Source organism: Pseudomonas sp. NPDC087690 (assembly GCF_044743175.1).
Classification (GTDB): domain Bacteria; phylum Pseudomonadota; class Gammaproteobacteria; order Pseudomonadales; family Pseudomonadaceae; genus Aquipseudomonas.
In genome coordinates this window covers 1-43,098 of the sequence record NZ_JBIUVX010000011.1, presented here as the reverse complement: position 1 = coordinate 43,098, position 43,098 = coordinate 1, and the positions used below count along the sequence as shown (strand labels likewise).

At 60.4% G+C, this 43,098-nt stretch carries 40 protein-coding genes, 1 other RNA gene and 1 pseudogene (1 of these 42 only partly in view); 29 read left to right on the top strand and 13 right to left on the bottom strand.

What is annotated here, in order from left to right; all coding sequences use genetic code 11:
• The 5 genes and pseudogenes from rho to ACIPIZ_RS14085 form a co-directional block, all read left to right on the top strand.
• A pseudogene (gene rho, locus ACIPIZ_RS14105) lies at positions 1 to 1,159 on the top strand (transcription termination factor Rho); it begins 66 nt to the left of the window's first position.
• A 196-nt stretch (positions 1,160 to 1,355) separates the two neighbouring features.
• A complete protein-coding gene (locus ACIPIZ_RS14100) occupies positions 1,356 to 3,353 on the top strand; it encodes an acyltransferase family protein (protein ID WP_401165774.1) in 1,998 nt (665 codons plus the stop codon).
• Positions 3,354 to 3,422: 69 nt separating this feature from the next.
• On the top strand, positions 3,423 to 4,889 hold the full coding sequence (ubiD, locus tag ACIPIZ_RS14095) for a 4-hydroxy-3-polyprenylbenzoate decarboxylase (protein WP_034151998.1): 1,467 nt from the start codon (positions 3,423 to 3,425) through the stop codon (positions 4,887 to 4,889).
• The gene (locus ACIPIZ_RS14090; RefSeq protein ID WP_253481429.1) at positions 4,889 to 5,857 is read left to right on the top strand and encodes a CDP-6-deoxy-delta-3,4-glucoseen reductase; all 969 of its coding nucleotides are present in this window, start codon (positions 4,889 to 4,891) and stop codon (positions 5,855 to 5,857) included. Before ubiD ends, ACIPIZ_RS14090 begins: the two co-directional genes overlap by 1 nt.
• Before the next feature lie 235 nt (positions 5,858 to 6,092).
• Positions 6,093 to 6,761: a gamma-glutamylcyclotransferase gene (locus tag ACIPIZ_RS14085; RefSeq protein WP_105704630.1), complete on the top strand. Its 669-nt coding sequence runs from the start codon at positions 6,093 to 6,095 to the stop codon at positions 6,759 to 6,761.
• Here ACIPIZ_RS14085 and glpT read toward each other — a convergent pair.
• Positions 6,737 to 8,086: a glycerol-3-phosphate transporter gene (gene glpT, locus ACIPIZ_RS14080; protein WP_105704629.1), complete on the bottom strand. Its 1,350-nt coding sequence runs from the start codon at positions 8,084 to 8,086 to the stop codon at positions 6,737 to 6,739. The genes ACIPIZ_RS14085 and glpT overlap by 25 nt on opposite strands.
• Before the next feature lie 225 nt (positions 8,087 to 8,311).
• Between glpT and ACIPIZ_RS14075 the strand changes: the two genes are divergently transcribed.
• The gene (locus ACIPIZ_RS14075) at positions 8,312 to 8,941 is read left to right on the top strand and encodes a flagellar basal body-associated protein FliL (protein ID WP_401165771.1); all 630 of its coding nucleotides are present in this window, start codon (positions 8,312 to 8,314) and stop codon (positions 8,939 to 8,941) included.
• Positions 8,942 to 8,959: 18 nt separating this feature from the next.
• Here ACIPIZ_RS14075 and ACIPIZ_RS14070 read toward each other — a convergent pair whose 3' ends face one another.
• Positions 8,960 to 9,937: an NADPH:quinone oxidoreductase family protein gene (locus ACIPIZ_RS14070; RefSeq protein ID WP_105704627.1), complete on the bottom strand. Its 978-nt coding sequence runs from the start codon at positions 9,935 to 9,937 to the stop codon at positions 8,960 to 8,962.
• 149 nt (positions 9,938 to 10,086) lie between these two features.
• On the opposite strand from ACIPIZ_RS14070, the gene ACIPIZ_RS14065 reads away from it, so the two are divergent.
• Complete coding sequence (locus ACIPIZ_RS14065) at positions 10,087 to 10,494, top strand: flagellar basal body-associated protein FliL (RefSeq protein ID WP_034151993.1); 408 nt, start codon at positions 10,087 to 10,089, stop codon at positions 10,492 to 10,494.
• 115 nt (positions 10,495 to 10,609) lie between these two features.
• On the opposite strand, the gene ACIPIZ_RS14060 is transcribed toward ACIPIZ_RS14065, so the two are convergent.
• The gene (locus ACIPIZ_RS14060; RefSeq protein WP_401165768.1) at positions 10,610 to 11,062 is read right to left on the bottom strand and encodes an EVE domain-containing protein; all 453 of its coding nucleotides are present in this window, start codon (positions 11,060 to 11,062) and stop codon (positions 10,610 to 10,612) included.
• A gap of 197 nt (positions 11,063 to 11,259) precedes the next feature.
• Between ACIPIZ_RS14060 and ACIPIZ_RS14055 the strand changes: the two genes are divergently transcribed.
• Entirely contained in the window at positions 11,260 to 11,415 is a 156-nt protein-coding gene (locus tag ACIPIZ_RS14055) for a hypothetical protein (protein WP_163005287.1), read from the top strand.
• A gap of 36 nt (positions 11,416 to 11,451) precedes the next feature.
• On the opposite strand, the gene ACIPIZ_RS14050 is transcribed toward ACIPIZ_RS14055, so the two are convergent.
• From ACIPIZ_RS14050 to ACIPIZ_RS14035, 4 genes are all read right to left on the bottom strand, one after another.
• Positions 11,452 to 12,057: a 5-formyltetrahydrofolate cyclo-ligase gene (locus ACIPIZ_RS14050; protein WP_064389485.1), complete on the bottom strand. Its 606-nt coding sequence runs from the start codon at positions 12,055 to 12,057 to the stop codon at positions 11,452 to 11,454.
• Between the two features lie 79 nt (positions 12,058 to 12,136).
• Positions 12,137 to 12,315: non-coding RNA, 6S RNA (ssrS, locus tag ACIPIZ_RS14045), on the bottom strand.
• A 30-nt stretch (positions 12,316 to 12,345) separates the two neighbouring features.
• Positions 12,346 to 12,663, bottom strand: a complete 318-nt coding sequence (locus ACIPIZ_RS14040; protein WP_034151990.1) for a cell division protein ZapA — start codon at positions 12,661 to 12,663, stop codon at positions 12,346 to 12,348.
• Positions 12,660 to 12,869 (bottom strand): TIGR02449 family protein, encoded by a 210-nt coding sequence (locus tag ACIPIZ_RS14035; protein ID WP_007911197.1) that lies wholly within the window; start codon positions 12,867 to 12,869, stop codon positions 12,660 to 12,662. Before ACIPIZ_RS14035 ends, ACIPIZ_RS14040 begins: the two co-directional genes overlap by 4 nt.
• Before the next feature lie 130 nt (positions 12,870 to 12,999).
• Between ACIPIZ_RS14035 and ACIPIZ_RS14030 the strand changes: the two genes are divergently transcribed.
• From ACIPIZ_RS14030 to gcvP, 10 genes are all read left to right on the top strand, one after another.
• A complete protein-coding gene (locus ACIPIZ_RS14030) occupies positions 13,000 to 13,560 on the top strand; it encodes a YecA family protein (RefSeq protein WP_007911199.1) in 561 nt (186 codons plus the stop codon).
• A gap of 27 nt (positions 13,561 to 13,587) precedes the next feature.
• Positions 13,588 to 14,922, top strand: a complete 1,335-nt coding sequence (gene pepP / locus ACIPIZ_RS14025) for a Xaa-Pro aminopeptidase (RefSeq protein WP_064389484.1) — start codon at positions 13,588 to 13,590, stop codon at positions 14,920 to 14,922.
• Complete coding sequence (gene ubiH / locus ACIPIZ_RS14020; RefSeq protein ID WP_122855275.1) at positions 14,919 to 16,106, top strand: 2-octaprenyl-6-methoxyphenyl hydroxylase; 1,188 nt, start codon at positions 14,919 to 14,921, stop codon at positions 16,104 to 16,106. Before pepP ends, ubiH begins: the two co-directional genes overlap by 4 nt.
• Positions 16,099 to 16,584: a DUF4442 domain-containing protein gene (locus tag ACIPIZ_RS14015; RefSeq protein WP_122660211.1), complete on the top strand. Its 486-nt coding sequence runs from the start codon at positions 16,099 to 16,101 to the stop codon at positions 16,582 to 16,584. Before ubiH ends, ACIPIZ_RS14015 begins: the two co-directional genes overlap by 8 nt.
• A gap of 9 nt (positions 16,585 to 16,593) precedes the next feature.
• On the top strand, positions 16,594 to 17,811 hold the full coding sequence (locus tag ACIPIZ_RS14010) for a 2-octaprenyl-3-methyl-6-methoxy-1,4-benzoquinol hydroxylase (protein ID WP_177430973.1): 1,218 nt from the start codon (positions 16,594 to 16,596) through the stop codon (positions 17,809 to 17,811).
• 221 nt (positions 17,812 to 18,032) lie between these two features.
• Positions 18,033 to 19,037 carry an extracellular solute-binding protein gene (locus tag ACIPIZ_RS14005; RefSeq protein ID WP_401165764.1) on the top strand — a complete coding sequence of 335 codons (1,005 nt, stop codon included), beginning with the start codon at positions 18,033 to 18,035 and terminating at the stop codon, positions 19,035 to 19,037.
• A 164-nt stretch (positions 19,038 to 19,201) separates the two neighbouring features.
• On the top strand, positions 19,202 to 20,818 hold the full coding sequence (locus ACIPIZ_RS14000) for an ABC transporter permease (RefSeq protein ID WP_401165762.1): 1,617 nt from the start codon (positions 19,202 to 19,204) through the stop codon (positions 20,816 to 20,818).
• 156 nt (positions 20,819 to 20,974) lie between these two features.
• On the top strand, positions 20,975 to 22,057 hold the full coding sequence (gcvT, locus tag ACIPIZ_RS13995; protein WP_122660208.1) for a glycine cleavage system aminomethyltransferase GcvT: 1,083 nt from the start codon (positions 20,975 to 20,977) through the stop codon (positions 22,055 to 22,057).
• A gap of 50 nt (positions 22,058 to 22,107) precedes the next feature.
• Positions 22,108 to 22,491 carry a glycine cleavage system protein GcvH gene (gene gcvH / locus ACIPIZ_RS13990; RefSeq protein ID WP_064389477.1) on the top strand — a complete coding sequence of 128 codons (384 nt, stop codon included), beginning with the start codon at positions 22,108 to 22,110 and terminating at the stop codon, positions 22,489 to 22,491.
• Positions 22,492 to 22,741: 250 nt separating this feature from the next.
• Positions 22,742 to 25,615 carry an aminomethyl-transferring glycine dehydrogenase gene (gene gcvP / locus ACIPIZ_RS13985; RefSeq protein ID WP_401165759.1) on the top strand — a complete coding sequence of 958 codons (2,874 nt, stop codon included), beginning with the start codon at positions 22,742 to 22,744 and terminating at the stop codon, positions 25,613 to 25,615.
• Between the two features lie 187 nt (positions 25,616 to 25,802).
• Here gcvP and ACIPIZ_RS13980 read toward each other — a convergent pair whose 3' ends face one another.
• The 3 genes from ACIPIZ_RS13980 to ACIPIZ_RS13970 form a co-directional block, all read right to left on the bottom strand.
• Positions 25,803 to 26,123, bottom strand: coding sequence for a DUF2388 domain-containing protein (locus ACIPIZ_RS13980; protein WP_171057234.1), 321 nt, complete (start codon positions 26,121 to 26,123; stop codon positions 25,803 to 25,805).
• 66 nt (positions 26,124 to 26,189) lie between these two features.
• Positions 26,190 to 27,974 carry a GspE/PulE family protein gene (locus ACIPIZ_RS13975; RefSeq protein WP_064389475.1) on the bottom strand — a complete coding sequence of 595 codons (1,785 nt, stop codon included), beginning with the start codon at positions 27,972 to 27,974 and terminating at the stop codon, positions 26,190 to 26,192.
• A 92-nt stretch (positions 27,975 to 28,066) separates the two neighbouring features.
• The gene (locus ACIPIZ_RS13970) at positions 28,067 to 28,405 is read right to left on the bottom strand and encodes a hypothetical protein (protein WP_401165756.1); all 339 of its coding nucleotides are present in this window, start codon (positions 28,403 to 28,405) and stop codon (positions 28,067 to 28,069) included.
• A 126-nt stretch (positions 28,406 to 28,531) separates the two neighbouring features.
• Here ACIPIZ_RS13970 and ACIPIZ_RS13965 point away from each other — a divergent pair, with 126 nt between their 5' ends.
• The gene (locus ACIPIZ_RS13965; RefSeq protein WP_016983809.1) at positions 28,532 to 28,996 is read left to right on the top strand and encodes an Lrp/AsnC family transcriptional regulator; all 465 of its coding nucleotides are present in this window, start codon (positions 28,532 to 28,534) and stop codon (positions 28,994 to 28,996) included.
• A gap of 137 nt (positions 28,997 to 29,133) precedes the next feature.
• Here ACIPIZ_RS13965 and ACIPIZ_RS13960 read toward each other — a convergent pair whose 3' ends face one another.
• On the bottom strand, positions 29,134 to 30,504 hold the full coding sequence (locus ACIPIZ_RS13960; RefSeq protein WP_064389472.1) for an inorganic triphosphatase: 1,371 nt from the start codon (positions 30,502 to 30,504) through the stop codon (positions 29,134 to 29,136).
• A gap of 156 nt (positions 30,505 to 30,660) precedes the next feature.
• Here ACIPIZ_RS13960 and argE point away from each other — a divergent pair, with 156 nt between their 5' ends.
• Together argE and argA are read left to right on the top strand one after the other, a co-directional pair.
• Entirely contained in the window at positions 30,661 to 31,806 is a 1,146-nt protein-coding gene (gene argE / locus ACIPIZ_RS13955) for an acetylornithine deacetylase (RefSeq protein WP_105704617.1), read from the top strand.
• Between the two features lie 253 nt (positions 31,807 to 32,059).
• Complete coding sequence (gene argA / locus ACIPIZ_RS13950; protein ID WP_064389470.1) at positions 32,060 to 33,358, top strand: amino-acid N-acetyltransferase; 1,299 nt, start codon at positions 32,060 to 32,062, stop codon at positions 33,356 to 33,358.
• Positions 33,359 to 33,487: 129 nt separating this feature from the next.
• On the opposite strand, the gene tauA is transcribed toward argA, so the two are convergent.
• The gene (gene tauA, locus ACIPIZ_RS13945; RefSeq protein ID WP_401165753.1) at positions 33,488 to 34,474 is read right to left on the bottom strand and encodes a taurine ABC transporter substrate-binding protein; all 987 of its coding nucleotides are present in this window, start codon (positions 34,472 to 34,474) and stop codon (positions 33,488 to 33,490) included.
• A 367-nt stretch (positions 34,475 to 34,841) separates the two neighbouring features.
• Between tauA and ACIPIZ_RS13940 the strand changes: the two genes are divergently transcribed.
• The 8 genes from ACIPIZ_RS13940 to ACIPIZ_RS13905 all read left to right on the top strand — a co-directional run bounded on the left by ACIPIZ_RS13940 (position 34,842) and on the right by ACIPIZ_RS13905 (position 42,106).
• Complete coding sequence (locus ACIPIZ_RS13940; protein WP_064389468.1) at positions 34,842 to 36,185, top strand: OprD family porin; 1,344 nt, start codon at positions 34,842 to 34,844, stop codon at positions 36,183 to 36,185.
• A gap of 297 nt (positions 36,186 to 36,482) precedes the next feature.
• Complete coding sequence (locus ACIPIZ_RS13935) at positions 36,483 to 37,121, top strand: peroxiredoxin (RefSeq protein WP_064389467.1); 639 nt, start codon at positions 36,483 to 36,485, stop codon at positions 37,119 to 37,121.
• A gap of 309 nt (positions 37,122 to 37,430) precedes the next feature.
• The gene (gene ssuE, locus ACIPIZ_RS13930) at positions 37,431 to 38,024 is read left to right on the top strand and encodes an NADPH-dependent FMN reductase (protein WP_064389466.1); all 594 of its coding nucleotides are present in this window, start codon (positions 37,431 to 37,433) and stop codon (positions 38,022 to 38,024) included.
• A gap of 90 nt (positions 38,025 to 38,114) precedes the next feature.
• A complete protein-coding gene (locus ACIPIZ_RS13925; protein ID WP_401165750.1) occupies positions 38,115 to 39,095 on the top strand; it encodes a sulfonate ABC transporter substrate-binding protein in 981 nt (326 codons plus the stop codon).
• 25 nt (positions 39,096 to 39,120) lie between these two features.
• Positions 39,121 to 40,269, top strand: coding sequence for an FMNH2-dependent alkanesulfonate monooxygenase (gene ssuD / locus ACIPIZ_RS13920; protein WP_018928626.1), 1,149 nt, complete (start codon positions 39,121 to 39,123; stop codon positions 40,267 to 40,269).
• An 8-nt stretch (positions 40,270 to 40,277) separates the two neighbouring features.
• Complete coding sequence (gene ssuC, locus ACIPIZ_RS13915; RefSeq protein ID WP_003229260.1) at positions 40,278 to 41,060, top strand: aliphatic sulfonate ABC transporter permease SsuC; 783 nt, start codon at positions 40,278 to 40,280, stop codon at positions 41,058 to 41,060.
• Positions 41,057 to 41,863 (top strand): aliphatic sulfonates ABC transporter ATP-binding protein, encoded by an 807-nt coding sequence (gene ssuB / locus ACIPIZ_RS13910; protein ID WP_007913838.1) that lies wholly within the window; start codon positions 41,057 to 41,059, stop codon positions 41,861 to 41,863. The genes ssuC and ssuB overlap by 4 nt, the downstream gene beginning before the upstream one ends.
• Positions 41,864 to 41,890: 27 nt before the next feature.
• The gene (locus tag ACIPIZ_RS13905) at positions 41,891 to 42,106 is read left to right on the top strand and encodes a molybdopterin-binding protein (RefSeq protein ID WP_003229256.1); all 216 of its coding nucleotides are present in this window, start codon (positions 41,891 to 41,893) and stop codon (positions 42,104 to 42,106) included.
• A 160-nt stretch (positions 42,107 to 42,266) separates the two neighbouring features.
• Here ACIPIZ_RS13905 and ACIPIZ_RS13900 read toward each other — a convergent pair whose 3' ends face one another.
• A complete protein-coding gene (locus ACIPIZ_RS13900; protein WP_034151970.1) occupies positions 42,267 to 42,893 on the bottom strand; it encodes a TetR/AcrR family transcriptional regulator in 627 nt (208 codons plus the stop codon).
• Positions 42,894 to 43,098: the final 205 nt, after the last annotated feature.

Below are 43,098 nucleotides of genomic sequence, written 5' to 3'. Positions count from 1 at the left end.
GATTTTCTACCTGCTGAAAAAGCACGCGAACAGCGGCGAGGAAATCTCCGGTGATGGCGTGCTGGAGATTCTCCAGGACGGCTTCGGCTTCCTGCGCTCCGCTGACGCTTCCTACCTGGCTGGCCCGGACGACATCTACGTCTCGCCAAGCCAGATCCGCCGCTTCAACTTGCGTACCGGTGACACCATCGTTGGCAAGATCCGCCCTCCGAAGGAAGGCGAGCGGTATTTCGCCCTGCTCAAGGTCGACACGATCAACTTCGATCGTCCCGAGAACGCGAAAAACAAGATTCTCTTCGAGAACCTGACCCCGCTGTTCCCGACCGTACGCATGAAGATGGAAGCCGGTAACGGTTCCACCGAAGACTTGACCGGTCGTGTGATCGACCTGTGCGCTCCGATCGGCAAAGGTCAGCGCGGCCTTATCGTTGCACCGCCGAAAGCCGGTAAGACGATCATGCTGCAGAACATCGCGGCGAACATCGCACGTAACAATCCTGAAGTTCACCTGATCGTGCTGCTGATCGACGAGCGTCCGGAAGAAGTGACCGAAATGCAGCGCACCGTGCGCGGCGAAGTGGTTGCCTCGACTTTCGACGAGCCGCCGACCCGTCACGTGCAAGTGGCCGAAATGGTGATCGAGAAGGCCAAACGCCTGGTCGAACACAAGAAAGACGTGGTGATCCTGCTCGACTCCATCACCCGTCTGGCCCGTGCCTACAACACCGTGATCCCGAGCTCCGGCAAGGTACTGACCGGTGGTGTCGATGCTCACGCTCTCGAGAAGCCAAAGCGTTTCTTCGGTGCGGCACGTAACATCGAAGAAGGCGGTTCGCTGACCATTATCGCCACCGCGCTGGTTGAAACCGGCTCGAAGATGGACGAAGTGATCTACGAAGAGTTCAAGGGCACCGGCAACATGGAACTGCCTCTGGATCGCAAGATCGCCGAGAAGCGCGTGTTCCCGGCCATCAACATCAACCGCTCCGGCACCCGCCGCGAAGAGTTGCTGACGGCTGACGACGAGCTGCAGCGCATGTGGATTCTGCGCAAGCTGCTGCACCCGATGGACGAAGTCGCTGCCATCGAGTTCCTGGTCGACAAGCTGAAAACGACCAAGACCAACGACGAGTTCTTCCTGTCGATGAAGCGCAAGTAACATCGCAGGCTGAGCCGGTAAAAATGGCGTCCCCACGGGGGCGCCATTTTTTTGCGCGGATTTTGTCCGGGCAATGGGACGTTAGCGATCTGGTAAGGTCTGTGCCTTGCAGAATGGGCAACAGCGTACGTGACCGTTTCCAGACAAGAGAATCAGGCTGTACAAATAATAACCAATTGATTGGCATTAAAGATTTATGAGCACACTCGCTTATCGAAGGGATATCGACGGCTTGCGGGCAGTCGCGGTCATCGCCGTGGTGCTGTTCCACTTTGGCGTCCCGGGGTTTACCGGCGGTTTTGTCGGCGTGGACGTATTCTTCGTGATTTCCGGCTACCTCATCACCTCGATCATCTGGAACCAGCGTCAGGCTGGGCGTTTCAGCTTTGTCGAGTTCTGGGCACGCCGTGCGCGGCGGATTCTGCCAGCGCTGTTTGCGATGATCATTGCGGTGCTGGCGGTGGGCTGGTTCCTGATGGCGCCCAAGGATTACGAAGAGCTGGGGCGCTCGGTGCGCTATCAAGTGCTGTTCGTCTCGAACATCCTGTTCATGCGTCAGGACGGCTATTTCGACGTTGCCTCTGATCTCAAACCGATGTTGCACACTTGGTCGCTGGCGGTTGAAGAGCAGTTCTACATTATCTTCCCGCTGTTGCTGACGTTGCTGTCGAGCCGCCTGAAGCACTGGCGGCTGGCGCTGTTTGGCGTACTGCTGGTGTCCTTCGGCCTGAGCGTCTGGGCGGTCAGTCACCATCCTGAGAAAGCTTTCTTTCTGCTGCCGATGCGCGCTTGGGAACTGTTGGCCGGGGCCATGCTGGCGGTCGCGCCGAAGCACGCCTGGCGCCTGAAACCAATGGCCGCGCAATGGCTGAGCCTGCTCGGCATGGGCCTGATCCTGCTGGCGGTGTTCGGCTACGACAATGCCACGCCATTCCCGGGTGCGGCGGCGCTGTTGCCAGTGCTCGGTGTGGTGCTGCTGATTTTTGCCAACGGTCATCGCGAGACGGTGGTTGGTCAATTTCTGAGCAGCAAAGTGATGGTCGGTTTCGGCCTGATCTCCTATTCCTGGTACTTGTGGCACTGGCCGGTGTTCGTATTCTCCAGCTACGCCAGTGTCGAAGAGACCAGTGCGCTGGACAGCGCCGGCCTGATCCTGCTGACGCTGGTGCTGGGTTACCTGTCGTGGAAATTCATCGAAACGCCGTTCCGCGAGCGTCGGTTGCTCGCCGGTCGTCGGCCGATTCTGCTCGCCGGTGCTCTGGGTGTGCTGGTGCTGGCGCTGGCCGGACAAACCCTGCGCTGGACCGATGGCTTGCCGTGGCGCCTGTCCGACCAGGCCCTGCAATACGCCCGAGGCCACGATTGGCGGCCGGAGTTGATGGCCTGTCTGGCGGACGACAAGACGCCCGACGACAAGTTGTTCTGTCATTTTGGCGTTGCCAATCTGCCTGCGCAGGCGATGGTCTGGGGCGACAGTCATGCGACGGCGCTGATTCCGGTGTTCGACGACGGTGCGAAGGCTCACGATGTCAGCGTGATTCTCGCCAGTTCCCCCGGCTGCATTCCGGTGGAAGGTCTGGAGCATGGTCCGGTGTGTGCGCATTTCAACCGCCGCATCGAGCAGGCGCTGAAAGAGAAAACCGTCAGCGATGTGGTGCTGGTCGCGCGCTGGAGTCTGTACATCTATGGTGACGCCAATGGCGACCTGGGCCACGTCCTGAGAACTCCCGACGGTCGTTACGATCGTGCGGCGGCCGAGCAGCGTCTGGCCGATGGCCTGCGTGCGCGGGTTGCACAATTACGTGCCAGCGGACATCGCGTCTGGCTGGTCAAAGAGGCGCCGTTACAGCCGTTCAGCCCGCCGTATCGCCTGACGCGACTGGCGATGCTGGATCGCTCGGTCGAGGGCGTTGGCCAACAGGTTGCCGTCCACCACGAACGTCAGGTGTTCATCAGTCAGTTGTTCGCTGAGTTGGGCAAAGACCCGGCGGTGCATGTGGTCGACCCGGCACCACGGCTGTGTGATGAGCGCGGTCTGTGTCACGCCGAACTCGAGGGCTACTCGCTGTACACCGACGACAATCACCTCTCGGAGGTTGGCGCGCGGCTGGTAGCACCGATCATGGAACCGTTGTTCATCAACCTGCAGAGCCGGGAAAACCCCGGCAAGGCCTGGACGAATGCAGCCAAGTAAGCAGCGACAGGCTGCCACAGGGCTGCAGAGCAGGTAGGATGTACGCCTATTTTGAGGGTGCCATCGTCAATGAAATTCAAGGATCTTCGGGATTTCGTGCAGCAGCTTGAGCAGCGCGGAGAGTTGAAACGCATCCAGATTCCCGTCTCGCCGGTGCTGGAGATGACTGAGGTGTGTGACCGCACGCTGCGGGCCAAGGGCCCGGCGCTGCTGTTCGAGAAGCCAACCGGCTACGACATTCCGGTGCTCGGCAACCTGTTCGGCACGCCTGAACGGGTGGCCATGGGCATGGGCGCCGAGTCGGTCAGCGAGTTGCGCGAAATCGGCAAGCTGCTGGCGTTCCTCAAGGAGCCCGAGCCGCCGAAGGGCTTGAAAGATGCGTGGTCGAAGCTACCGATCTTCCGCAAGATCATCTCGATGGCGCCGAAAGTCGTTAAAGACGCGGTGTGCCAGGAAGTGGTCATCGAGGGCGACGACGTCGACCTGGCGATGCTGCCGGTACAGACCTGCTGGCCTGGCGACGTCGGTCCGCTGATCACTTGGGGCCTGACCGTCACCAAGGGCCCGAACAAGGAACGTCAGAACCTCGGTATCTACCGTCAGCAAGTGATCGGCCGCAACAAGGTGATCATGCGCTGGCTCAGCCACCGTGGCGGCGCGCTGGACTATCGCGAATGGTGCGAGAAGCATCCGGGGCAGCCGTTCCCGGTGTCCGTGGCCCTCGGCGCGGATCCGGCGACCATTCTCGGCGCCGTGACGCCGGTGCCTGACAGCCTCTCCGAATACGCTTTCGCCGGTCTGTTGCGCGGTAATCGCACCGAACTGGTCAAGTGCCGTGGCAACGATTTGCAAGTGCCGGCCACTGCCGAGATCATCCTCGAAGGCGTGATCCATCCCGGCGAAATGGCTGACGAAGGCCCGTACGGCGACCACACTGGCTACTACAACGAAGTCGACAGCTTCCCGGTGTTCACCGTCGAACGCATCACCCACCGGATCAAGCCGATCTACCACAGCACCTACACCGGCCGTCCGCCAGATGAACCGGCGATTCTCGGTGTAGCGCTGAACGAAGTGTTCGTGCCGATCCTGCAGAAGCAGTTCCCGGAGATCACCGACTTCTACCTGCCGCCGGAAGGCTGCTCGTACCGCATGGCCATCGTGACCATGAAGAAGTCGTATCCGGGGCATGCCAAGCGCGTGATGCTCGGTGTCTGGTCGTTTTTGCGACAGTTCATGTACACCAAGTTCGTTATCGTCACCGACGACGATATCAACGCCCGCGACTGGAACGACGTGATCTGGGCCATCACCACGCGCATGGACCCCAAGCGCGACACGGTGATGATCGATAACACGCCGATCGACTACCTCGACTTCGCCTCGCCGATTTCCGGCCTGGGTTCGAAAATGGGCCTCGATGCTACCCACAAGTGGCCGGGTGAAACCACTCGCGAGTGGGGTCGCGTGATCGTCAAGGACGACGCCGTCACCCAACGGATCGATGCCATCTGGAATCAGTTAGGAATAGATTGATGCGTGTAACCCTGCAGCCCTCCGGAGCAGTGCTTGAGATACAGCCCGGTGAGCGGATTCTCGATGGTGCGCGGCGCCTGGGCTACGAATGCCCGCAAAGCTGCCGCAACGGCAATTGTCACGTGTGTGCGGCGCTGCTGGTTGAAGGCAGCGTCGCCCAGGACGGCAAGGTGCACGACCACGGCGAGTTCTACACTTGCATAGCCGAGCCGCTGGAAGACTGCATCCTGCTGTGGGATGGCGTGCTCGCGCTGGGAGAACTGCCAGTGCGCAGCCTGTCGTGTCAGGTCATTGAATGCCGGGACGTCGGTGGCGATACCTGGCGCGTGCGCCTGCGTGCGCCGGCGGGCAAGCCACCGCGTTATCACGCTGGACAATACTTGATGATCGAACGCGAGAGCGGCGAAAAGTCGGCGTTCTCCATGGCCTCGGCACCGCACGGCGGGCGTGATCTGGAAATTCACGTGTTGGCGCGCGAAGCCAGTGCACTGAGCCTGATCGAACAGCTGCAGCGCAACGCCATGGTGCGTGTCGAGCTGCCGTTCGGCGACACCCATCTGGCCGAGTTGCCTGACGGGCCGCTGGTACTGGTTGCCGCTGGCACCGGGATGGGCCAGATTCACGCGCTGATCGAACACTGCCGCGCCAATGGCTTCAAGCATCCCGTACATCTGTACTGGGGCGTGCGCCGTCCGGAAGATTTCTATGAAATCGAACATTGGGGCGAATGGCTGAAGTTGCCCAACCTGTTCCTGCACAAGGTCGTCAGCGATCAATGCGGCTGGGAAGGGCGCTGCGGTATGTTGCACGAGGCGGTCTGTGAAGACTTCCCCGATCTGAAACCCTTGCACGTCTACGCCAGCGGCTCGCCGGCGATGGTCTACGGCACGCTGGACGCATTGGTTGAGGCGGGGATGGACGCTCATCAAATGCGCGCCGATGTATTTGCCTACGCGCCGCGCTCTTGAGCCGCGCTCTTGAGCCGCGCTCTTGAGCCGCGCTCTTGAGTCGTTATAACTCTCTATATAGCCGATCGGTATTTATGTAATTGCATAAATACCGCTAGGTTATATATCAATCAGGCAATCAATTAAGAACTGTGCCATGGCACTTAAATTGCCTTAAAACATATGTGCCTTATTGTTACAGCGGTGCGTTCTATTAAGTAATTCTTTACCCGCGGGGAGCTGAACGCTATTCGCCATGAGCGCCATTGAAAACGCTTTTCTGAATTTGAATTACCCTCCGCGGCTCGATCTTGGGCCGCAGTTGACGCACGAACAACTTCTCGCTTCCATGCAATCGACCATGGCGCGCCACAAGGGCGGGCCGGTGTGGCTGTTCGCCTATGGTTCGTTGATCTGGCGGCCTGAGTGTTCGGCGGTGGAGCGCGTGCGCGGACGTGTGCACGGCTACCATCGCGGCTTGTATCTGTGGTCGCACGAGCACCGGGGTACCCCGGAAATGCCGGGGCTGGTGTTTGGTCTGGATCGCGGCGGTTCGTGCAGTGGCTTCGCTTATCGCTTGCCGGAAGACAATCTCGACGCTGCGCTGTACGCGCTGTGGAAACGCGAGATGCCGGTGCCATCCTATCGGCCACACTGGCTCAACTGCCGTCTCGCCGACGGTAGCCAGGTGCAGGCCTTGGGATTTGTGTTGGAGCGACACCTGCCCAGCTATGCCGGCAACTTGCCGGATCATGTGCTGAGCCAGGTGTTCGAGAGCGCCAGCGGGCGTTACGGCACCACTCGCGATTATGTCGAGCAGACCGCACACGCCCTGCGCAGCCACGCCATGCCAGACCGCAATCTGGAGGCGCGGCTCAAGCGCTGTAAATCACCAAGCGATCAAGCGACCGCTTCACGACTCTGACTCGCGACATTCTTGTGTCGCAGGGTCGGGGCCAGGAAGGCCATCGCCAACAGGCAAGCGCCCACCAGCAGGACAAAACCACCGTCCCAGCCGAAATGGTCAACGGTGTAGCCCATCGCCGCACTGGCCGCGACCGAACCCCCCAGATAACCAAACAGACCGGTGAAACCCGCAGCGGTGCCGGCGGCTTTCTTCGGCGCCAGCTCCAGTGCCTGCAAGCCGATCAACATCACCGGGCCGTAGATCAGGAAGCCGATCGACAGCAGGGCGATCATGTCGACCATCGGGTTGCCGGCCGGATTCAGCCAGTAAACCAGTGTCGCAACGGTCACCAGCGCCATGAACACCATGCCGGTCAGGCCACGGTTGCCACGGAAGATCTTGTCCGACATCCAGCCGCACAGCAGCGTGCCCGGAATACCCGCCCACTCGTAGAAGAAATAGGCCCACGAGGTTTTATCCACGGTGAAACCCTTGGCTTCCTTCAGGTAGGTCGGCGCCCAGTCCAGCACGCCGTAGCGCAGCAGATAAACGAAAACGTTGGCCAGCGCGATGTACCAGAGCATTTTGTTGCGCAGCACGTATTTGACGAAGATTTCCTTGGCGCTGAATTCGTCTTCGTGGCTGGAATCGTAGCCTTCCGGGTAATCGTTCTTGTATTTCTCAATCGGCGGCAAGCCGACCGATTGTGGGGTGTCGCGCATGGTGATGAAGGCGAACACCGCCACGCCCAGCGCCACGGCTGCCGGTACGTAGAACGCCGCGTGCCAGTCGTTGAACAGGCCCATGCCGAGCAGGAACAACGGGCCGATCAGGCCGCCGCCGACGTTGTGCGCCACGTTCCACACGGACACCACGCCGCCCCGTTCCTTCTGCGACCACCAGTGCACCATGGTCCGCCCACTTGGCGGCCAACCCATGCCTTGGGCCCAGCCGTTGATGAACAGCAGGATGAACATCATGGTCACGCTGGACGTCGCCCAAGGCGCGAAACCGAACACGAACATTACCCCCGCCGAGACCAGCAGGCCGAACGGCAGAAAGAAGCGCGGGTTGGAACGGTCGGACACCAGGCCCATGAGGAATTTCGACAAGCCATACGCGATGGCGATGGCCGACATCGCCAGGCCCAGATCACCGCGGCTGTAGCCTTCGTCGATCAGGTACGGCATGGCCAGGGAGAAGTTTTTGCGCAGCAGGTAATAACCCGCGTAACCGATGAAAATACCGGCGAAGATCTGCCAGCGCAGGCGTCGGTACGTGCTGTCTATTTTTTCTTCAGGCAATGGAGCCTGATGTGCGGCAGGACGAAAGAAAGCAAACATTCAAGAGCTCCAGATTTCTTGTTTTGACTGCGGATGCGAATGTTACAGTTTCGTTACCGAAAATAGCACCGGTTCGCATCGAGCAAATAGCGGAAAATGTTGGAAGTCGCGCGTTCTTTTACGAACCTGTCGCTCAGCTGTAAGAACGGGGCGTTTTTGTAGTGGTCGAGGCGTTGTGTCTTAGACTCGCGATCAATCCACCGACTGATCGCGCAGAGATAAATGATGGCCCCGAAGATTCGCAGGTTATTGCCCCGATTGCTGATGGTGGTCGCCGTTACCGTTTCGGTTCTGGCGCTGAGTTTTGCTCAGGGATCTGGCGGATCGGGGCTGCGCAATGTCACCGTGCTGATCGTCCGTCATGCGGAAAAACCGGACGTGGGCCGAGAGCTCAATGCCCAAGGTCAACAGCGCGCTGCCGCCTACGCCGACTATTTCACTGCGCTGAAACTGCGCGACGAAACACTGACCCCGCAACGCCTGATCGCCACCGCTGACAGCGCGCAAAGCATCCGTCCCCGTCAGACGCTGATGCCGCTGGCGCAACGCCTGCAACTGCCCATCGAACAGCCATTCGCCAATAACGACGTCGACAAACTGGTCAGCCTGCTACGCAAGGACAATCAGGCGAAAACCGTGCTGATCGCCTGGCACCATGGCCACATCAACAAACTCATAGCCGCATTCGGCGGCAACGGCCCGGCACTGATCGGCCAGCCGAAATGGCCGGTGGATGTTTATGACTGGCTGATTGTTTTGCACTTCGACGACAAGGGGCAGTTGATTGAGTCGCGTAGTGAGAAGGTGCAGGAGCAACTGATGCCGGGCGATGTTGCGGGGTCGCCCGGCAATTGAAGCGTTTTGGTCTTTTGATTAGCGAACCTGAACCACAACCTTCCCGACAGCCTTGCGCTGCCCAAGATCATTGATCGCCTGCGCCGCCTCGCTCAATGGATAGACCTGCGACACCAGCGGTTTCAACTTGCCCTCGGCGAACCAGCCGAACAACTGCTGGAAGTTCGCCGCGTTGTCCTGCGGCTGGCGCTGGGCGAAGGAGCCCCAGAACACGCCGAGCACTGCCGCGCCCTTGAGCAGAGCAAGGTTGACCGGCAGTTCCGGGATGCGCCCGCTGGCGAAGCCGACCACCAGCAGGCGACCATTCCAGGCAATGGCGCGGATGGCCTGGTCGAACAGATCACCGCCGACCGGATCGTAAATCACGTCGGCACCCTGGCCGTCGGTGAGGCGTTTGATTTCGTCCTTGAGGTTCGATTCGCTGTAGTTGATCAGCTCATCGGCGCCGGCAGCTTTGGCTATGGCGAGTTTTTCCGCGCTGCTGGCGGCGGCAATCACGCGGGCGCCCATGGCTTTGCCGATCTCCACCGCCGCCAAGCCGACGCCGCCGGATGCGCCGAGCACCAGCAAGGTTTCGCCCGGTTGCAGGTTGGCGCGCTGCTTGAGCGCGTGCATCGAAGTGCCGTAGGTCATGCTGAAGGCGGCGGCAGTGTTGAAGTCCATCGACGGCGGAATCGGCAGCACGTTGTAGCCCGGCACCGCGACCTGTTCGGCAAAGCTGCCCCAACCGGTCAGGGCCATGACGCGGTCGCCGACCTTGAGGTGGCTGACCTTTTCCCCGACTTCGCGCACCACGCCAGCCGCTTCGCCACCTGGCGAGAACGGGAAGGGCGGTTTGAACTGGTACTTGCCCTCGATGATCAGCGTGTCCGGGAAGTTGACCCCGGCGGCGTGCACGTCCAGCAGGATTTCGTTCTTCTTCGGGGCGGGGCTGGCGACCTCTTCCAGCACCAGCGATTCGGCAGGGCCGAAGGCTTTGCACAGCACGGCTTTCATCAGGGCTATTCCTTTGGGAGTGATGGCCGATAAGTGTAGGTGTGTCAGTCAACGGGTCAACGAGCATGCCCGACCCTGATAGTCAGCCATAGCTTGTGCTTGCGCGGCGGGTCGTTATGCTAGGCCGCAAACCGGAAAAGGAGCGAATTGTGAAAGCGTGGATCATGTTGTTGCTGGCCCTGTCTCTGCCTGTGGCAGCGCTGGCCGAAGAAGCCAAAGAAGGTGAAGCGCCAAAGGTGAGCTATATCACCCTGAGCCCGCCGTTCGTGGGTAATTACGGGCTCGATGGCACGCCGAAGCTCAAGGTCTACAAGGCTGACGTGGCGCTGCGTGTGACCGGCGAGGAGTCGGCCAAACTGGTCAAGGCCAACGAACCGTTGATCCGCAATCAACTGGTGGCGCTGTTCACGCAGCAGACCACCGAGGCGATGGGCAGCATCGAAGGTAAAGAGAAGCTGCGTCAGGAAGCGTTGAAGCAGACCCAGCAAGTGATGAATGACGAGACCGGCAAGCCGGTGGTTGAAGATCTGTTGTTCAACAACCTGATCATTCAATAAGCCATTCGTTGTCCGGGCTGGCCCCATCGCGAGCAGGCTCACTCCTACAGTTGGAATGCGTTCCCCTGTAGGAGTGAGCCTGCTCGCGATGGCGATGTTTCAGGCAACATATTCTTCAAGGCTTGAGCGCAATCACCGCCGCCCACTGCTCTGGCGTCACCGGCATCACCGACAACCTTGACCCCTTCTGCACTAACGGCATCTCCGCCAGCGCCGTCTGCTGCTTCAGATAATCCAGTTTCAACACCCGCGCAAACGTCTCGACGTGTTCAACGTCAATCGCACTCCAGGCATTTTTCTCCGGGGTAGCCTTGGGATCGAAGTAATGACTCTCCGGCTCCAGTGCGGTGGGATCCGGGTACGCCGCTTCGACTATTTTGCCAATCCCGGCAATTCCCGGCTCCGGGCAGCTGGAATGGTAGAAAAAGAACTCATCGCCCACCGCCATCGCCCGCAGGAAATTGCGCGCCTGATAGTTGCGAACCCCGTCCCAGCGCGCTTTGCCGAGCTTTTCCAGACCTTTGATCGAAAGTTCGTCGGGTTCGGATTTCATCAGCCAATAGGCCATGTCGTGTGCTCCTGAAACGGTCATTGGGCAGGTTGTCGGGCAATTTTATGACAAACCGACGGTCGGTTGACGTCAGCGTTTGCGCAGAGGTTCACGTTGTCGCAAAATGCCGGCCTTTAAAGCTTGACGCTGCTGCACGGCCTACGAACGGAAACCGCTGCTGTCATCGTGATGATGTGCCTTGAGGGGGGCAATCGATGAAACGCAAACCGGATCTACTATGGACTTTGGTAATTTTGTTTGGCCTGGGCGTCGTGACTACCGGTTACGCGCAGAGCCTTTGGTCGAACAAGGCCGACGCGCCGATTGAAATCGCGCAACAGGTGCAACAGTCGACCGCGTTCAAGCGCTGAAACTGCATTCTCGACGCCGCTGTTCTGCGCGGCGTCCTATCCCGCGAAATACCACGCCTTGTCGCTGACCGTGCCTTGTAACGGTACATCCCAGCTTGCCTGCGCCAAGCGTTCGACTTTCTGACATTCATGGGCCAGACCCAGCAGCGTCGGCTTGCGCCAGCTTTTGCGCCGCGCCAGATACGCCAGGCTGCGATCATAGAAACCGCCGCCCATCCCCAGTCGCCCGCCAACATCGTCAAAACCCACCAGTGGCAACAACACCAGATCCAGCGCCCAGACCTTGCGCTGCTGCGCCAGATTGGCCCGTGGCTCGAGAATGCGGAAGCGGTTGGGTTGGAGTTTCTCGCCGGGGCGGATGCGCTGAAAGACCATTTTGGTACGCGGCCAGGCGCTGAGCACCGGCAGATAGGTGGCCTTGCCCCGACGCTGCGCTTCACGCAGCAGCAGGCGCGGATCGATTTCACCGTCGGTGGGCAGATACAGAGAGATATGTTTGGCCCGGCGAAAATGCGGGTCTTGCGCCAGTTGCCGATACAGGCCTTTGGCGGCCTGGCGTTGTTCGCTTTTGCTCAGTGCGCGGCGTGCCTTGCGCAGCAGGCGGCGGAGTTGCGGGCGGGGCAGCAGCGCGGGTTCGGTCATGGTTCGGCTTCGGCAGGTTGGACGAAAACGTACGCATAAAAAATCCGATGGCGGTTTTCACCGACATCGGATTCGAATCAGGCTCCCCGGATGAACCGCTGTCAACTTAGCCCTTGAACCCGAAAGTTCAAGGTGGAAGATGCAGTAGACTTTAAGGCTTTCCGTCTAGCGGACATGCACACCAGCCCAACGTGCAACTTCCAGGGTAGTGCGAATCGGCTCAGGGACATCGTCAACTGGCAAGCACCCCAGGGAGTGCCGCGAGTATACCGCAAGCGGCCAGTCGAATCAGCCCTTGGTGGTGTTCTGATCGTCGGCGAGCACCAGATCGACACGATCAAGCAAGTCGCGCACCTGTTCACGGGTCGAACCACTGGCCTGGATGTCCGGGCGCTCTTCTTTGTGCAAGAGGTCGTGGGTGATGTTCAACGCGGCCATCACGGCGATACGGTCGGCGCCGATGACTTTGCCGCTGCTGCGGATCTCGCGCATCTTGCCATCCAGGTAGCGCGCGGCGCTGACCAGATTGCTGCGTTCTTCCTGCGGGCAGATGATCGAATACTCTTTATCGAGGATCTGCACGGTGACGCTATTGCTTGAACTCATGAGTCTTGCTCCAGGGCCTTGAGGCGCGAAATCATCGATTCGACCTTACGCCGGGCGATTTCGTTTTTTTCAATGAGGTGAGCGCGTTCCTCGCGCCAGGTTTTTTCCTGAGCTAGTAAGAGTGCGTTTTGACTCTTTAGTTGCTCGACTCGACCAATCAGCAGTTCGAGTCTGGCCATCAGCGCTTGCAGGTCGGTGTCTTCCATTGTGTCCACTGAGTTGGAGTCTGTCTGATGGGATAGCTGGCGGACAGCCTTTAATAGTCTTGGCGAGTCTGTCGATGTAGGATACAAGGCCTTCATTCTAGACATAGCGCCGTCTGGCGCCTAGCTGCCCATGACCATTGCGAATTCCCCGTACCAAGCCTTTGCCACCCTGCTGACCTCCAGCGGCCACAACGTCTCGCCTGCCGAACTGCATGGCGTACTGCTCGGACGCAGCTGCGCCGGTGCCGGCTTCGATAACGAAGGCTGGTTGATCGACGCCGCCGAACTGCTCGAAGGCGATATCCAGGACAACGTCCGCAACGCCCTGATCGGCCTGCAAGAGATGGTCAAAGGCGAGCTGACCGGCGACGACGTTACCGTCGTTCTGCTGCTGCCGACCGATGACGCACCGCTGGCCGACCGCGCCGCTGCACTGGGCGAGTGGTGCCAGGGCTTCCTCAGCGGTTTCGGCCTGAACTGCCGCGACAGCAGCATGCTCAGCACTGAAGCCACCGAAGTGTTGCAGGATCTGGCCGCCATTTCCCAGGTGCAAGACGCCCTTGAAGAATCCGAAGACGGCGAGACCGACTACATGGAAGTCATGGAGTACCTGCGCGTCGCGCCGTTGCTGCTGTTCTCGGAAACCAAGAAAGCCGACGTGCCGCCAGCCGCCAAGCCGTCGCTGCATTAATCGCGTGCCAGGGAAAGCCATCTGCCCATGACCCATATCCCCAAAGCGGAATACAGCCGTCGCCGCAAGGCCCTGATGGCGCAGATGGAACCCAACAGCATCGCGATCCTGCCGGCCGCCGCGGTGGCGATACGCAACCGCGACGTCGAGCACGTCTACCGTCAGGACAGCGACTTTCAGTACCTCAGCGGGTTTCCCGAGCCGCAAGCCGTCATCGTCTTGATGCCCGGCCGCGAGCATGGTGAATACGTGCTGTTCTGCCGTGAACGCAACGCCGAACGCGAATTGTGGGACGGCTTGCGCGCAGGACAAGAGGGTGCGATCCGCGACTTCGGCGCCGACGACGCCTTCCCGATCACCGACATCGACGACATTCTCCCGGGCCTGATCGAAGGCCGCGACCGGGTGTATTCGGCGATGGGCAGCAACCCCGAATTCGACCGGCATCTGATGGACTGGATCAACGTGATCCGCTCCAAGGCGCACCTCGGTGCCCAGCCGCCGAACGAATTCGTTGCGCTGGATCATCTGCTGCACGACATGCGCCTGTATAAATCGGCGGCAGAGGTGAAGGTGATGCGCGAAGCCGCACGGATCTCGGCGCAGGCGCATATTCGCGCTATGCAGGCCAGTCGGGCCGGGCTCTACGAGTACAGCCTCGAAGCCGAGCTCGATTACGAATTCCGCAAGGGCGGGGCGAAAATGCCGGCCTACGGTTCGATCGTCGCCGCCGGGCGCAACAGCTGCATCCTGCATTACCAGCAGAATGACGCGCTGCTCAAGGATGGCGATCTGGTGCTGATCGACGCCGGTTGCGAAATCGACTGCTACGCCAGCGACATCACCCGCACTTGGCCGGTCAACGGCAAGTTTTCGCCTGAGCAGAAAGCGATCTACGAATTGGTGCTGGCCTCGCAAGAAGCCGCGTTCGCCGAAATCGCCCCGAACAAGCACTGGAATCAGGCGCACGAGGCTACTGTCCGGGTGATCACCTCAGGGCTGGTGAAACTCGGTTTGTTACAGGGCGAGGTCGACGAGTTGATCGCCAGCGAAGCCTACAAAGCGTTTTACATGCACCGCGCCGGCCACTGGCTGGGCATGGATGTTCACGACGTCGGCGAGTACAAGGTCGGCGGCGAATGGCGCGTGCTGGAAGTCGGCATGGCGCTGACGGTGGAGCCGGGCATCTACATCGCCCCGGACAATCAAAACGTCGCGAAGAAATGGCGCGGCATTGGCGTGCGTATCGAGGACGACGTGGTCGTGACCAAGACAGGCTGTGAAATCCTCACCACCGGCGTACCGAAAACCGTCGCCGACATCGAAGCGCTGATGGCACAAGCAAGGACACACGCGGCATGAGTCGAGTCAATCTGGCAATCATCGGTGGCGGTCTGGTCGGCGCCAGTCTGGCGTTGGCCTTGCAGGCCGGGGCCAAGGCGCGCGGCTGGAAAATCGTGCTGATCGAACCGTTCGCTCCTGGTGACAGCTGGCAGCCGAGCTACGACGCACGTTCGTCGGCGCTGTCCTTCGGCTCGCGACAGATTTATCAACGCTTGGGCGTGTGGCAGGAAATCTCCCGCCGTGCCGAACCGATCAAACAGATTCACGTCTCCGATCGTGGCCGCTTCTCCACCGCGCGTTTGTCGGCGATGGAAGAGGGCGTGCCGGCGCTCGGTTATGTGGTGGAAAACGCTTGGCTCGGCCATTGCTTGTGGCAGCACGTCGATAAAGACGTGATCAGTTGGCGCTGCCCGGCGGAAGTCACGCGCATGGAACCGTTGCCCGACGGCTATCGCCTGACCCTCAACGATGAAACCACCCTCGAATGCGACCTTGCAGTGCTCGCCGATGGCGGTCGCTCCGGATTGCGCGAGCAGTTGGGCATCAACGTGCGCCAGCGTCCTTACAACCAGAGCGCGCTGATCGCCAACATCACCCCGAGCGAAGCGCACAACGGCATGGCTTTCGAGCGTTTCACCGACGAAGGGCCGATGGCGCTGTTGCCGCTGCCGGAAAACCGCTGCGCCTTGGTCTGGACCCGTTTGGGCATGGACGCGCAGCGTTTGGCTGACTTGAGCGAGCGTGATTTCCTCAGCGAATTGCAGGGCGTGTTCGGTTATCGCCTCGGCACGCTGAAACAGGTTGGTGCGCGGCATTTATATCCGCTGACGCTGGTCGAGGCCGAAGAGCAAGTGCGTTCGCATCTGGCCGTGCTCGGCAACGCGGCGCACAGCCTGCACCCGATTGCCGGGCAGGGTTTCAACCTGTCGTTGCGCGATGCCGATGCCTTGGCCGCTGCGCTGTTGGCCAGCGACAAACCGCTGGGCGATTTCGCCACGTTGCAGGCGTATCGCGAGCGTCAGCGTCTTGATCAGGACCTTACCGTCGGTTTTTCCGATCAGGTCACGCGCCTGTTCGGCAGCACGCAGCCGCTGGTTTCGCTGGGCCGTAATATCGGCTTGCTCGGTCTCGACCTGTTGCCGCCGGCCAAGCGCTGGTTTGCGCGTCAGGCCATGGGTTTGGGAACGCGTCCGGATGCTTAAGTGGTTGACCGCCAAATTTGGCAAGGCGCGACTGATGCGCTGGATCATGACGTTCTACCCGCCGTACCTCGGTGCCGGTGTGCGGGTTCGGCACATCAGTGATGACTTTCGCGATGTGCAGGTGTCGATGGGGTTGGGCTGGTACAACCGCAACTACGTCGGCACCCAGTTCGGCGGCAGCCTGTATTCGATGGTCGATCCGTTCTTCATGCTGATGCTCATGGAAAACCTTGGCTCGAAATACATCGTCTGGGACAAGGCCGCCGACATCGATTTCATTGCGCCGGGCAAAGGCCCGGTGTTCGCCCGCTTCAATATCGACGAAACCTTGCTCGACGAGATTCGCCGGCAGACCGCCAGTGGCGAGAAATACCTGCCGCAGTTGCAGGTCGACATTCATGACGGCGCCGGCAATCTGGTGGCGCGGGTCGGTAAAACCCTTTACGTGCGGCTCAAGCCGCAAGCGAGACAGGCTTAAAGCATGGACATGCGCGCAGATCTGCTGATTGTCGGAGCCGGAATGGTCGGCAGCGCCCTGGCGTTGGCGTTGCAGGACAGCGGGCTGGAAGTCCTGCTGCTCGACGGCAGCCCGCTGAGCGTCAAACCGTTCGACGCCGAAGCTGCTTTTGAACCGCGGGTGAGCGCCCTGTCAGCGGCCAGCCAGCGGATTCTCGAACGCCTCGGCGTGTGGGATGGCATCGCCGCTCGGCGCAGCAGCCCGTACACCGACATGCATGTGTGGGACGGCAGCGGCACCGGGCAGATTCATTTTTCGGCGAGCAGCGTGCATGCCGAAGTGCTTGGCCACATCGTCGAAAACCGCGTGGTGCAGGACGCCTTGCTTGACCGTTTGCACGATTGCGATCTGGGCATGCTCGCCAATGCGCGGCTGGAACAGATGCGCCGTTCGGGCGATGACTGGCTGCTGACGCTGGCCGATGGTCGGCAGTTGCGCGCACCGCTGGTGATTGCCGCTGACGGCGCCAACTCGGCCGTGCGACGCCTGACTGGCGTGGCGACGCGTGAGTGGGATTACTTGCATCACGCCATCGTTACCAGTGTGCGCAGCAGCAGGCCGCATCAGATGACCGCGTGGCAGCGCTTCACCGATCACGGGCCATTGGCGTTTCTGCCGCTGGAGCGTGACGGGCAGCAGGATTGGTGTTCGATCGTCTGGTCGACCACACCGAGTGAAGCCGAGCGTTTGATGGCGCTGGAGGAAGCGGATTTCTGCCGTGAGCTGGAACGTGCCTTTGAGGGGCGTCTCGGCGAAGTCATCAGCGCTGATCCGCGCTTGTGCGTGCCGCTGCGTCAGCGCCACGCCAAACGTTATGTGGCTGAAGGCCTGGCGTTGATCGGCGATGCGGCGCACACCATTCACCCGTTGGCAGGGCAAGGTGTGAACCTTGGTTTCCTTGATGCGGCGGTGCTGGCGGAAGTGCTGTTGCAGGCGGCAGAGCGCGGTGAGCGTTTGGCCGATGTGAAGGTGCTGAGCCGTTACGAGCGTCGGCGCATGCCACACAACCTCGCGTTGATGGCGGCGATGGAAGGGTTTGAGCGGCTGTTTCAGGCGGATCCGTTGCCGGTGCGCTGGTTGCGCAATGCCGGGTTGAAGCTGGTGGAGCAGATGCCGGAGGCGAAGGCGCTGTTTGTGCGTGAAGCCCTCGGGTTGACCGGGGATCTTCCGGCCCTCGCCAAACCTTGATCATTTCGTTGCTGCTGATGGCCTCATCGCGAGCAGGCTCACTCCTACAGGGGAGCGCATTTCAAATGTAGGAGTGAGCCTGCTCGCGATGGCGCCTGTCCAGGCACCACAATTTTCAAACTGTGCAACATCTGGTAACTCCTTCAAAAAGAGTTCGATTGAGGTGGTAAATGTGAGTCCTTATCATTTGGCCCACATTTCCCGACCGAGAGACCACTCCCATGTTGGCACCCAAGCGTCTTCTGACCGCAATGGCCCTGACCCTGATCGGCAGTACAACGGCCCAGGCCGCTGATGAGGTGGTGGTTTACTCGTCGCGCATCGATGAACTGATCAAACCGGTGTTCGATGCCTACACCGCCAAGACCGGGGTGAAGATCAAGTTCATCACCGACAAGGAAGCGCCGCTGATGCAGCGCATCAAAGCCGAAGGTGAAAGCGCCGCCGCCGACCTGCTGCTCACCGTGGATGCCGGCAACCTCTGGCAGGCCGAGCAAATGGGCATCCTCCAGCCGTTCACCTCGAAAACCATCGACGCCAACATTCCTCTGCAATATCGCTCATCCAGCCATGCGTGGACCGGCCTGAGTCTGCGCGCGCGGACCATCGCTTACTCCACCGAACGCGTGAAGCCGGGCGAATTGACCACCTACGAAGCGCTGGCCGACAAGAACTGGGAAGGGCGCTTGTGTCTGCGCACGGCGAAGAAGGTCTACAACCAGTCGCTGACCGCGACCATGATCGAAGTCCATGGCGCCGAGAAGACCGAAAAAATCCTCAAGGGCTGGGTCAACAACCTGTCCACTGATGTGTTCTCCGATGACGTCGCTGTGCTCGAAGCGATCAATGCCGGGCAGTGCGACGTCGGCATCGTCAACACTTACTACTACGGTCGCCTGCACAAGCAGAAGCCGGAGCTGCCGGTGAAACTGTTCTGGCCGAACCAGGCCGATCGCGGTGTGCACGTGAACCTGTCGGGCATCGGCCTGACCAAGCATGCGCCGCACCCGGAAGCGGCCAAGGCGCTGGTTGAATGGATGACCACGCCTGAGGCGCAGAAGATTTTTGCCGACGTGAACCAGGAGTTCCCGGCCAACCCGGCGGTGGCGCCTTCGGAAGAAGTGGCGGCGTGGGGCAAGTTTGTTGCCGATACGTTGCCGGTTGAAGTGGCGGGCAAGCGTCAGGCTGAAGCGATCCGGATGATGGATCGGGCGGGTTGGAACTGACTCGGCGTTTATACTGCGCCACGCGACACTGATCGTTCCCACGCTCTGCGTGGGAATGCATCCATCGACGCTCTGCGTCGTGCCGCCGACAGCGTGACGCAGAGCGTCACAGGATGTGTGCCCACGCAGAGCGTGGGCACAATCATTTGAACGAGACTGTTTCCTTGGCCCACCCCGCCCAACGCCGCTGGTACCCCATCGTCTTCGCCATTGCCGCGCTGGTGCTGTTGCCGCTGAGCGTTCTGCTGCTGTCCTGGCAGACCATCGACCAACAAATCTGGTCGCACCTGTGGCAAACCCAGATGCCGCGTCTGCTCGGCAACACGCTGACTCTGGTACTCGGCGTCGGCGTCGGCGTGACGCTGCTCGGCGTCAGCCTGGCCTGGCTTACCAGCCTCTGCGAATTCCCCGGGCGGCGCTGGCTCGACTGGGCGCTGATGCTGCCCTTCGCCATTCCCGCGTATGTGCTGGCCTTTGTCTTCGTCGGTCTGCTGGATTTCGCCGGCCCGGTGCAAACCCTGCTCAGGGAATGGTTCGGCACTGGCTTGCGCCTGCCACGGGTGCGCTCCACTGGCGGGGTGATTATCGTGCTGGTGCTGGTTTTCTATCCCTACGTCTACTTGCTGGCGCGTACTGCGTTTCTTGCGCAAGGCAAAGGCTTGATGGAAGCCGCACGGGTGCTCGGTAAATCGCCGTGGCAAGCCTTCTGGCGCGTAGCGTTGCCGATGGCACGCCCGGCCATTGGCGCCGGTGTGGCGCTGGCGCTGATGGAAACACTCGCTGATTTCGGTGCGGTGTCGGTGTTCAACTTCGACACCTTCACCACCGCGATCTACAAAACCTGGTACGGCTTCTTCAGCCTGTCGAGCGCGGCGCAACTGGCCAGTCTGTTGCTGCTGGTGGTGATGCTGGTGCTGTATGGCGAACGTCGTGCGCGCGGCGCCAACCGGGCGAGCAACGAGCGGCCTCGGGTGAAAGCGCTGTATCACCTACGCGGATTCAAGGCGCTCGCAGCGATGAGCTGGTGCGGACTGGTCTTCGCCTGCGCCTTCGTGATTCCGATGCTGCAACTGATTGTCTGGTTCTGGCAGCGTGGACGTTTCGACCTGGATGAGCGCTATGCCGGGCTGATCCTGCACACCCTCTATCTGGGTGGCATGGCGGCGTTGATTACCGTCAGCGTCGCGTTGTTGCTGGCCTTCGCCCGGCGACTGGCGCCGACGCCGGCGATCGACTCCGGCGTAGGCCTGGCCAATCTCGGTTACGCCCTGCCGGGCTCGGTGCTGGCGGTGTCGATCATGCTGGCGTTCAGTTACCTGGATCGCGAGCTGGTGATTCCGCTTTCGGGCTGGCTCGGCGGTGCGGGCAAACCGTTACTGCTGGGCAGTCTGGCGGCGTTGCTGATGGCGTATCTGGTGCGCTTTATCGCGGTCGCATACGGCCCGCTGGAAAATAGTCTGGCGCGTATACGGCCATCTTTGCCTGAAGCAGCACGTAGCCTCGGTGTCAGTGGGCCGCGACTGTTTTTCAAAGTGTATCTGCCACTGTTGTTGCCCGGCACGTTAAGCGCGGCGTTGCTGGTGTTCGTCGATGTGCTCAAGGAAATGCCCGCGACCCTGCTGATGCGCCCGTTTGGCTGGGATACGCTGGCGGTGCGGATCTTTGAAATGACCAGCGAAGGCGAATGGGCGCGGGCTTCGTTGCCGGCGCTGACCCTGGTTCTGGTTGGCTTGTTGCCGGTCATCGGCCTGATCCGCCGCTCGGCGCACCGAAACACTTAGTCGTCAGTCCTCAATCATGCGGCTACAATGCGCGGCATTCGGTGCGGTTCGTCTGACAGACCGGTTCGCTGGGATCGGCTGAGAGCCTTGTATATCAAGGCTTTCATCCCGTGCAGCGGCTGTCCGCACCCTCGCCACGCCCGGAAGGAGAAACCCATGGGACAGCGTACGCCTCTGTATGACCTGCATCTCGCCCTCGGCGCGAAGATGGTCGATTTTGGCGGTTGGGACATGCCACTGCATTACGGCTCGCAGGTCGAGGAGCACCACGAAGTGCGCCGCGATTGCGGGGTATTCGATGTATCCCACATGACCGTGATCGATGTCACCGGCTCCCAGGCCAAAACCTGGCTGCAGCATTTGCTGGCCAACGATGTCGACCGCCTGCACCGCCCCGGGCGTGCGTTGTACAGCACGATGCTCAATGAGCGCGGCGGCATCGTCGATGACATGATCGTCTACCGCCTCGAGGACGCTTATCGTCTGGTGTTCAACGCCTCCACCCGCGATCAGGATCTGGCCTGGATGAACGCGCAGCGCGGCGATTACGACGTGCAACTGCACGAGCGCTCCGAGCTGGCGATGCTCGCCATTCAAGGCCCGCAGGCCCGGCACAAGATTGCCGAACTGGTGACCCAGTCTCGCGCCACGCTGATCCAGCACCTCAAACCCTTCGAAGGCTACACCGACGGCGACTGGTTCATCGCCCGTACCGGCTACACCGGTGAGGATGGCCTGGAAATCTGTCTGCCCGCCAGTCAGGCGCCGGGGTTCTTCAACGACCTGGTCGGCGCCGGCATTTCGCCGATCGGCCTCGGTGCCCGCGACACCCTGCGGGTGGAAGCCGGGATGAATCTTTACGGTCAGGACATTCATCAAGACGTCTCGCCGCTGGCCTCGAACATGGCCTGGAGCATTGCTTGGGAACCGGCCTCGCGCCAGTTCATCGGCCGCGCTGCCGTTGAGGCGGAAAAAGCCGCCGGGGTTGCGCACAAACTGGTTGGTCTGGTGCTGGAAGAGCGCGGTGTTTTGCGCGCCCATCAGGTGGTTCGCATCGCCGATGTTGGCGAAGGGGAGATCACCAGTGGTAGTTTCTCTCCTACGCTAAGCAAATCGATTGCCCTGGCGCGTGTTCCAATGGCTACTGCCGACCGCGCCGAAGTGGAAATCCGTGGCAAGTGGTACCCGGTACGGGTGGTCAAACCGACCTTCGTACGCCATGGCAAAACCTTGATCTAACCTTTTTCCGGCGGGCATGACCGCTGACCCAATTCCCGAGGACACCGAAGATGAGCAATATCCCCGCTGAACTGCGTTTTGCCGAGAGTCATGAATGGGCACGTCTGGAAGCGGACGGCACCGTCACCGTGGGCATCAGCGATCACGCGCAGGAAGCGCTGGGCGACGTGGTGTTCGTCGAGCTGACCGAAGTCGGCAAAGTCTTCGCCGCTGAAGATCAAGCCGGTGTGGTTGAATCGGTGAAAGCCGCGTCCGACATCTATTCGCCGATCAGCGGTGAAGTCATCGCGGTCAACGAAGAGCTGGGTGGCTCCCCGGAACTGCTGAACTCCGACCCGTACGGCGCGTGGATCTTCAAGCTCAAGCCAAGCGACAAGGCCGAGCTGGACAAGCTGCTGGATGCTGCCGCTTACAAGGCTGCCATCGGCGAGTAAGCATTAAGCAACACCGCAAAGCCCCGACCCGTCGGGGCTTTTTCATGCACGATGCAATCCCCTGTAGGAGTGAGCCTGCTCGCGATAGCGGTGGGTCAGTCAGCTTTAAGGTGTCTGAAGGAACGCTATCGCGAGCAGGCTCACTCCTACAGGGGTATGCGGTGCACTGAAAATGGGTTGCCACATCGGCTGCTATGCTGGTTTGACCGTGTTGCATTGACGCCGAGCGCCAGCCAAGTGAGAGCCCGTCATGTCCCAGTTGCCGTCCCTGAGCCAGTTACGCGACCCTGATGCCTTCCTGCGCCGCCACCTCGGCCCCGATGCCGCCGAGCAACAAGCGATGCTCGACAGTCTCGGCCTCGGCAGCCGCGTCGAACTGATCGAACAGACCGTGCCGCCGGGCATTCGCTTCAATCGCGCACTGGATTTGCCACCGGCGCTGGATGAACAAGCCGCACTGGCCAAGCTGCGTGGTTACGCCGAGCAGAATCAGGTCTGGACCAGCCTGATCGGCATGGGCTACCACGGCACCCTCACCCCGACCGTTATCCTGCGCAATGTGCTGGAAAATCCCGGCTGGTACACCGCGTACACACCCTATCAACCGGAAATCGCCCAGGGCCGGCTCGAAGCGCTGCTGAATTTTCAGCAACTGACCATCGACCTCACCGGTCTGGAGTTGGCCAACGCCTCGCTGCTCGATGAAGCCACGGCAGCGGCGGAAGCGATGGCGCTGGCCAAGCGTGTGGCGAAGTCGAAGAGCAATCTGTTTTTCGTCGATGAGAACTGTCATCCGCAAACCATTTCCGTGGTGCAGACCCGCGCGGAAGGTTTCGGCTTCGAGCTGATTATCGACGCTGTGGACAACTTGAAACAGCATCAGGTGTTCGGCGCGCTGCTGCAGTATCCCGACACCCACGGCGAGATTCACGATCTGCGGCCCTTGATTGATCATCTGCATGCGCAACAGGCGCTGGCCTGCGTCGCGACGGATTTGTTGAGTCTGTTGTTGCTGACGCCGCCGGGCGAATTGGGCGCGGATGTAGTGTTCGGTTCGTCCCAGCGCTTTGGCGTGCCGATGGGTTACGGCGGCCCGCATGCGGCGTTCTTCGCCAGCCGTGAGGAATACAAACGGGCGATTCCCGGGCGGATCATCGGCGTGTCGAAGGACGCCCGGGGCAATGTGGCGCTGCGCATGGCCCTGCAAACCCGCGAGCAACATATCCGCCGCGAGAAGGCCAATTCGAACATCTGCACGGCGCAGGTGCTGCTGGCCAACATTGCCAGTTTCTACGCGGTCTATCACGGGCCGGAAGGTCTGAAGCGCATCGCTCAGCGGGTGCACCGGCTCACCTGCATTCTGGCGGCGGGACTTGAGCGAAAAGGCATCAACCGGTTCAATGCGCAGTTTTTCGACACGCTGACGCTGGACGTCGGCGGTGCGCAAACGGCGGTCATCGAAAGCGCTCAAGCTGCCCAGATCAATCTGAGAATACTCGGGCGCGGTCGAGTGGGGCTGAGTCTCGATGAGACGTGCGATGAGAGCACCGTGGCCAAGCTGTTCGATGTGCTGCTCGGTGCCGATCATGGATTGAACGTCGACGAACTTGATGCTGAAGCGCTTGTTTCCGGCATCCCCGACAGCCTCCAGCGCAAAACACCCTACCTGCGCCATCCGGTCTTCAACGCCCATCACAGCGAAACCGAGATGCTGCGCTACCTCAAACAACTGGAAAACAAGGATCTGGCACTCAATCAGTCGATGATCCCGCTGGGCTCCTGCACCATGAAACTCAACGCCACCAGCGAAATGATCCCGATCACCTGGCCGCAATTCGCCAACCTGCATCCGTTCGTGCCGCGCGAGCAAGCCGTCGGCTACACGCTGATGATCGAAGAGCTGGAGCGCTGGTTGTGCGCGATCACCGGATTCGATGCGATCTGCATGCAGCCCAATTCCGGTGCGCAGGGCGAATACGCCGGACTGCTGGCGATTCGCAAATACCACGAGAGCCGCCAGCAGGGCGGGCGCGATGTGTGCCTGATTCCGTCGTCGGCCCACGGCACCAACCCGGCCTCGGCGCAAATGGTCGGGTTACGGGTGGTGATCGTCGAGTGCGACGAGGCTGGCAACGTTGATCTTGATGACTTGAAAGCCAAGGCAGCGGAGGCCGGGGCAAAACTGTCGTGCCTGATGGCGACCTATCCGTCGACCCACGGCGTGTACGAGGAGGGCATCAGCGAAATCTGCGAAGTTATCCACCAGCATGGCGGTCAGGTGTACATGGACGGCGCCAACCTCAACGCGCAGGTCGGGTTGGCGCGGCCGGCGGACATTGGCGCTGACGTGTCGCACATGAATTTGCACAAGACCTTCTGCATTCCCCATGGCGGCGGCGGGCCGGGCATGGGGCCGATCGGCATTCGCGCGCATCTGGCGCCGTTTGTCGCCAATCATCCGGTGGTGCCAATCGATGGGCCGTTGGCGCAGAACGGCGCCGTCAGCGCGGCGCCATGGGGCAGTGCGAGTATTTTGCCGATCAGCTGGATGTACATCGCCATGATGGGCCCGCAACTGGCGGACGCCAGCGAGGTGGCGATTCTCGCGGCGAATTACCTGGCGCAGCATTTATCCGGTGCGTTCCCGGTGCTGTACACCGGGCGCAACGGCCGGGTCGCGCATGAATGCATTCTCGATTTGCGGCCATTGAAGGCGCTGACCGGAATCAGTGAGGAGGACGTCGCCAAGCGCTTGATGGATTACGGTTTCCATGCGCCGACCATGTCCTTCCCGGTGCCGGGGACGTTGATGGTCGAACCGACCGAGAGCGAATCGAAGGCTGAACTGGACCGGTTTATCGGCGCCATGTTGAGCATTCGTGCAGAAATCACCGAAGTGCAGAACGGCAATTGGCCGGCCGAGGACAACCCGCTCAAACGGGCACCGCATACGCTGGCGGATGTCACCGGAGTTTGGGAACGGCCCTACAGCATCGAGCAAGGCATCACCCCGGATGAGCACACCCAGGCGCACAAATATTGGCCGGCGGTGAATCGGGTCGATAACGTTTACGGTGACCGCAACCTGTTTTGCGCCTGCGTCCCGGTGGACGATTACCGCTGATACTCAGGTTTACACAGTTCCCCTGTAGGAGTGAGCCTGCTCGCGATAGCGGTGTATCAGGCAAATTCTCGGGTGACTGATACACCGCTATCGCGAGCAGGCTCACTCCTACAAGGGATTGTGGTGATCCTGTAATCCGGGCAAAAAAATGCCGCTCGATTGAGCGGCATCTTTGTGTGCGAAAGGCTTACTCGGAAGCAACCGCGTTCTTCGCCAGAATCGCATTGGCCAATTCCATATCAGTCGCCTGCAGGCCCGGATTGTCGGCGCGGACTTTCTGCATCGCTGCTTCCAGATACGGCCCACGAATGCCGCCGTCACTGGCGACGAAACTGCCGGCGTCGTCCTGGGCAGCGATGATCAGCTTGTGATCCTTGAAGGTCAGGTAGGTCGAACCGGTGGTGGCACCGGACGAGATGACGTTACGCCAAAAGCTGTCCGCCATGGCCGAACCAACGGGAAGGGACAGCAAGGCCAGTGTGGCGACAGCAAGTTTGAGACGCATGATGAGATGACTCCTGGGGGTTAACTGTGGCGTTGGATTGCCAATCCCCCGATCCAGTTCCGTGACGAGCTATTTCAGCTCACTCTGCGGCGTCACCCGCAGCACCTCCTCAACCGTCGTCAGCCCCGCCGCGACTTTCTGCGCACCGGACAGGCGCAGGCTGCGCATGCCTTCCTTGAACGCCTGGCGGCGGATTGCCGTGAGATCGGTGTCCGGGGTGATGAACGCCTTGAGGCTGTCGCTCAGTTGCATGATTTCATAGACCCCGGCGCGGCCGTGATAGCCGGTGTCGCGGCATTCGAGGCAGCCTATGGCGCGTTGCGCATTGCTCGGCAGCGGTGCCTGCCAAGGGCGGGTCAAGGTTTGCCAGTCTGGCTCTTCGAGATTCAACGGTGCCTTGCAGTACGGACACAAGGTGCGCACCAGACGCTGAGCCATGACCCCGAGCACGGTGGCCTTGATCAGGTAATGCGGTACGCCGAGTTCGAGCAGGCGACTGATCGCACTGGGGGCGTCGTTGGTGTGCAAAGTCGACAGCACCAAGTGCCCGGTGAGCGCGGCCTGAATGGCCATTTCGGCGGTTTCGAGGTCGCGGATCTCGCCGATCATGATGATGTCCGGGTCTTGCCGCATCAACGCACGCACGCCGGCGGCGAAGCTCAGGTCGATATTGTGCTGCACCTGCATCTGGTTGAACGCCGGCTCGACCATTTCGATCGGGTCTTCGATCGTGCAGAGGTTCACTTCCGGCGTCGCCAGTTTTTTCAGCGTGGTGTACAGCGTGGTGGTTTTACCCGAACCGGTTGGCCCGGTGACCAGAATGATGCCGTTGGGCTGACGGGTCATGTCCTGCCAGCGCCGCAGGTCATCGGCGCTGAAACCCAGTTGGTCGAAATCCTTGAGCAGCACGTCCGGATCGAAAATCCGCATGACCATTTTTTCGCCGAACGCAGTGGGCAACGTCGACAGGCGCAGCTCGACTTCGCCGCCGTCTGGAGTCTTGGTTTTGACCCGGCCGTCCTGGGGTTTGCGCTTCTCGGCGACATTCATTCGGCCCAGGCTTTTCAGGCGACTGACAATCGCCATGGTCACCTGCGGCGGGAATTGATAAACGTTGTGCAGCACGCCGTCGATACGAAACCGCACCGTGCCTTGCTCGCGCCGTGGTTCGATGTGGATATCGCTGGCGCGTTGCTGGAAGGCGTACTGGAACAGCCAGTCGACGATATTGACGATGTGCGCGTCGTTGGCATCTGGCTCCTGATCGCTGGCGCCGAGGTTAAGCAGTTGTTCGAAGTTGCCGAGGTTGCCGCCCTGGGCGTCGGCACTGCTGGCGCCGCTGACCGATTTTGCCAGGCGGAAAAACTCGACGCTGAAACGCTGGATATCCGCCGGGTTGGCCACGACCCGTTTGATCGGCAGTTTCAACACGTGAGTCAGATCGGCTTCCCAAGCGGTGACGTAGGGCTGGGCACTGGCCACGGTCACCGAATCGCGGTCAACCGCTATCGCGAGAATCCTGTGCCGTTGCGCGAAGGCGTAAGACATCAACGGGGTGATTGCGGCGACGTTGATTTTCAACGGGTCGATACGCAAATACGGCTGGCCGGCCTGCTGCGCCAGCCACAGGGTCAGGCTTTCCAGGTCGAGGTGTTTGCCCGGACGGCTGAGGTCGTCGAGCTGCTGGCTGGCGATGAATTCCAGCGGGTGCATCTGGCCATGGGCGGCGTGGCGGCGGCGGGCATTCAGCGCCTGCTCTGCAGCGTCCTGGCCGATAAAGCCTTGGGCGACCAGTTCACGCAACACATCATTGAGTTCCAGCCAGCGGTCCTGAGTGGCGAGTTGAACGGACATGCGGGCTTCCTTTTGAGCGACAGTGCGCAAAAGGATAGTCGCGGCCCCGCTGACCGTTGGGCCACTACCCGACGAAGGCGTTGCCGGATTTGTCAGCCAGCGGCTTGCGCAGGGGCGTCCCAAGCGCTGTCGGCGTTTTGCAGGTTCACCGAGCAAACACTGATCAGGTTACGAAGTTTTTCCGCGATCACTTGTGCGCGATGCCAGCTCAAACCGCCCATGACCAGGTCGATCGACATCACGTCGTCCATCCGCTGCACGTTGACCTGCTCGGGCGTGAGGAATTGCAGTGCGAACAGGTTGAGCACCCGCACCAGCAAGTCCGGCTCAGCCTCGGCAAGGATCTGATATTGCGCCAGGCAGTGGGCATTACTGACGTTCCAGACGTCAGCACGGGTAGGTGCGTTGTTCACGGCTTCAAGGTGCGGCATGGCCAATCTCCAAAATCTCTGGAGGAATTTTTACATTAGGTGCGGGGTATTTCTTGGCTATGATCGGCGTTATTGGCGAATGATCGACTGGATCAATTCGCAGAATATTCCATTAGAGGTTTTTATATGCACAGCGAGCTGGACAGCTACGACCGCAAGATTCTCGCCTTGCTGCAAGAGGACGCTTCGCTGTCCAGCGCACAGATCGCCGAGCAGGTCGGCCTGTCGCAATCGCCGTGCTGGCGGCGGATTCAGCGGATGAAGGAGGAGGGGATCATTCGCGGTCAGGTGACCTTGCTTGATCGCAAGAAGATTGGCCTCAACACGCAGATCTTTGCCGAGATCAAACTCAACGCGCATGGGCGTTCGAACTTCACCGAGTTCACCGAAGCGATTCGCGGGTTTCCGGAGGTGCTGGAGTGTTATGTGCTGATGGGCGCGGTGGATTTTTTGTTGCGGATTGTCGCGGCGGACATTGAGGCGTATGAACGGTTTTTCTTCGAGAAGCTGTCGCTGGTGCCGGGGATACAGGAAGTGAATTCGATTGTGGCGTTATCGGAGATCAAGTCCACCACCAGTCTCCCGGTCTGACCCTGATCGTTCCCACGCTCCGCGTGGGAATGCCTCAATGGACGCTCTGCGTCCGCTTTGGGACGCGGAGCGTCCCGGGCTGCATTCCCACGCAGAGCGTGGGAACGATCAGCGTGGGAACGATCATCACAGAGGTGTTACATGCGCAGGAGCATTTTCCACGCGCGATTCTGGTAAACCGCAATCGCCTGCTGCTTGCGTGCGTCGAGCAGTTCGTCAGTGATCGTCGGCTCGTTGGCCAGTTGCGCCAGCTTGTTCAGTTCACCGTACAGACGATCCATTTCCGGGATCTCCAGCACGTTACGGGCGTGATGCAGCCAGACCTGAATGCGCTCGATACGCGGCAGTTGTTCGGCCAGATCTTCCGGCTGCTGCTGATAACGCTGCAACTGCAAGGCCGTCGCTTCTTCGCCCAAGGTGCGCGGGAGCCAGCTGTGCAACTGCGCGCCGCCCTGACGGTTGCCACGCACGTTGCGCTCGGCGGTCCAGGTGCGAGCCAGCAACCAGCGCGAAGTGTTCAGCGAGAACAGGCCCCAGCGCGGGTCTTCGAGTTCTTCGAGGAACTGCTCTGGGGCAGCTTTGCGCACGTCTTCGTCTTCGATACCGGCCTGTACCAGCGGGCGCCAGTCTTCCAGCAACGCATCCAGAGCAACGCGCAAGTCGTGGGTCGACTGACGCGGTGCGGCCTGGCCGAGGCTGCTGAGCAGGGCGCGCATTTCCGCGAGGTTCTCGACCCAGTCGAGCAACAGGCGCCAGTGACCATTGAAACGATACTGTTCCGCCAGACGCTGACTGCTGCCGAGCAAGTGCCAGCTCAGTGCGGCGAAGGCGTCGTCGAGCTGGGTTTCTGCGGTCAACTCCGGCGCCGGCAGGCTCAGCGAGTAGCTGTTGGCGTCGTACAGACGATAGCCGCGCTCAGCCTTGCTGATGTCGCACGGCATCAGTGCCAGGGTTTCAGCCAGTTCAGCGGCGAGCTCCAGCAGCGCGGCGGGCTCGCCTTCGCGCAATTCCAGTTCCAGCTCGCAGATTTCTTCTTTCTGCTTGCCGACCACAACGTGACCGAGGTCCAGCGCGGCTTCGATGACCACTTTCGTCTTGCCACGGCCCCAGGCGATTTCGGCGCGTTCGCGGACGAAATCGGTGGTGAAGATCGGCTTGAGGGTTTTCTTGTCCAGCTCGGCCAGCGACTCGGGCCAGCATTCGCCGTCGAGTTTCTTCACGTCGAGCTTGGCTTTCGGCAACTTCCAGTCGTATTCGTTACGCTCGGACAGACCGGCGACGCTCTGGCCACGGGTCTTGAGGGTCTGAATCACTTCGTCACCGTCCTTGCGCAGGCGCAGGGCGACTTTCGCCTGGGCCAGATCGCGCTCGGGCGTGTCGAAGTACTGGTTCATCAACTCACGGCGTTCCCAGCCACTTTTGTTGCGTTTCTTCAGTAACGGGTGCTCGCGCAGGGCGGCGAGGGTTTCGCGGCTGACGCGGAGTTTGATTTCGGTTTCTTTCTGCATGGCCGGAAAATCCAGGATCGGGAGCGCAGCCGGGGGAATATGTGGCTGCCAAGGCCGTGCAGTGTACAGGACTGATTCGTCCTACGCCCTGCGGCGGTTTATTCCTGACGCCGGATGGTTCTATGATGGACTTCAAATCGGGAGTTGGAGTCAGCGATGCCTTTGCCGTCCATGCAAGACCAGTTCGCGGCGCTGATCGCCGCGCCGTCGGTCAGCTGTACCCAACCGAACCTCGATCAGTCCAATCGGGCGGTGATCGATTTGCTCGCCGGTTGGCTGGGCGACCTGGGTTTCAGCTGCGATATCCAGCAGGTCAGCCCCGGCAAATTCAATCTGCTTGCCAGTTTCGGCAGCGGCCCCGGCGGCCTGGTGCTGGCCGGGCACAGCGACACGGTGCCGTACGACGATGCGTTGTGGCAGACCGACCCGCTGAAGCTCACCGAAGTCGATGGCCGCTGGGTTGGCCTGGGCAGTTGCGACATGAAAGGCTTTTTCGCGCTGATCATCGAAGCCGTGCAGCCGCTGCTCGATCAGCCGTTCAAGCAACCGTTGCTGATCCTCGCCACCTGCGATGAAGAAAGCTCAATGTCCGGCGCCCGCGCACTGGCTGAGGCCGGGCGTCCGCTGGGCCGTGCGGCGGTGATCGGCGAGCCGACCGGGCTCAAGCCGATCCGCATGCACAAGGGCATCATGATGGAGCGCATCGACATTCTCGGGCAGAGCGGCCATTCGTCAGATCCGCGCCTGGGTCATAGCGCCCTCGAAGCGATGCACGATGCGATTGGCGAACTGCGCGGCCTGCGCCTGCTGTGGCAGCGTGAATTCAACAATCCGCAGTTCAGCGTGCCGCAACCGACGATGAACTTCGGTTGCATCCATGGCGGTGACAACCCGAACCGCATCTGCGGCCAGTGCTCGCTGGAATTCGACCTGCGGCCGTTGCCGGGGATGGACCCGAAAGTCCTGCGCGCGGAGATTCTGCGCAAGCTCAATCCGGTGGCCGAGCGGCATCAGGTGAAAATCGACTACAAACCATTGTTCCCGGAAGTGCCGCCGTTCGAGCAAGCCGAAGACGCTGAACTGGTGCGCATCGCTGAAAAGCTCACCGGTCACAGCGCCGAAGCAGTAGCGTTTGGCACCGAAGCGCCCTATCTTCAGCGCCTTGGCTGCGAAACCATCGTGCTCGGCCCCGGCGACATCGCCTGCGCGCATCAGCCCGGCGAATACCTTGAAATGTCACGTTTGCAGCCTACCGTGCATCTATTACGGCAACTGATTGAACATTACTGCCTGAAGAATTGAACGCATCCCTTGTAGGAGCTGCCGAAGGCTGCGATCTTTTGCTTTTGTTTCAGAAGATCAAAAGATCGTCCGATCGCGGCCCGAGCCTGCGGCAGCTCCTACAGGGGCAAGTCGTTAAATTAGTGGGAATCCAACCCGTATTCATGAGGAGAGCGCGCGTGTCGCCAAGCCTGTTCCGACGATAACCATCAGCCCGCTGTGAGTTTTCCGTTTCGCCCCTTTTTAGGCTGCTATTTATTAAAGGCCCAGGTTCATGCCCGAATACGTCAATTGGCTTCGCCACGCATCTCCTTACATCAATGCCCACCGCGACTGCACCTTCGTCGTCATGCTGCCCGGCGACGGCGTCGAACATCCGAATTTCGGCAACATCGTCCACGACATCGTCCTGCTGCACAGCCTTGGCGTGCGTTTGGTGCTGGTGCACGGTTCGCGCCCGCAGATCGAAACCCGCCTCGCTGCTCGTGGCCTGACCCCGCATTACCACCACGGCATGCGCATCACCGATGCCGCTACGCTGGAATGTGTGATCGATGCGGTTGGTCAGCTGCGCATCGCCATCGAAGCGCGGCTGTCGATGGACATGGCCTCGTCGCCGATGCAGGGCTCGCGTCTGCGCGTGGCCAGCGGCAACCTCGTCACGGCGCGGCCGATCGGCGTGCTGGAAGGCGTCGACTATCACCACACCGGCGAAGTGCGCCGGGTCGACCGCAAAGGCATCAACCGTTTGCTCGACGAGCGCTCGATCGTGCTGCTGTCGCCGTTGGGCTACTCGCCGACCGGTGAGATCTTCAACCTGGCCTGCGAAGACGTCGCCACCCGCGCTGCCATCGATCTGGGCGCCGACAAGCTGCTGCTGTTCGGCGCCGACCTCGGCCTGATCGACGAGAACGGCAAACTGGTGCGCGAACTGCGTCCGCAACAAGTGCCGGCGCATTTGCAGCGCTTGGGCAGCAACTATCAGGCGGAATTGCTCGATGCTGCAGCCGAAGCTTGCCGTGGCGGCGTGGCGCGCAGCCATATCGTCAGTTACGCCGAAGACGGCGCGCTGCTGACCGAGCTGTTCACCCGTGACGGTGGCGGTACGTTGGTGGCGCAAGAACAATTCGAATTGGTCCGCGAGGCGGCGATTGAAGACGTCGGCGGCTTGCTCGACCTGATCAGCCCGCTGGAAGAGCAGGGGATTCTGGTGCGTCGTTCGCGCGAAGTGCTGGAGCGCGAGATCGAGCAGTTCAGCGTGGTCGAGCGTGAAGGCATGATCATCGCCTGTGCGGCGCTGTATCAGATTGCCGATTCCGATGCCGGTGAGCTCGCGTGCCTTGCGGTGAATCCGGAGTATCGCCATGGCGGTCGCGGTGATGAACTGTTGGAGCGCATCGAAACCCGCGCACGGGCGCAGGGTTTGAAGACCTTGTTCGTTCTCACCACACGCACCGCACACTGGTTCCGCGAGCGTGGGTTCGAACCAAGCAGCGTCGAGCGCCTGCCAGCGGCGCGGGCGTCGCTGTACAACTATCAGCGTAACTCGAAGATCTTCGAAAAAACCCTCTAACCGAGTTGGTCCATTCGATCGTTCCCACGCTCTGCGTGGGAATGCCTCAACGGACGCTCCGCGTTCGGCTTTTGATGGGACGCGGAGCGTCCCGGGCTGCATTCCCACGCAGAGCGCGGGAACGATCAATTACTCGGTGATGAATTTGGCGCTCACGTACGGTGAGTAGTCCGGCAGCACCGTTTCAACCTTGCCCTGTTCCTTCAAAAACTTTGCCGTTTCGCCAATCGCCTTCGCCGTGCCGCCGTCCAGCAGCGCCGTGGTTTGTTGTGCCTTGGCATCCGGGAATGCGGAACCGGCAAGCAATTCCGGCACGTCGGCGGCATTGGCACCGGTCAGTTTGGCGATTTTCTGTACAGGCACCGAGTCAGCCGTCCAGCTGTCTTTGTGCGCCGCGTAATCAGCAAACGAGTCCAGCGTGACCTTGGCAAACTTTGCTACAACCTCTGGATGCTTCTCGGCAAAATCCTTGCGAGCCACCCAGACTTCGAAGGTCGGCGCGCCCCACTGACCGACCTGCGCCGCATCGGTCAGGGTCTTGCCGGTCTTGCGAATTTCACCCAGCGCTGGCGACCAGACAAATGCCCCGTCAATATCGCCGCGCTTCCACGCTGCGGCGATCTCTGCGGGTTGCAGGTTCACCACTTTGACTTTCGAAGCGTCCAGACCCCAATGCTTCAGGGCACCGAGCAGGCTGTAATGCGAGGTGGAAACGAAGGGTGTGGCGATGGTCTTGCCGACCAGTTCCTGCGGGGTATTGATGCCGCTGCCATTGCGCACCACCAGTGCTTCGGCGGCGTTGATCTGCGCCGAAACAATGAACGCCACGATCGGCAGATTACGCGAGGCCGCCGCCGCCAACGGGCTGGAACCGAGATTGCCGATCTGCACGTCGCCCGAAGCAATGGCTGTCACAACTTCCGGGCCGCTGTTGAAACGACGCCAGTCGATCTTCTCGCCAATGGTTTTCTCGTAGACACCGTCAGCCTGCGGGACTTTGCTCGGGTCGATACCGGTTTGGTAGCCAATGGTGAGGTTGGCTGCCTGTGCGGAAAAAGAAAATATCGCCGATACACAAACTGTAACAAATTGACTCGATAGTGCGCGTTTGGCCATGATGGCGTCGCCTTTTGGATAGGGTTTGACGTGATTTGAATACGCCAAAGCTAATCGATCTAAAAAAAGGCTAACAAATACCATTTAGGAATGAGCTTAGTAGCCGATATCCTGTATCCCGCTGCAGGTGGCCATTAATGGGCCATATACTCGAATGGTATTAAAAAGAATTAAATAATTCTTTTTTTGGTTAACGGGAAATCAGTAATCTGCAGGGACCAAATCACTGCGATTAGACCTTGGTCGTAGACATACATAGTTACGATTGACTTGTCGGTCACGGTCTGGCGCTAATCGCGCATCTTAGGATCCAGGGCAATAGACCCGGGACCAGGAACACAAAAATTAGAAACGAGAGGAGCTTTACATGAACAAGTCCACCTTGGCCCTGGCTGTGGCCGTAGGGGTTTTGGCGCAGCAGGCAGGCGCCGCCGGTTTCATCGAAGACAGCAAGGCAACTCTGGGGCTGCGTAACTTCTACATCAACACCGACAACCGCGACGGCACTGGCCCGAACAAGAACGAAGAGTGGGGCCAAGGCTTCGATCTGCGTTTCATCTCCGGCTACACCCAAGGCACCGTCGGCTTCGGTATCGACGCCATCGGCCTGCTGGGCGTGCGTCTGGATTCGGGCGGCGGCACCAACGGCAACAGCGGTACCGCTTACGGCGGCACTGTGTTCCCGAGCGAATCCAACGGTAAAGCCGTGGACAACTTCTCCAGCCTGGGTCTGACTGCCAAAGCCAAGATCTCCCAGACTGAACTGAAGCTCGGCACTCTGCAGCCGAAGAACCCGGTAATCGTCACCAACGACGGTCGTCTGCTGCCACAAACCTGGCAGGGTGGCCAGATCACTTCCGGCGAAATCAAGGACCTGACTCTGGTCGGCGGTCAGATCGAAGCTGTGAAAGGTCGTAACTCCAGCAACAACGAAAACCTGTCCATCAGCGGTGCAAACACCCGTGGTACCGGTTTCCGTGACAGCAACAAGTTCATCTACGCCGGTGGTGACTACAAGATCACCAAAGACCTGACTGCCCAGTACTACTACGGCAACCTGGAAGACTTCTACAAGCAGCACTTCCTGGGTCTGGTTCACAACTGGGCAATCGGCCCGGGCGTATTGAAATCCGATTTCCGTTACTTCAACAGCTCCGATGACGGCAAAAACGGTACCGATCCAGCCTACTACAGCACCGGTAACTACACCGGCGTGCGTAACGGTCGCGGTGAAGTCGACAACAACCTGTACAGCGGCCTGTTCCTGTACACCGTTGAAGGCCACACCTTCGGTGGCGGTTACCAGGTTTCCAATGGCAGCAGCGACTTCCCTTGGCTGAACCAGGGCGACGGTTCGTCGAACTACACCATCACCGACATGCAGATCCAGAAGTTCGGTCGTGCCGGCGAAAAAACCTGGCAGGCTCGCTACTCGTATGACTTCGCTAAAGTTGGCGTACCTGGCCTGACCGCCGGTGTGGTTTACCTCAAAGGCGATTCGATCGATACCGTTGGCACCAACGGTCGTGAGAACGGTTCGAACAGCTCCGAGTGGGAACGCGACTTCACCATCGGTTACGTTGTACCGGAAGGTCCGTTCAAGAACGTCGGCCTGATGTGGAAAAACGCTGTATGGCGCACCGATCTGCCGAGCACCCGTTCGCAGGACGAAAACCGCCTGATCGTCAGCTACTCGATCCCGCTGCTGTAATAGCGCGTCTCGATTCGTTGATGTAAAAAAAGCCCCGTCCGGCATCGCGCCGGACGGGGCTTTTGCGTTTTCGAGTCAGGCTCACCCCCGTAAGCCCTCCCCGAAATTCCCCTCTTTACAGCAACTCAAGGCCTTCTCGAACCTTGCAGCCGATGTTCGTCGGGATGCCGTCGGGCGTCCAGTGAACAGATGTTTAATATTCATTTATGATCTAGATATCTATTTATTTATTCTTTTTCATGATGGCAAATCCCGAGCTACAGTTGAGTTCTCCAATACCTCATCAGGAGCAGCACCATGAGCCTCAGACTCGGCGACATCGCCCCCGACTTCGAACAGGATTCCAGCGCCGGCAAGATTCGTTTTCACGAGTGGCTGGGCGATAGCTGGGGCGTGCTGTTCTCCCACCCGGCAGACTTCACCCCGGTGTGCACCACCGAGCTGGGCTTCACCGCCAAACTCAAAGATGAATTCTCCAAGCGCGGCGTCAAAGCCATCGCCTTGTCGGTCGACCCGGTGGATTCACACCACAAGTGGATCGAAGACATCAACGAAACCCAGAACACCATCGTCAACTTCCCGATCCTGGCCGATGCCGATCGCAAGGTTTCGGATCTGTATGACCTGATCCACCCGAACGCCAATGACACGCTGACCGTGCGTTCGCTGTTCGTCATCGATCCGAACAAGAAGGTTCGCCTGACCATCACTTACCCGGCGAGCACCGGGCGCAACTTCCACGAGATCTTGCGGGTGATCGATTCGCTGCAGCTCACCGACAACTACAAGGTTGCCACGCCGGCCAACTGGCAGGACGGTGAAGAGGTGGTGATTGTGCCTTCGCTCAAGGATGAAGATGAGATCAAGCAGCGCTTTCCGAAGGGCTATCGCGCGGTGAAGCCGTACCTGCGCCTGACGCCACAGCCGAACAAGTGAGATTTGCGGTGTAGCCACCACCGCTTTCGCGAGCAGGCTCGCTCCCACAGGTGATCGCATTCCAAATGTGGGAGCGAGCCTGCTCGCGAAGGCGTTAGTCCAGTCACCACGGAACCACTAAGCAGGGGATTTCAGGCCGTTTCGACGGCCTTTTTTTTCGCCTGAAACAACGCAGACCTTATATCTCCAAAAAGCATAACCAAATGAATAAATATGATTTATGGATATATCAATCAGCTGGTAAGGTCACTCCCATCGAAGCGAGATCGCAACCCGCGAATCGCCTGTAACGCTTAAGGAATTGTCTCAATGCTGGTCGTCTCACTCGGTGGCAGTCCCAGCCTGCGCTCCCGTTCCGGGGTGCTGCTGGAACGCTCGCAACGCTGGTTGCAGGCGCAAGGCGTGGAAGTGGTGAGTTATCAGATTCGGGATTTCCCGGCCGAAGATCTGCTCCACGCCCGCTTCGACAGCCCGAAGGTGCTCGACCTGCTGCAACAGATTGAAAACGCCGACGGCCTGTTGATCGCCACACCGGTTTACAAAGCGTCGTTCTCCGGCGCATTGAAAACGCTGCTGGATCTGCTGCCCGAGCGCGCCCTGAATCACAAGATTGTCTTGCCGATGGCCACCGGCGGCAGCATCGCCCACATGCTGGTGGTCGATTACGCCCTCAAGCCTGTGCTGTCGGCGTTGAAAGCCCAGGAAATGCTCCAGGGGATTTTCGCCGAGGACAGCCAGATTGCGTACGGCGAAGGCAGTGCCGCAGCACAACTGGCACCAGCGCTGGAGCAGCGTCTGCATGAAGCGCTGGACCAGTTTGTCGGCGCCATGGCCCGCCGGCCGAAACCGCTGGAACCGGGTCTGTTGAACGAACGTTTGTTGAGTGCTCGCTGGAGCATTTAAGCCTCACCCGCATTTGATGTACTTCACCTTACTCAGCCGCTAACGGTTAAGCAGGTGCAGCCAAAACCCAACAGCAAAAAGGAGAGCGCTATGCGCACTGTATTTTTGCGTCGTGGTCTGGTCGCTCTGTTTGCTGCGGCTGTCACCTTCGGCGCCATCACTCAAGCTCAAGCCGAGACCCTTCGGATCGGTTACCAGAAGTACGGCACGCTGGTGCTGCTCAAAGCCAAGGGCACTTTGGAAAAACGTCTGGCCGCTCAAGGCGTCGACGTGCAATGGACTGAATTCCCCGGCGGCCCGCAACTGCTTGAAGGCCTGAACGTCGGCTCGATCGACTTCGGTGTTACCGGCGAAACCCCGCCGGTGTTCGCTCAGGCTGCTGGCGCCGATCTGCTTTACGTCGCCTACGAACCGCCAGCGCCAAACAGCGAAGCGATCCTTGTGCCGAAAGGCTCGCCGATCAAATCGGTAGCCGATCTCAAAGGCAAGAAAGTCGCCCTGAACAAAGGCTCCAACGTCCACTACCTGCTGGTGCGTGCGCTGGAAGACGCCGGTCTCAAGTACTCCGACATTCAAACCGTATTCCTGCCGCCGGCCGACGCCCGCGCTGCGTTCGAACGTGGCAGCGTCGACGCCTGGGTTATCTGGGATCCGTACCAGGCCGCCGCCGAGAAACAATTGCAAGCGCACACCCTGCGCGACGGCAAAGGCATCGTCGACAACCATCAGTTCTATCTCGCGACCAAGCCTTACGCAGAGAAAAATCCTCAGGTGATCAAGACCCTCGTGGAAGAAGTGCGTGCTGTCGGCGAGTGGTCGAAAGCCAATCCTGAAGACGTCACTCAACAAGTCGCGCCACTGCTCGGCCTGCCGGCGGACATCACCCTGACCTCGGTGAAACGCCAGGGCTACGGCGCGCTGTTCCTGACCCCGGAAGTGGTCGCCGCGCAGCAGAAAATCGCTGACACGTTCTTCCAGCTCAAGCTGATTCCCAAGCCGCTGAGCATCAAGGATGTGATCTGGACACCACCGGCCGCTGTGGCCCAAAGCTCGGCCACCCAAGCCCAGTAACTCGAATCCCTAAGGAGACCACTCCATGAGCCTCAATATCTTCTGGTTCCTGCCTACCCACGGCGACGGCCATTACCTTGGCACCGCCGAAGGCGCTCGCGCCGTCGACCACGGTTATCTGCAACAGGTCGCGCAAGCGGCGGATCGTCTGGGTTTCGGCGGCGTGCTGATTCCGACCGGCCGTTCCTGTGAAGACTCGTGGCTGGTGGCAGCGTCGCTGATTCCGGTGACCCAACGTCTGAAGTTCCTTGTTGCCCTGCGCCCCGGGATCATTTCCCCGACGGTGGCAGCGCGGCAGGCAGCCACGCTGGATCGTCTGTCTGGCGGGCGTGCGCTGTTCAACCTGGTGACTGGCGGTGACCCGGAAGAATTGGCCGGTGACGGTCTGTTTCTCAGCCACGAAGAGCGTTATCAGGCCTCGGTGGAATTCACCCGCATCTGGCGTCGTGTGCTCGAAGGCGAAACCGTCGATTACGACGGTCAGCACATCAGCGTGAAGGGCGCGAAATTGCTCTATCCGCCGATCCAGCAGCCGCGTCCGCCGTTGTACTTCGGTGGTTCCTCGGAAGCGGCGCAAGATCTGGCTGCCGAACAAGTGGAAATGGTCCTGACCTGGGGCGAGCCGCCAGCCGCGGTGGCCGAGAAGATTGCCCAAGTGCGCGCCAAAGCCGCCAAGCTCGGCCGCACCGTGCGCTTCGGTATTCGACTGCACGTGATCGTTCGCGAAACCAACGCTGAAGCCTGGCAAGCGGCGGATCGGCTGATCTCGCACCTGGACGACGACACCATCGCCCGCGCTCAAGCCTCGCTGGCGCGTTTCGATTCGGTCGGCCAGCAACGTATGGCCGCGCTGCACGGTGGCAGCCGCGACAACCTCGAAGTCAGCCCGAACCTGTGGGCCGGTGTTGGCCTGGTACGCGGCGGTGCCGGTACGGCGCTGGTTGGCGATGGCCCGACCGTGGCAGCGCGCGTGAAGGAATACGCCGATCTTGGCATCGACACCTTCATCTTCTCCGGTTATCCACACCTCGAAGAATCGTATCGCGTCGCCGAACTGCTGTTCCCGCACCTCGACATCGAGCGTCCGGAACTGCCGAAAAGCGCCGGTTATGTCAGCCCGTTCGGCGAGATGGTTGCCAACGACATTCTTCCCAAAGCCGCGTCGCAGAGCTGAGGCGCGCCATGAAGAAAATCATCCACAGCCTCGCGCCTTGGGCGTTGCCGGTGTTGTTGCTGGCGGTGTGGCAGTTGTCGGTGTCGGCGGGTTGGTTGTCGACACGGATTCTGCCGGCACCGGTGGCGGTGATCGAAGCCGGCGTGAGCCTGGTGCGCAGCGGTGAAATCTGGACGCACTTGGCGATCAGCGGCTGGCGCGCGGCACTCGGTTTCACCATCGGCGGCAGCATCGGTCTGGTCCTGGGTTTCATCACCGGCCTGTCGAAATGGGGCGAACGCCTGCTCGACAGCTCGGTGCAGATGATCCGCAACGTGCCGCACCTGGCGCTGATTCCGTTGGTGATCCTGTGGTTCGGCATCGACGAGTCGGCGAAGATTTTTCTGGTGGCGTTGGGCACGCTGTTCCCGATCTACCTCAACACCTATCACGGCATCCGCAACGTCGATCCGGCGTTGGTGGAGATGGCGCGCAGTTATGGCCTCTCCGGTTTCAGCCTGTTCTGGCAAGTGATTTTGCCGGGCGCGCTGCCTTCGATTCTGGTCGGCGTGCGTTTTGCCCTGGGCTTTATGTGGCTGACGCTGATCGTCGCTGAAACCATTTCCGCCAGCTCCGGCATCGGCTATCTGGCGATGAACGCCCGGGAGTTTTTGCAGACCGACGTGGTGGTGCTGGCGATCCTGCTTTACGCGGTGCTCGGTAAACTCGCCGACCTTGCGGCCCGTGGACTTGAACGTGTGTGGCTGCGCTGGCACCCGGCGTATCAGGTTGCCAAAGGAGGTGCAGCATGACCGCTCAACAACCTCCACGCCTGCTGCGCGGGATACCGCTGGCCGTGCGCAACCTGCAGAAAACCTTCGGCGCGCGGCAAGTGCTGCGTGACATCGATCTGCACATTCCGGCGGGGCAATTCGTCGCTGTGGTCGGGCGCAGTGGTTGCGGCAAAAGTACTTTGCTGCGCTTGCTCGCCGGCCTCGATCAACCGACTGGCGGCGACTTGCTGGCCGGTTCTGCGCCGCTCAGCGATGCGCGGGAAGACACCCGATTGATGTTCCAGGAAGCGCGTCTGCTGCCGTGGAAGAAGATCATTGACAACGTCGGCCTCGGCCTTAAAGGCAACTGGCGTCCCAAGGCGCTCGAGGCGCTGGACGCGGTGGGGCTGGCAGATCGCGCCAATGAGTGGCCGGCGGCGTTGTCCGGCGGGCAGAAGCAACGCGTTGCACTGGCACGCGCACTGATCCATCAGCCGCGTCTGCTGTTGCTCGACGAACCGCTCGGTGCGCTGGATGCGCTGACCCGGATTGAAATGCAGCAATTGATCGAACGTCTCTGGCAGCAACACGGCTTCACCGTGCTGCTGGTGACCCACGACGTTAGCGAAGCGGTGGCGATTGCCGACCGGGTGATTCTGATCGAGGACGGCGAAGTCGGCCTTGATCTGCATGTGGAACTGCCGCGCCCACGGGTACGTGGTTCGCATCGTCTTGCAGCGCTGGAAACCGAAGTGCTTAACCGTGTTCTTTCCCTGCCCGGCGAACCGCCGGCGCCGGAACCTGTTTCACCACTGCCTACGCAACTGCGTTGGGCTCAATAACTCAAGCAAACGACAGGAATCATTGCCATGACTATCAAAGCCATCAACGTCCGTAACCAGTTCAAAGGCTCGATCAAGGAAATCGTCCTCGGCGACGTGCTGTCGGAAATCGACGTGCAGACCGCTTCGGGCATTGTCACTTCGGTGATCACCACCCGCTCGGTCAAGGAGCTGGAACTGGTGGTCGGCAGCGAAGTGATCGCCTTTGTGAAATCCACCGAGGTGTCGATCGCCAAGTTGTAAGCCGGTGAGTAAAAAACAACCCCGGAGGGCGTGAGCCCTGCGGGGTTTTTTGTGATCGTTCCCACGCTCCGCGTGGGAATGCCTCTAGGGACGCTCCGCGTCCAGTGACGCGGAGCGTCACGGGCTGCGTTCCCACGCAGAGCGTGGGAACGATCATGGCTCAGCGCTTGGGCAGATACGGCGGCAGATACAGCCCAATGTAAGCATCAAACACCCGCATCCCTTCCTCGGCCATGCGCGGCGTAATCTGCCCATGCTGCTGCACCGAACGCGCATAAACCCGGTCGCCCAGCTCCATCGCCAAGGCAAACACATCGACATCCTCCGGCAGCCTCGGCAACTCGAAGTGATGATCGAACAACTTGTGCATCAGGTCGCCCAGCTCAATGTCGTGCTGGCGGTCAGCCTGGGTCACCTCGGTCAAACCGTGTTGCGCGAGGATCAACTGCCGCGCGGCGGCGTCTTCATCGTAGATCTCCAGCATGCGCTGTTCGACCAGTCGCGACAGATCGCGCCAGTCACGCAGGGCCTCATGATCGATCGGTGCTTGCAGGCAAGCGCGGAACGCGGCGTGTACATCCGCCGTCAGTGCTTCGAGCAACGCCGGGACGCTGGCGAAGAAGTGGTACACGGAGGAGGGCGGGATCTGCGCACGCTCGGCGACGCTGTAGATCGACAGACTGGCCACGCCCTCGGCGGCCAGCAGCGTGCGTGCGGCGTCGAGTATCGAATCGATGCGCGCCTGGCTGCGGGCACGGGGTTTGCGGACGGGGGCGGGTCGCGTCATGGAAGTCTCCTGCGGGGCAGCGGGCATTGTACGAGCCGGGTCGTGTGTTGTCTTGTCGGCCGCCATCGCTGGCAAGCCAGCTCCCACAGTGATCTTCAGTGAACCGGGATTTATGTGCGCAGAAAATCCCTGTGGGAGCTGGCTTGCCAGCGATCCGCCGCAGGCGGCCATAAAAAAACGCCGTTGGCTAAATCAGCCAACGGCG

Excerpts from the sequence above, each read along its gene's own strand:
- ACIPIZ_RS14070 (WP_105704627.1), bottom strand. The coding sequence starts at position 9,937 with ATGAAAGCCGTGCTGTGCAAAGCCTTCGGCCCTGCCGAATCGCTGGTG.
- ssuC (WP_003229260.1), top strand. The coding sequence starts at position 40,278 with ATGAAGAAAATCATCCACAGCCTCGCGCCTTGGGCGTTGCCGGTGTTG.
- ubiH (WP_122855275.1), top strand. The coding sequence starts at position 14,919 with ATGAGTCGAGTCAATCTGGCAATCATCGGTGGCGGTCTGGTCGGCGCC.
- ACIPIZ_RS13975 (WP_064389475.1), bottom strand. The coding sequence starts at position 27,974 with ATGTCCGTTCAACTCGCCACTCAGGACCGCTGGCTGGAACTCAATGAT.
- ACIPIZ_RS14100 (WP_401165774.1), top strand. The coding sequence starts at position 1,356 with ATGAGCACACTCGCTTATCGAAGGGATATCGACGGCTTGCGGGCAGTC.
- ACIPIZ_RS13960 (WP_064389472.1), bottom strand. The coding sequence starts at position 30,504 with ATGCAGAAAGAAACCGAAATCAAACTCCGCGTCAGCCGCGAAACCCTC.
- ACIPIZ_RS14060 (WP_401165768.1), bottom strand. The coding sequence starts at position 11,062 with ATGGCCTATTGGCTGATGAAATCCGAACCCGACGAACTTTCGATCAAA.
- ACIPIZ_RS14085 (WP_105704630.1), top strand. The coding sequence starts at position 6,093 with ATGAGCGCCATTGAAAACGCTTTTCTGAATTTGAATTACCCTCCGCGG.
- ACIPIZ_RS13900 (WP_034151970.1), bottom strand. The coding sequence starts at position 42,893 with ATGACGCGACCCGCCCCCGTCCGCAAACCCCGTGCCCGCAGCCAGGCG.
- pepP (WP_064389484.1), top strand. The coding sequence starts at position 13,588 with ATGACCCATATCCCCAAAGCGGAATACAGCCGTCGCCGCAAGGCCCTG.
- argA (WP_064389470.1), top strand. The coding sequence starts at position 32,060 with ATGCCCGAATACGTCAATTGGCTTCGCCACGCATCTCCTTACATCAAT.
- gcvT (WP_122660208.1), top strand. The coding sequence starts at position 20,975 with ATGGGACAGCGTACGCCTCTGTATGACCTGCATCTCGCCCTCGGCGCG.
- ubiD (WP_034151998.1), top strand. The coding sequence starts at position 3,423 with ATGAAATTCAAGGATCTTCGGGATTTCGTGCAGCAGCTTGAGCAGCGC.
- ACIPIZ_RS14075 (WP_401165771.1), top strand. The coding sequence starts at position 8,312 with ATGGCCCCGAAGATTCGCAGGTTATTGCCCCGATTGCTGATGGTGGTC.
- ACIPIZ_RS14010 (WP_177430973.1), top strand. The coding sequence starts at position 16,594 with ATGCGCGCAGATCTGCTGATTGTCGGAGCCGGAATGGTCGGCAGCGCC.
- ACIPIZ_RS14055 (WP_163005287.1), top strand. The coding sequence starts at position 11,260 with ATGAAACGCAAACCGGATCTACTATGGACTTTGGTAATTTTGTTTGGC.
- ACIPIZ_RS13940 (WP_064389468.1), top strand. The coding sequence starts at position 34,842 with ATGAACAAGTCCACCTTGGCCCTGGCTGTGGCCGTAGGGGTTTTGGCG.
- ssuD (WP_018928626.1), top strand. The coding sequence starts at position 39,121 with ATGAGCCTCAATATCTTCTGGTTCCTGCCTACCCACGGCGACGGCCAT.
- argE (WP_105704617.1), top strand. The coding sequence starts at position 30,661 with ATGCCTTTGCCGTCCATGCAAGACCAGTTCGCGGCGCTGATCGCCGCG.
- ACIPIZ_RS14015 (WP_122660211.1), top strand. The coding sequence starts at position 16,099 with ATGCTTAAGTGGTTGACCGCCAAATTTGGCAAGGCGCGACTGATGCGC.
- ACIPIZ_RS13970 (WP_401165756.1), bottom strand. The coding sequence starts at position 28,405 with ATGCCGCACCTTGAAGCCGTGAACAACGCACCTACCCGTGCTGACGTC.
- gcvP (WP_401165759.1), top strand. The coding sequence starts at position 22,742 with ATGTCCCAGTTGCCGTCCCTGAGCCAGTTACGCGACCCTGATGCCTTC.
- ACIPIZ_RS13905 (WP_003229256.1), top strand. The coding sequence starts at position 41,891 with ATGACTATCAAAGCCATCAACGTCCGTAACCAGTTCAAAGGCTCGATC.
- ACIPIZ_RS14030 (WP_007911199.1), top strand. The coding sequence starts at position 13,000 with ATGACCATTGCGAATTCCCCGTACCAAGCCTTTGCCACCCTGCTGACC.
- gcvH (WP_064389477.1), top strand. The coding sequence starts at position 22,108 with ATGAGCAATATCCCCGCTGAACTGCGTTTTGCCGAGAGTCATGAATGG.
- ACIPIZ_RS13925 (WP_401165750.1), top strand. The coding sequence starts at position 38,115 with ATGCGCACTGTATTTTTGCGTCGTGGTCTGGTCGCTCTGTTTGCTGCG.
- ACIPIZ_RS14035 (WP_007911197.1), bottom strand. The coding sequence starts at position 12,869 with ATGGAAGACACCGACCTGCAAGCGCTGATGGCCAGACTCGAACTGCTG.
- ssuE (WP_064389466.1), top strand. The coding sequence starts at position 37,431 with ATGCTGGTCGTCTCACTCGGTGGCAGTCCCAGCCTGCGCTCCCGTTCC.
- ACIPIZ_RS13935 (WP_064389467.1), top strand. The coding sequence starts at position 36,483 with ATGAGCCTCAGACTCGGCGACATCGCCCCCGACTTCGAACAGGATTCC.
- ssuB (WP_007913838.1), top strand. The coding sequence starts at position 41,057 with ATGACCGCTCAACAACCTCCACGCCTGCTGCGCGGGATACCGCTGGCC.
- tauA (WP_401165753.1), bottom strand. The coding sequence starts at position 34,474 with ATGGCCAAACGCGCACTATCGAGTCAATTTGTTACAGTTTGTGTATCG.
- ACIPIZ_RS14050 (WP_064389485.1), bottom strand. The coding sequence starts at position 12,057 with ATGACCGAACCCGCGCTGCTGCCCCGCCCGCAACTCCGCCGCCTGCTG.
- ACIPIZ_RS14090 (WP_253481429.1), top strand. The coding sequence starts at position 4,889 with ATGCGTGTAACCCTGCAGCCCTCCGGAGCAGTGCTTGAGATACAGCCC.
- glpT (WP_105704629.1), bottom strand. The coding sequence starts at position 8,086 with ATGTTTGCTTTCTTTCGTCCTGCCGCACATCAGGCTCCATTGCCTGAA.
- ACIPIZ_RS14040 (WP_034151990.1), bottom strand. The coding sequence starts at position 12,663 with ATGAGTTCAAGCAATAGCGTCACCGTGCAGATCCTCGATAAAGAGTAT.
- ACIPIZ_RS14005 (WP_401165764.1), top strand. The coding sequence starts at position 18,033 with ATGTTGGCACCCAAGCGTCTTCTGACCGCAATGGCCCTGACCCTGATC.
- ACIPIZ_RS13965 (WP_016983809.1), top strand. The coding sequence starts at position 28,532 with ATGCACAGCGAGCTGGACAGCTACGACCGCAAGATTCTCGCCTTGCTG.